The organism is Nostoc sp. UHCC 0252 (genome assembly GCF_034931145.1).
Classification (GTDB): Bacteria; Cyanobacteriota; Cyanobacteriia; order Cyanobacteriales; family Nostocaceae; genus Nostoc.
Map to the genome: position 1 here is coordinate 1 of NZ_JAYGHE010000019.1, position 57671 is coordinate 57671.

Below are 57671 nucleotides of genomic sequence, written 5' to 3' on the forward strand. Positions count from 1 at the left end.
TTAACTGGATTGGGTACGGTGTTTTGCTGGGTTCATTTCTCGCCAACTTCTGGGCGTTTCGAGATCCCACAAGTTTCTTATCCCTGGTGATTTCAACACTGCCGGTTCTGGGAATTGCGATCGGAACAACTCTAGGGACTCTGCTGGGTAGCTTCCTGCTGCGGAAAACTAGCAAACTTCATTATCCCTTAGAACGTGTCACCGACGTGTTCAAATTTTTGATCTTAACCGGCATGGTGGGGCCGATCATCAACGCAACGGTTGGAGTGGCTTGTTTGGCGTTGAGTGGTAAAGTTCCCTGGACAGGATATGGGACAGTCTGGTTAACCTGGTGGATTTCTAATGTTTCGGGAATTTTTATTGTCACCCCGATTCTGCTTAGTTGGAAGCAATTCATTCAAAAAAAACAACATCCAATCTGGCAATGGTTAGCCCTCATCTCAACCTCAGAGGATTCTGGAAATCTCTCTGATCTTCGACACTCAAGAGCAAAATCAAGCCTTTTAAGATTCTGGTTAATCGTAGAGCCATTTATCCTGATGGGGTTAGTCATTCTCATCGCCCAAGTTGCTTTTGGCGAGGGACATCACTTAGAGTATATGTTGATTCCGATGTTGATCTGGTCTGCCTTTCGATTCGGTCAACCGGGTGCAACACTGTTAACTTTTATTGTGGCTGCGATCGCAGTAATTGCAACTGTCAACGGCAAAGGTGGTTTTGTTGCTGCCGATCTCAACCAATCTTTGATGCAACTGCAATCCTTTATTGGCGTGATTACACTCACCCTTCTTGTGCTGACAGCGACGATCATAGAACGAACACAAGCAGAAACCAAGTTGCGTTTAGCTTTTGCCGAATTAGCCAGAACTAATGAAACTCTGGAAGTTCGAGTTCAGCAGAGAACTGAAGAATTGAATGAAAAAAATACGACTCTAGAACAAGCCCTACAAACACTCAAACGGACTCAATTGCAGATGATTCAGAGTGAAAAAATGTCTGCATTGGGCCAGATGGTGGCAGGAGTTGCCCATGAAATCAATAACCCGGTTAATTTCATCTATGGCAACTTGACTCATCTTTCTCGGTATATTCAAGGCTTATTTAGAGCATTGCAACTTTACCAACAGCACTATCCCAATCCACCTCAAACTCTGCACACAGAATTAGATAAACTTGAACTAGAATTTTTGCAAGAAGACCTGACTAACATTCTTGAGTCTATGCAAATTGGTACTGAGCGGATCAGTACTATTGTGTTATCGCTGCGGAACTTCTCGCGCTTGGATGAAGCAGAAGTGAAAACGGTAGACATTCATGAAGGGATTGATAGTACTTTGGTGATTTTGCAACATCGATTCCAAGAGACAAGCGATCGTCCACAGATCCAGTTGATTAAAGAATATGGTCAGTTACCACTGATTGAATGTAATGCTGGCTCTCTGAATCAAGTGTTTATGAATCTTTTGAGCAATGCTGTTGATGGATTAGAAGAATCTAATCAGGGGCGATCGTTCCAAGATATTTCAGCCAACCCCAGTACCATCTCGATTCACACTCGTCAAATCGATACAAACCAAGTGATGATTACGATCTCTGACAATGGAATAGGCATTTCTAAAGAGATTCGCTCCAAACTATTTGATCCTTTCTTCACCACTAAGCCTGTTGGTAAAGGCACTGGTTTGGGTTTGTTTATCAGCTATCAAATTGTTACCCAGAAGCATGGCGGTAATCTTTGGTGTGACTCCACACTAGGGAAAGGCACAAAGTTTGTGATTGAGATTCCTCTAAAAGCTAAGAAAATTGCGTAAGCACAATTTGGTGATGCCTACGGCTGGCTACGCCTACGCATTTGCTATATCGGCGATCGCTTCACTCAGATGTGGTAAGCAAGTAGCCCACCCTACTTTTTGCTACACATAGCATACAAGAAATTTTCCATAATCTAAGGGTATGACTCCAGGATAAAGTCAGAAACCAGCCATTATCCCTACAGAGTGCGAATTAACGAGCGTAGACTCTTGTTTAAACTACCTAAACCGTTATCATATACCAAAGATAGATGTAATATTATTTAACTTATGATCCCTGCCCAGTACCATCAACCATAGGATTGAAAATTAGTATTTTTGTACATAAAATTAAAAATCTAAAATTAAAAATTGGTAACAGTGATGGTTAGGAGTGTTAAAGTTTCAGGAAATTCATCAGAACTTTTCAGCGAGTATTCATGCTGAAGAAACTACAGAAAAAGCAAATTTCGATAATTGCGGGTGCGGCACTCTTTGCCTTTTTAGCTGGGGCAATGGTATCAGCACCTGAAATTGGTAAAACCGTTGGGCAATGGCTCAAACTGAGCCAGAATAAGGCAGAGGAAATATCTGATGCTAGTATTGCCCAATCAGCCGTCTTTCCACTGATATCACAATCTCTGCCAGAACGGGCGGCAAAACTAGCAGAGATCGCAGGGCAGTCGCCTTCGCCTGACCGAAATCGCGCTCGTTATCTTTTAGCGAGTGATTACATTGAAAGAACCCAAGCTAAAAAAGCGCTGGCTTTACTGGACGGACTAGAGAGAGATTATCCTATCCTCGCGCCCTATATTTTGCTGAAACAAGCCCAGGCAGAGGATATGCTGGGCGAGGATGGTAAAGCCTCGGATCTCAGGCAAAGTGTACTGAAACTGTATCCTAAAGAAGCGGCCGTAGTGAAAGCACTATATCTCATTGCTTTACCGAAGCAACAAGAAACAGCGATCGCTCAATTTCCTTCCAATCCTCTGACTTGGGAAATTATTCGGAAACGCTTGCAAGAAAATCCTAATCAGCCACAATTACAATTGATTTTGGCTAAATATGCCTACGATCAACCTGGGATAGTGGGCGTTTTGGATCAGCTAGTAAAACAGCCTAGCCTGAAACCCGAAGACTGGGAACTCATTGGTACAAGCTATTGGGAAAATAATCAATTTCTCAAAGCCGCGAATGCTTATGCCAAAGCACCTAAAACACCACGTAACCTCTACCGCACCGCACGGGGGTTACAGGTAGGGGGCAAAGATCGAGAAAAAGCGATCGCCACTTATAAACTACTAGTACAGCAATTTCCAAATGCTGAGGAAACTGGAACTGCACTACTACGGTTAGCAGAAACCGCAAAAACAGGTAAAGAGGGCTTACCCTATCTTGACCAAGTAATTAGTAAATTTCCGAAACAAGCTGGTACTGCACTGGTACAAAAAGCTAAAATTCTCCAAACTCTCAAGGATCAAAAGGCAGCTAGCGCAGCGTGGCAATTACTCATAGCCAAATATGGCAATTCTAATGAAGCGGCAGAATATCGTTGGAAAACCGCCCAAGATAAAGCCAAAGTCAAAGATTACGCTGGCGCTTGGCAATGGGCAGAACCAATTGTCACCAATAACCCAAATCATATTTTGGCTCCGAGAGCAGGCTTTTGGGTAGGAAAATGGGCAGCTTCACTAGGGAAACAACAGGAATCTCAAACTGCTTATGAGTACGTAGTTAGCCAGTTTCCCTACTCATACTATGCATGGCGAGCCGCGACAATGCTGGGGCTAAATGTTGGCAACTTTGACAACGTGCGCGTCATGAACCCGGAAATAATCACACCCCAGCGTCCATTACCACCTGCTGGTTCTGATACTTTCAAAGAATTGTATCTGCTGGGTCAAGACCGCGATGCTTGGTTACAATGGCAAACAGAATTTCAAAACAAAATTCAGCCAACGGTAGCAGAGCAATTTACTGAAGGGTTGATGCACTTGGCAAGGGGAGAAAATCTCATAGGAATTGACAAAATTTCTAAATTGGAAGACCGGGAAATACCAGCTGAACTTGCCCAATATGAGGCTCTAAGCAAACAAATCACCTACTGGCAAGCGCGTTATCCCTTTCCCTATCTCCGAGAGATTGAAAAGTGGTCTACTGAGCGTCAACTCAATCCCTTGCTAGTCACTGCTTTGATGCGGCAAGAGTCACGGTTTCAACCAAAAATCAAATCCATCGCTGATGCTACTGGCTTAATGCAGGTTTTGCCCAGTACAGCTAAATGGATCGCCCCACAAATCAAAGTGGATTTCAAAACAATAAGTCTCGAAAATCCCAACGATAATATCATGCTGGGTACATGGTATTTGGATCATACCCATGAGCAATATAACAATAACTCGCTGTTAGCGATCGCCAGTTACAATGCTGGCCCCGGTAATGTCTCCAAATGGCTGCAAACTTTAACTACACAAGACCCAGATGAGTTTGTTGAACAAATTCCCTTTGATGAAACCAAAAATTATGTGCGTCAAGTATTTGGCAACTACTGGAATTATTTGAGGCTTTACAACCCTGAAATTTCTGGCATCGTAGCAAAGTACTCAAATACCCACCCAAAATTGCAGAGTAAGTGAATTTACTTGACAAGTTATATATGTTATGTGTTCCTAATCACTTACAATATGTCATTGCGAGTGCAACGCTCGCGGTAGCGTCTTGTAGAGAAGTAAAATGAAGCGATCGCAGAAGTTTGGAAATTACAACTCTTAGAAACGCTCTGTGAACACTTCCTTCGCAATGACAACATAGTTAGTCAGACATGATAAAGGTTTAGAGCCTCGCCCCTTGTGGGCGACTCAGTTTTCCTCCTGCTCCCTGCCCCATTTATAAAAACAATTTATGAACTACCTTTACCATTGAGGATTTTTCATAAATAATGCCTCGGCTGCTGAACTATTTAAAGGAACTGAGAAAAGATGTCCCTGACCATATTCACAATTCAACTTTTTTAAAAGTGCTAATTGCTCTTTTGTCTCTATTCCTTCAGCTAACACATGCACGCCTAGCTTGTGCGCCAAACTAACAATTATCTCAATAATTTCTATATTCCTTATATTTGCACTCATCAAGCTGATGAAAGAACGGTCGATCTTTAATACACTAATCGGAAAGTTATAAAGACGATCTAATGAGGAATAACCCGTACCAAAGTCATCGATTGATAACTCAATGCCCATCTCTCGAAGTTGTAAAAGTATGGCAGTTACCTGGTCGCCATTTGCCACAATTACGCTTTCAGTAATTTCTAATACTAGACTGCTAGCATCCAGACCTGTTGAGTGCAAAATCTGCTCAATCTGCTTAATTAAATCCGGCTGGGAAAATTGCTTCAGAGAGAGATTGACACTGATTTTCTTTAAGAAGTTGGAATCATAGCACACCCGCCAAGCTTGCATCTGCCGACAGGCTTCATGCAATACCCAGTTGCCAATAGAGAAAATTAATCCAGTTTCTTCTGCCAAGGAAATAAAATCTGCTGGATTAAGCAAACCACGCTCTGGATGTTGCCAGCGCAACAGAGCCTCAAAACCTAAAATAGAGCCACTAGTGAGCGAAACAATCGGTTGGTAATAAACTCGAAACTCAAAGCGTTCAATTGCTCGGCGTAAATCTGTCTCTAATTGCAATCTCGCCAGAGCATTAGCATACATCTCTGAGTTAAATAGCTCATAACGCGCTCTACCTAAAGCTTTGGCTCGGTACATTGCTGTATCAGCATCTCTCAACAGTTCTTCTGCGTGTTGATAGTCTACTGTCGAACTTAACGCAATACCAATACTTGCCGTTATGAACAGTTCTTGTCCGTTAAGGTCAAAGGGTAACGCCAGTTCCTGTTGAACCCGTTCAGCTACTGTAAAGGCATCTGACACATCTTGGATTCCCTCAAGCAGGATTGTAAATTCGTCTCCGCCAAGCCTTGCAGCTGTATCTATAGAGCGTACACATACTTTTAACCTACTTGCAATAGCAAGCAGTAATTGATCTCCTTTTAGATGTCCAAGACTATCATTGATCACCTTAAATCGATCTAGGTCGATAAATAGCACAGCAAATATATAATCTAAATGCCGTTTTGAATAATTTATTGCATGTCTTAAACGATTCGTAAATGCAGTGCGGTTTGCTAGACCAGTCAGTGTATCGTGAAATGCAAGGTGCAGCAGTTGTGACTCAGCGCGTTTACGCTCTGTAATTTCATTTAGTAATTTCTGATTTGCTTTCACCAATTCTCCTGTCCGCTCCGCTACCCGTATTTCTAACTCACCATAAGCTCGATGCAACATTTCTTCAGCGTGTTTGCGTTCAGTGATGTCGTACAGTAGCCAACGCCAGCCAACTTGCTTTTCTTGTAATTCGTATATCGCAGACGTTTTAATCATCGCAAGGAAAGGCTTTCCGTCCCGTGGTTTTAGGTTAAGTTCCCAACTCAGTAGCTTCTGAAAATTAGTTATCTGAGAGCTAAAGTACGGATGGTCTTGTTGAGCAATAAAGATAATTAATGGTTTACCTATTAGATACTTCTGGTGGACATTTAATAAGCTCGCTGCCGCCTGGTTAGCCTCTTGGATTGTCCCTAGAGTGTCAGTTACCAAGTAAGCATCTGGGGCGAACTCAAACAAATCTTGATAACGCTGGCGTTCTTTTTCTAGTGCCGTTCGTGTCACTTTTAATTCTTCTGAGGCTGCCAATAGTTCTTCTATTGCAATGTTTAGTTGCTCGAAAGCCTCTGTGATAATCTCCTGTTGTGAGTTTGCCTTAGTTGTATTGCATTGCAATAGTCCCTGTACCTGTGAGTACAATTCCTCTATCTGTTGGCTAAATACATCCACATTCATATCGTTCATTAGGAGGATGTTTTGAAGAAGTCTTTTATTCTCACAGTTATTACAATAAGGCAACAAGGTATTTTCATTCAGGCTAAATCCCTGATTTTTTATCTAATTCAACCCAAATTAGAACGGCAGAATTATATTTTTTGGAACTTTTTAAATATACTCTTAATTGGACTTCATCACAAATTAATAATTCAGTTTTCCTTACCTTATCCTGCAAAAAGCCTTATTTTTTTTGTAAATACTTTTTTCACGTTACAGATTATTGATGAAGTTGAAAATAAAACTTGCGTTCTACCAAAGTTTCAGGGATGGCGTTAATAAAACGACTTGGCAGGAGTATCGCGTTACAAAAAAATAGATGAAATCGAGTTTAAATACAATTTATTTAAGTTAACAGCTTATCAATAAATAGGTTGGCTCAAACAAAGCTAACTATGTAACGAAATGTAAAATATTTAAAACACTTGCGATCGCTTCATTTTGCTTTGCTCCATTCGCAATGACGCAGTTATAAATTCTCATAACCACGTACCTAACAGCATATTTGCTTTCTGTATTTTTTAGTATACTTCTTAAGATAGATCCAGTAGATGGGTAATATCATGTTCGACTTAATACTTATGTCATTGCAAGCGTTGCGCGGCAATCCCAAACCTTTGCGATTGCTATCTCTACGAGACGCTACGCGAACATTCCACTTCGTTGCATTCGCAATGACATATCATAAGTGATTTGCCGAACATGATATAACTTACAGCAGATTGCAACTTGGTGAGGTAGAGATCATCGTAGGGGCAATTCATGAATTGCCTCTACGACAGGTGTGGTGTTTCAAATCACTCATATTTGGTTTTTCCTGTCAATGCGTAAGTTTTATAGGAATCTGCTTTGATTTATGTTCGCGCAGCGTGGCGTAGCCATACTTACTTGGCTTAGTAGGCAAGAGGCAAGGGGTTTTTATAACTGATCAATTATCTTGGCATTTTCTGGTAACTTGGAGTATTTTTGCCCAGCAGTACGCGCCCTCGCTGTGAACAAACCAATGGGAGTATTTAATAAATCTACAAGGGTGGCTTGAGCCGCGATGCCTGCGGTGGGTTGCGTCAACGCTTTTTTTATATCCCTTGGTATTTCCTTCAATAACCAACGCACTAAACGATAACTGTATTCTTTAGGTGTCATCTCTCGCATCAAATCTACACCGTGTAGTTCGTGCAGATAGCGATTTGAGCGCCCGTAGCGTCGCCATTGACTTTCCAGTTCCTTGAGTGTGGCACGATGGCGATGCTGAACGATCGCATCCGGGGCAAATTCTAAACGCCCAATGTTTTCTCCCAAAATCCGCCAGCAAATATCGGCATCGCCACCAGTAGTAAGATAGGGACGAAATAAACCCGCTTTTTCTAAGGCAATGCGGCGAATCGCTAAATTAGCAGTTTGTCCATAGGGGCGAAAAGGATGTTTAAGAGTATGCTTTTGTGACAAAGTTTCTTCACGCTCTGCATGTTGTTCTAGCAGAGTTGTGCCTGGTAATGCCAAAATTTCTCCAGCAACAATTACCACTTCTTGATTGACAAAAGGCTGAATTAATGAATCTAACCATTGCGGTTGGGGACGGCAATCAGCATCGGTAAAAACTATAATTTCTCCCACAGCAGCGCGAATTCCTGTATTCCGAGCAGCGTAGGAGCTTTGAATTTGGTTTTCGCTCAAGGGGTGAATTGTAATTGGGCAGTTTTCAGCAGATGTTTTGAGGATGCTGAGAGTGCGATCGCTACTATTATTGTCTACCAATAAGTACTCTACCCGTTCTTTTGGGTAAGTTTGAGACAAAAGACAATTGACTAAATCTGGTAAATCCGCCTCACCGTTATAAATAGGAATAACCACCGACACCATTGACAAAGGGTTAGTGGCGGTGGTTGTATCAACTGACTGATGATTCATAAATCTGAAATTTTGGTTTGGGATTAATAGCTAGTATTCCCAAACCAAAATCATAGAAGGGTATATTAAGCAGTTTTCGTAACTCCAAAAATCTGGATTTGGGAATACTACTATATAAACACTTAGAACAAATTACTTGCGTCAATTTAAAATTTCAGGCTATCGGCGCGGCTCATGGGTCGAGTGGGCCGATTTGCTGGAGGCTGGGCAAAGTTGTTATTTAATAAAATTGCGATCGCCCGAGCATATTGTGGATCGCTCTTAGTTCCAATTAAATCGGGATTAGAAGCTAATTGCCGCTCTTGTGCCTCTGTCAAATCTAGCTTGATATCAGGGACAATCCCTTTATGATTAATATCTGTTCCTGCCGGAGTGTAGTAATGGGCAATGGTGACAGCCAAGCCGGAACCATCTGCAAGTTCATGAACTGACTGCACTAGGGCTTTACCAAAGGTTTGACCACCTACGACTACCGCCCGCTTATTATCCTTAAGCGCCCCGGTGAGAATTTCGCTAGCACTAGCTGAATTACCATCTACTAATACTGCTAAGGGACGATTTGTCAAAGCAGTGCGATTAGCTTTAGTTTCCTCAGTGCCGCCCACGCGGTTTACTGTCTTGACAATTCCGCCGTCGTTGTACCACATGCGAGCAATTTCAATACTAGCCTGTAACAACCCGCCAGGATTTCCCCGCAAATCTAAAACATAAGAATCAACTTTCTTAGTGTTCAAATCGCGGATAGCTCGTTGCATTTGTTCTGCGGCGTGGGCGCTAAATTCCCGCAAACGGATATAACCAACGCGACGATTCCCTTCTTGCTTAAGGGTATAACGTACAGTTGGGACTTCAATATTTGCTCTGGTCAGCTTCAAATCGAAGGCATTTTGCCCTGGTCTTCCCAGCTTTAGCTTGATGGGAGTACCTGCTTTACCACGAATTAACTTGGAAGCGTCATCCACTTTCATTTTGAGAGTAGATTTGCCGTCAATTGCCAAGATTTGATCGCCTGCTTTGATCCCAGCTCTCAGTGCTGGAGAATTTTCTATGGCTTCGACGATAGTGAGACGCTGAGTTTTTTCGTTTACTTCCATCCGAACGCCAATACCAGAGACTTCCCCAGATGTTTGGCTAGTCAAGGCTTCAAACTGTTTGGGATCCATGAATCGAGTGTAAGGATCTCCCAACTTTTGTAAAGCTTCACGGATGGCAGTGTATGCTTCTTCGCGGGAAGAATAGTCTTTGCTCAACAGGCTTTGCCTGGTTGCTTGCCAATCTTGTTGATTAAATTTGCCATCAACATATTCATGATTCACCAGTTGCCACACCTGGTCAACTATCATTTTCGGGCTGTCTTGTAGGGCTAGAGAGGCACGGACAACACGAGTCCATGCAGGGCCGAACACAGACATCGTAGCAGTAGTGGCGATCGCTCCACCAATCAAGGCTACTTGGAGCGGCGAGTAACTTTTCGCAGATTGGTTCATGTATATTAGCTGGAATAATTGTGTTGTTGACAGTTTAGCAATCAGGCTTTCCAGAAAATTTTAACTTTTTATACCCCAAACTCAGTTATGCTCTCTTCATCATTTGTATTGTTCAATGATGCTGAAGATGCTGCATTATTAACAACCATTTCTCAGTTTGTTAGCCATCTCCGGAAGGCTATACTGAGCATGTGACACTTTGATTAGCGTCATGTTTGTACTTATTGATTACTTTTATAACATAGCACTTTGATCGTCCAATTGCAGTCTTGTTAGACAGCTATTAAATCACGTTTTCTTACCGAAGTCATGAAACGTAAATTTACCAACAAATCGTTAATTTCTATTAAAAAAAAATTCGCTAATCTGTGGCAATTGTTACAAAAACTAACTGGTTTATTGTACTTTATCTTGGGCACTTGGTTGATTTTTACTACTATAACCTTAGTTTTTGCTTCTTCACAGCCAATAGATGCCTTCTTAGTGCTTGGTGGCAGTATTCGTCGAGAAACTTATGTTGCTCAACAAGCAAAACAATATCCGCAAACCCCAATTTTAATTTCTCGTGGTTCCCTAGATCCCTGTATATGGTTAATTTTTCAGCCGGAATTAGTAGAGTTAGAAAATGTTTGGTTAGAAAAGTGTGCGAATTCCACCTTTGAAAATTTTTATTATAGTATTCCAATTCTGCGGCGTTGGGGAGTGCATAAAGTCATGTTGATTACTTCGCCAAGCCACTTACCGAGAGCCAAGTGGATGGCACAGATTCTCTTGGGCGCTCATGGTATTTGGGTTGAGCCAGAGATTGTTGAGGAATTGGGCATTCCAGGGAATCGTGAATCTTGGGCCAAAACTGGATTAGATTTAACGCGCAGCCTGTTTTGGGCGATTTTAAGTCAAATTATTCAACCACAATGCTCAAATGTGACAAAGCTTGCCGAAGTAGATATGCAAGCTTGGGAGCATAAAGGTTTTCATTGTGAACACCAAGGGGGTTTGAGGAGATAAGGGAGATGAGGATTTATCTATATTTTTCTTAAATATCTACCCTTGAAAGCTTTCCACTTGCTTGCTAATCATCTCACGAATTGCATAGGCTGTGGCGGGCGCGAGTAAAACGCCGTTGCGATAGTGTCCTGTGGCTAGGAGAATGTTATTAAAGCCCGGCAATTTACCAATAACTGGGGCTGGACGACCTTCAGGACGGGGACGTAACCCTGACCAGCTGCGGAGAATTGTTGCTGTGGCTAACTCTGGACAAAATGCGATCGCTTGTTTTCTCACAGATTCCAGTAATTCTTGATTTGGCGGTATCTCATTTCCATTGCTGGGAAATTCCACAGTTGCGCCTACCCAATAATCTGTGCCGCCTACAGGAACAATATGCACATCATTACCCGTTATCGCTGGCTGAAAATCGGGATTGCCTAATGGATGCCCTACACGCATTTGCAACGCTTGTCCAAGGACAGGGCGGATATCAACTATCTGATTTAATTTTGCCGTCAGTGGTGTCGAACCTAGCCCTGCTGCGACTACAAACCAATCTGCGGCTATTTTTCCTTCTGTAGTCTCAAGTTGATTGCAAGTTTGGGGAGAAGATTCAGATTGTGAGGTTTGGGCATCTAAAACAGCAACACCAAATTTGAAAGTTACACCGTTTTGCTCGGCAGCCTCAACTAAAGCTAATGTAAGGGCAGTTGGATCGAGTTGACGATCTTGGGGAGAATAGACAGCGCCAGTAACTTTTTCGCAATCGACTTGAGGACAGATATTCTGGAGTTTCGCTGTGTCCCATATTTCTAAGTGCCAGCCTTGAGAGTGGCGAACTTCTACAAGTTTTTCCCATGTTGCTAAATTCTCTTCTTCCAAACCAAGACTGAGAATTCCCTGACGGTTAAAAGGGATTTTGCGATTTGTTAAAGCTTCTAATTCGGGAATCAAAGTTTCATAGCGTTGGATGCTAGTTTGTCGCATCTGCCAAGCTTTGCCCTTAATCTTTTGGCTGATTACGCCCATCAAAACGCCAAGTGCAGCGCCCGTGGAAGCTTGGGCTGGTGGTTGGCGATCGCAAACTGTAATTTTCAGCCCTTTTACTAGACTCAGTTCGTAAGCGATCGCAGCCCCAACTACACCACAACCGATAATTACTACATTCATGACTTGTGCTTTAAGTAAGAAGTTAGGAGTTAGGAGTTAGGAGTTAAAAATTCCTAACTCCTGTACAAACGCGATTAATCGCGTCTGTACTTTTAACCTTCTTCTTTTTTAGGAAGCAGATTGAGGAATTTGTCAATATCTGCGAAAGCAGCTTGGGATTGATTCAAGGCAACTAGAGGATTGCTGGCACTAGTAGCTTTATCGAGTTTAACCAGGTCTTTAAAAAAATCTCGGGTTATTTGGCGGGCTGTGGGTTGGTCTTTGGGTAGAAGGTTGGGAGTTACATAAGTCAGATTCAGCTTTGCTTCTGTTATCGGGCCATGTATAAAGTTACGCACATTGATCCAATCACCCCTTTGGATCAGGGTTTTCAACTCATCTGAGCGATCGCGCACAGCCTGAATTTCAGGAACATAAGTCTGAATTCTTTCAAGCTGAGTTGCTGTGTAAGTTGGAGGTGTTACTGAAGCACTAGGGCCGCCACAACTCATGAGGAATGTGGCCAATAATACTAGAACAAAGGAAAAAATCGAGCGTTGACGCGCCATGACAATGAACTTAATTGCTTTTTGTTTACCGATTCACAGTGTCATTTTAGATCGCTAGCGCAATTTATCGTTCTTGTCTGCCAAGGATTTCGCAGAAAATCTGGATATTTGATCCAAAGGGCAGAGTTTCATCTGTTTTTAAGGAATTTTTAAGTACAATTACTTAATAGGTGTTAGGCAGTCCCAACAAGAAGCGATTTTTGGCTTCTGTTAGTAGCGAAAATTGTTAGGGAAGTATGATTTAGAGTTGCTAAATCTCCAAGGTCTTGATAAGCTGAAACACCAATAATGTAAGCCTTCTGGCGGTTTTTCTCTCTTCACATCCCCGAAGATGCCGACGCAATATAGGAGTGTTTTTTAGTGAACGCAGCTGAACAGGCAACGAACCTTGAACTCGCCAGCAACATTGCTACGGTGGTTAACTTGTTCAAATTCGAGTTTCCTGATGCCAAATCTGATCTTAAACCCTGGAAAAATGACCCGGAAACCAGGGAGTTAGTCGATCCAGATTCTATAGATATTGGCTTTCACTTTCCTGGTATCAGCAAATCTTGGCGAAGTCGTAGTATTTTAATTCAAATCCGATTTTATCAAGATCCCATCAATAATTCCCGGCGTGCGATCGGTGTGGAAGTAGCTGGATTTGATCATCGCGGTGAGGCGTGGCGACTTTCTACGGTGGAAAACTGGAGTGTTGTCGGCGCATCTTCGCCTTCTGATGAAATCCAGGATAAGCTCAAACAAATTTGCCGACAGATTTTAGAAGTATTTAATAAAGCAAGTGAATGAAATCAACTTGTGTCAGAGAAAGTAGTGAGGAATAATACAGAAGATAGCTTGGCGATTACTCTTTTTTCTTCTTGAGTTTTGTTTAAGTCCAGTCTAAGGGTTATGAAATGCTTTTTCAGTTGATGTTTAAGATTGCATTTAGATTGACGGGACTAGCCAAAATAAGAAAAGACTACCAATTTAAAGCTTGGAATTACAAGAATCCTTGCTTCGTCTTTGGAGGAGTAGTAGCTTCCTTTTTTAGAAGCAGCGAGAAGGATTTGAGACAACAGTGAGTGACTTGCACCCGAACAAGACAAACCTAGCCAAGTACCTTCACTCGTCCATGAATTGGGAACTGGTGTTTCTTTCCATGAACTATAGGTATAGCGACGAGCTTTGCTCTTTCTTGAATAGATAGCGTCGTTAAAAAAATCGATACCTTTGCGGGAAATATCATCCACAGTTGCATCTGATAGTCGAAATATAGCTGCGCCACAACCCTTTAGAAAACTACTCTCCTCGCCAATGTGTATGGCGTAGGTTATCCCAATTTTCGCCGGAATCAAATCACTATACCAATAGTAGTTAAAAGCAGACCATGCTACATATACAGTAATAATTATTGAGAGAATTATTGAGACAATGATTTTTACAAATTTTTTCATTAGCCAGGCAAAGGCGTTGAACAATTCAAAGGTAACTTTCTATCATAGCAAAACCTTGGGTTTCGTCAATTTTCAGGGAACAAAAAGCCAAAATTACCGAGTTAAAACTTCTTTAACCCTTGGGTGATGTTGAATAAATTTATAAATTAAGGCAAAGTTGAAAACAACGTCAGCTTTCCAACTAACTATTTATCAGCAATATAATTAATTACAAAATGTGATTGCGATCGCAACGCCTAAAACTACTTCTCTACGATATGCTTTGCGAAGGGTGCGATCGCACTAACTATAAATATTTTTATTTCTCTACTTAATGAGCCTCTGAACTCCGTCAACGAGTATTTTAGCTCCGTTCACGAGGCTTTTATCTCCGTTGACGAGTATTTTATCTCCGTTCACGAGGCTTTTATCTCCGTTGACGAGTATTTTATCTTCGTTGACGAGTATTTTAGCTCCGTTCACGAGGCTTTTATCTCCGTTGACGAGTATTTTATCTTCGTTGACGAGTATTTTAGCTCCGTTCACGAGGCTTTTATCTCCGTTAACGGGTTATAGAGACAGCGATTAAAGCTACAGCAACATCAGCGCATAAATCATTGAGAACAGCATAGAAAATCCAAGTAGCGTACAACTGCATTACCATCAGCATCTTTCCCCCTAAAACTGCACCTGTTTTTTCTTGAAGTTGCCCTAAGTGTTTTTTGACAAGATTCTATTTTTCTTAACTTGACACCAATGGGATCTTGTCCACCCAACGAGCCAAGTTATATCATGTCCCGTTAAACAATTATTATTGCGTACCGCTCTTGGCGGTACGCAATAACAGCTTATGTTTATGCACATTCAGGATGCTCCCCACAAAGACAATTTCCCTCTTTGCGTCACCCGATCGCTACATCTTCTTGGATGTTGATATTTGCTTCCTTGATCAAAACTTTTAACAAAGCTACCACGCCAATTTGAGCAGAAACGGCATTAGCATCCCATTTGCCATCTGCTACATACTTGCCTTTCTTGTAGTTGTTAGTCCCTGACCATAGGTAAGGAGTAAGAACTTCTGGATGATACTGTCTATAACCAACACCGTTGTATCTCTCTAGCTGCCAAAGCTGTGCCGACAAACTCCAATCTTTTACTCGGTTGAATTCTTTCATTGTCAAAGCATCAATCGCGCTTTCTTCCCAAGTGTATCCTACCTCCTGGCCCTTGATGGGGCCAGCTAGCGGTCTGCCAGATGGTTCGTTAACAGTACGTTTTTTGAGCGAGTCCCCGTTGTGCAGATGTTTGGTAAAGTTAAGAGAAGCTTCCATATTATGGATGACTGCAACGAAGTACCAAGGCACATTAATTTTTTGCTCTATCACTTCGTAACGAGGGCGATTTGCAATGATTTTCGCAACTATGTTTTGAGTACTGCTCAGTTTATCTGGTCTGATTTCGCACCTATTCCAAAGCTTTTGATATTCTGGTTTTAAATCTTGAAGGCTGAGGAGTATTTTATTTACCATTTTTATTAAACACCTAAAAATAAACGTGATTTTTCTAGTTATGACAAAGCTAGCTTACTTAGTTTAGCATTGCAATTTATTATACAAAAGTTTATTTTTTAAGAATGTTAAGCTTGTGACTACTACTCCTACTTTACCCTGGTTTAAATCTTGCTTTAGCTCAATGTAGCTTCTACAGTACTTAAGTTTTTGACATAGGGCTTGATATCATATTCAACAAACGCAAACTCGATTTATATTTTGGGTTTAGTCAGGTATTTTTACGCATAAATATTTAATCAGAAACAGTTTTATTTAAGTGAAATTATATACACTCAAATATAATTTAATAGTAAGAATTATTACATAGCATGTCTTCTTAGAGTATTCTTTAAAACAACATCAATATTGAAAATGATGTTTATACTTAGAAGTAAGCAGATTAAAGTAGGTGCATAATGAAACTACAAGATTTTTTAGGAAAAGATGAGAAATGGGCATTCGACGCGATCGCTGAAGATGAAGAATTATCTCGTCAGATTCAGATACTATTAATCGGCTTAGGTTTGTTAGAACCTCCGGCCGATGGTAAATTTGGCCCTGTTTCTGCGATCGCGCTCAAAAAATTTCAAGAATTAACAAAGACTGAAGAGAGCGGCTTTTTAGGAGCAATCACAGCCAAGAAACTGATTGAAACTAAACTAGATGATCTTCCTAAGCCTCCCTTAAAACTAGGCAATGACATCGCTAGTAAGATTGTGAAATATATGCTATCCAAAGGTTATCAGGTATTTACCAATCCAAAAGAATACAATATTGTTTATATAGAAGGTATAAATGCAGACTGGACTCTCAACAGTGATACACCCAATCAATTTAACGATCGCCGGATTGTGATTGAAGTAGTAAATGGTGTTCCCAAAATCGTAGATCACTGGGAAGCTACTACAGAACCAGGGAAGTATTACACTTATAATCCAATGAATCCTAAAGGAGCAGCTAGGATTCAGTTTGGACAATACAAAGCTTGGGCTGTTGGCACTCACGGCACAGCCGAACCTCACGAAGCATTAGTGCAAGTTGGAGATATCACTGTTTGTAGAGATTTCAATAAAGATTTTATACGGACTGGCGACAAACTTGATACAGGTGATAATTTTTATGTAAATCAACACTACGGCTTTGATTTTCCCCGAAATGATATTCGCCTTGCTAGCGCAGGTTGTTTAGTAGGGCGTACCCGTGAGGGACATAGAGACTTTATGGCGCTTATTAAACAAGATCGCCGTTATGTGGCTAATCGCAAATATACTTTTTACACTACCGTGATTCCTGGCGATGATTTACTAAAAACGTTTCCAGGATGAGTTGAAGAAGGCTGAGGGCAGTTTTTAGTAATTTGTAATTTTTGACAATTCCCCACGGCTAGAAGTTGGGGAATTTTTTTGTCTCATATATATATATACAGAATTTAGGTAATACCAATTTGAAAAAACAATGCGACAAATAGACCATTTGTAGAGACGCGATTCATCGCATCTTGACTCAAGGATGTGTTGCAATAATTAATTTAGTATCACAAAAATAGTAGTTGTTCAAATAATAATCGATCTTAAACTCCAAAAAATATATCGATTTCAGGGAGGTATTTTTTATAAAAGCAAATTAAATAATATGTTTAAAGATTGTCTTGAGTAAATCTCCTTGCGTAAAAGGCTTAGTTAAATACCCAGATGCTCTAACCATCTTAGCTTTAGCTCTATCTATAAATCCTAGTTTTTCTGATACCATAATTACAGGCGTATTTTTAAAACTTGAGTGTTTACGCAGCAAAGAGCATAGTTCATATCCATCTAAGTTAGGCATTGAAATATCCAACAAAATTATGTCGGGTTTGGTATTAACAATCTGCATTAGAGCTTTTAGAGAATCGGTAACTCCCACAACAGAAAACATTTGTTCATCTAAATAATTTTGAATAACATTCAATACTGTAGGACTTTCATCAATACAAAAAATTGTGTAGATTTTTTTGTCCGCAGGCGGTTGAATGATTTGCTGACCTCGATATTCATTAGTATTAATAGAGTAGGCTGATGGTTTATAGCCGTTTGTTCTCGACGAGTTTGGTGTACTTTTGTTTTTAGGTTTTAGCTCATTTATTTTGAATAATTCTGAAGGGTGCGATTGAGAAGCTGATGATGTCCGACGATAAATTGGTTCTCTACGAGAGGCTTCTCTTTCAGAGATGCTAATACTTTGGGGTGTTTGACATTGTTCAACCAATAAGCGCAGATTCAAATGACAAAACTTTGGCATGTCATCTAGAAAGCTTTCAGGAATAAATTCATAACTCCCCTCTTGTAAGTTCAGAAATGACTCCAGAACTTCTAGCGCCAATTGCTCTATCAGCATCGCCGCTTCAGAAGGACTGATATATTTCTGATTGACTAACCAGCAAATAGCCAGATAATCTGGGTTTGGTATCGCTTGATTTTCAATCCCAGTTTCAAATATTGCCCGCAACTGTTGGTGAATTTCACAAGGGAGAGTAGAAATTTGCTGACTCAAGCGTTGCAAATTCCTGTAAAGCGGCTCAAACATTTTCTCTGAGTAGCAGGCATAAATTAGCTTACCTTCATCTACATATATTGACCAAGAGCCTGAAGTGCTAAACACTTGCAAACAACCAGTAACCGATTTACCAGTAACTTTTTTCAACAAAGATAAAGGCTGAAGCTTTTGGAAAAATCTGTATCTACTAATCGGAAGTGTTTTCATTAGAATGGCTCTGGAATAAAATTAACATTTGCAGGCAAAATTAGTGAATTATCTTTTCAGAATTCACCGCGACTTTGTTGGAAACACTATCAAATAAATATAGCGGTCATATTTGAGTTAGTACAGAGATTCCACACCCCCCAACTCTTAATTAACCAATCTCTGTTAAGCTAGAAAGCACGAATTACAATTAAACCAATTCATATTATTGCTCCATAGCAAAACTGCCCGACTGGTTGCCAGGATATAGTATTTCAAAAATTAGATTGGTTTTCTGTATCTTTAGCTAATCTAGCCAATCTAACATTAACTCAAATGCAACAAATAGACTATTGGCTCTCGCCCATCAGTCACAAAAGTATCATTGATTTCCGTATTTTGCAGTCTAAAATAGCAGATTATTTGGTTCTTTTGCAAAGGTTTTTTTGTCCCTAATGCTAAAGTCTAGACCAAACTAAAGTATCCTGCAATTTAGACAAAAAGGCTTTTCAGTCAAGGCTTTTATGGGTTAAGCTCTCGTTTGAAAACGATGTTTTTGTAGCCGTGAAGAGAGTCGCCGGATACTTTTGCTAGAAGTTTATTCTTGAGGGAAACTTCATTGCAAAAACAAGTATTATTAAAAACTAAGCATTCAAAATGGTCAATATCTTACTTAGTTTGTAAGTATGAGTAAGTTGGCGGAATTAAAGCTAACTGGTGTTCGTGTAGCGTATCCGACAGCAAATTGCTGTCATTTGTCCTTTGTAATTAGTCATCAGTAAGATTTTTAAGCCTGTTTATGTTTTGTAATATAACTTGGTTTATTCCTACTGACTTAGAGCAGCTCTTGGTGTTGGGATTGGGCAAAATGATTAGGGTGTATCCCAGTTTTTATTTTGCAGTGAGAGAATAACTGTCATTGCGAACGCGAGTGCGTCTTGTAGAGAGGAGGGACGACGAACGCAAGAGTGTGTCGCAGACAAGCAATTGCATGGACTAGTTCTTAGTTGGAGATTTTGCGATTGCTTCGCTTAACTTTGTTTCGCTCGCAATGACATACGAAAAAGTTATTTTCAGCTAGATGGTAGATAACAAGTAACGCACTCACTAAAATTCAGATTACTATAATTTTCTAAAAAAGTTATTAGCAACATATAAACTTCATGATAAATCAGTAAAGTAAACATGAAAGCTAATTAATATTATCTTTCAGTATTTATTTGCTTTAATATCCGGGAAAGCTGAAAATGTACAGTAAAAGCTAATATTGTCTACTTATTTAATTACACTTATAAATAAGTGAATCATTTTATAATAGCAATTTGCCCGAATAGTCTCAAGTTTTAAAAGTCACAAATATATATATATAATCGTCCGCGCAATATAATCTTGTACTGAATCTGAATGGGAACCGCTAAGGTATATGTAGCAAAAAGACGCAAAGAAATTTCTTTGCGTCTTTGGCGTGAGATTTAGAAGTGGACATTCTCACTGTTATAGTTCTCCATCTACTTAAAATTGCTCCCGCCAGCACCAGCTTAAAAGTGTGCCGCCAGCCACCAGCTTAACTACTTCTAGCACCCAATAGCTGCCATGTAGTAAATTCATGGTCGATGGAATAGCCGCAGCTGCTTCAAATAGGTTGAGTTGAACCCCAATCGCGCACATTTGGGGAGTTAAGAAGTAGGTATCAAGCACAGCGATAGTTAGCAGCAACCCAGATAAAATAATACTGCCAATCCGCCAGTGATATTGGGTTTTACCCAAAGCTAAAGCCCCAGTTAATACTACAGCAGCAGATAATAATTCCATACGATTGAAGTTCCAAAAAATCGTATAGCCTGCTGTCGTAAAACCAGCTTGACTCATCATGCCGGAAAGAAAAAGGCTAGGCATAATTACCCAGTCTAAAACTAAACTAGCACTGAGCCAAAAGCCCAAAGTCAAGATGATAGCAGTTTGCCAAATTGGTCGTTTGAATTCAATGTTAGAAATAGCAGTCATAAAATAATTGCGTATGTTGTATTCTTATAGCGTTTCCTAGTCTACTGAGGTACACCCAAATCTTGTTTACCAAGGTTAGTAGCTTTGAAAACGTACCTCACTAGGTTGGGAACCGCTATAGTGTCTAACTTCACTAGCAATTTGACAAGTAATATCAATTAACCTTTACAAAACAATTTCTCGTAATTGATTTATTAACTCAATCACAAGATTTTTTAAAGTTTATTGAGAAATATTAAGATTTTTTAAAAAGTAATTTAAATGGATTTTGCTTGTTAGAAATACTCAATTTTTGATATTTAAAGGAATTAAGCGATCGCTTTTATTACCTACTGTTGTGTGAAATTAAGTCTCCAGATAGTGTGTACCTCATCATAAAAGAACTTAAGCTTGGTGTAATAAGTTCAGGGAAATAGTGATGAATAAGGAAACAGTTCCTAGTCAAGCTGAAAAATCTAATCCAGAAGGCGAACCATCGGAACTAAGTCCAGAGGTACTAGACAAAATCAAACACCCTGCGAGAATAGACGATGTGATTCGGGAGCAATCACCAGAAGAACGTAAGAGTAATCCAGCTTTAGTACCAGAAATGATTGATGATTCGGGCGATCGATGATTGGGTTCGCCGTAGAGTAATCGAAAAACTCAGATTCCCAAATTCTTTAAGAGTTGGGAATCTTGTTTTATTAGGACTCCTATTTGATTTTTTGATTTTTGCAAAAAACTCGGTACACTATCCTCTAAAATCCTGTTGCCTTTTGCCCGTAAGACTACTTAATTAACTTCAAGCAAAGTCCAGAAATAGCCATCTGGCGCAACAAAAGAGAAACTTGTCTCGCCGAACTCATTACTGGTAATTTCTGTAACTTTTGGTACATCACTTGCTCTGATGCGATCGCAATACTTCGATAGATAGATATATCAATACAAACCCAAGTTACCTAGGCCACCTCAAAAAAATATTTTTTTAACTACAATATAAACTTCTTCTATAATTTGATTTTTCTGCTGCGTATTTACACGTAGGCAAAAATCAAATCTAGAACACTAATAAAAAATTGATGGAGAGCAAATTAATGACACAAAATTCGCAAGCTAAAAATAGCTTTTTTTACCCTCGTAGTCGATATTATGGGAAATTTCAGCCAGAAACTTTAGCGTTTAATGCCAATCTCCAAGAATTTGCCCAAAAAATTACTTACATCTCTTGCCTAGAAACAGGGGGTAAAATATCTCCAGAGGAAGCTTACGAGCAAATAAAGATACTTTGGATACAGTTGAAACATAGCAAAAAGGAACTGGCTATTGGTGTAAATGAAAGCTAGTTTTTGGGCATAGGGTATGGGCAATACTACCAATTCCCCATACTCCGTAACCAATGCACAGTTAATTAGCTTCTAGCAAAGTCCAGAAATAGCCATCTGGTGCAACAAAAGAGAAACTCGTCTCGCCAAACTCATTACTAGTAATTTCTGTAACTTTTTGTGCAGTACTTGTTTTGATGCGATCGCAATACTCTTGTATTCCCTTAACCCGATAGGTATATAAAGACATACCTAAGCTACCTGGTTGGGCTGCTTCAAAGTGCGATTCTAAATTAATAGATTCTGGAAATCGGACAACATAAAGTCTACCACTACGTGCAGCCATCAGATCAGACTTAGAAGAACGCAGATCGTCAAGCCGCTTCTCTACGAGACGCTACGCGAACGCTCCAATTAAAAATTAAAAATGCAAAATTAAAAATTGCAATCAGTGGGGGCTTGAACCCACTACTGATTGTAGACCACTAAATCTGCATATTTAGTGGTAGCTGTGTACCCAAAATTAATTAATTAAAAATTATTCTTCTTCATTAATTTTTAATTAAAAAAACGTTCAAATAAAGCTTTCGGAAAGATATCTCTTAAAAAATCTGAAAAGCAGCAACTTTATTTTGTAGCTTATGATGTACCTACAAAAGTGAGATTTAGCGATCGCAATCAAGTTTTTTAACAGGAGTTAAGCTATGACGCGGCGACTGACTCAAGAGCAATTATCACAAATAGTTACAGAAGTAGAAGGTCTGCAATTGCGTCGGGAAGCTGAATTAGACCAACAGCAGGTTAGAGAAATTTTACAGGAGTTGAATTTACCACCTGAGTTACTAGATGAAGCGCTGATTCAGTTAAATCGCCGCCAAGCGTTGGAGGTACAACAACGCCGGAATCGATGGATTACCTCTGGAGTGGTGGCAATTGTAGTGATTGTCATTGCATCTACAATATTTTTCATGCAGCAGCAAAGTTCTACACTTTCGCGCGTTTCTGCTCAACAAGACCGCATCACTTTGACACAAGATAATGGCGGTGACTTAAAGACAGTTTCCCGCCAAACCAATCCAGAAGTTTTTTACCGTGTCACCTTAAAGGATGCACCCTTGGGTAAAAAGTTGGCTCTCTCCTGTAATTGGATTGACCCAAGCGGTCAAATTGTCAAGCAAAACACCTATCAAACCCGCGAAATTAATACGTCTGTCTGGGATACGCAGTGTCGCTACACAATTAATCCAGCTGCAACTGTTGGCAATTGGAAGGTACAGATGCTCCTGGAAGGTAGGCAGATTAGCGATGAAACCTTTGAAGTGAAATAGTCCAGATGGGCAATATTCCGTATCACTTTCTTGGCTATTGGGGTTACGGCGCTCAACACGAGTTGGAAGCGTTGTTAAGTAGTATTTTAGAAAACCTCTCTCCAAACCTCTCCCCTTGTAGGGGAGAGGCTTTGAATTTTCCCCCTTCCCTGGCAGGGAAGGGGGTTAGGGGGTTAGGTCAGAAAATCTGGAATGTTGTTCATATAGGACTTGATGGAAATCCCCCACTGCAACAAAACCAAATTGCTGCAATTTCCGCATCAGGATTATTAACTTCACCCGATGCTTGGGTAAGTCTCCAAGAAAATAACTGTCTAATTTTGGGTAGAGAACCTTTCGGAAAGATGCCCTTATATTGGACTCAGCAAGGACAAGTTATTTGGTTTGCATCGCAACTGCAACTACTCTTACCGATATTACAAAAATCAGAAGTTAGCATTCCTAGCTTATATGGCTACACCTGTTTTTCTTACGTTCCTACACCCTTAACTCCTGTTAAGGAAGTATTTGCAGTGACGGCGGGAACTGAATTAGTTTGGCAGAGCGATCGCCAATCAGGTATGCTGCGATCGCCTGAATCTAAAAAAATCCACTCGTGGCGGGAAACCTCAGAACATTTAACAGATGAAGCTACAGCAATTACGGAATTGCAAACTCTCCTTAAAGACTCCATTGAGCGACAGATTGCCGATTTAAAGGATGAGCCGGTTGGGGTGTTTCTCTCTGGCGGACTCGATTCTTCAGTAGTGGCGGCGCTACTGGTACAAGCAGGGGTGAAAGTCCGCGCTTACACTTTAGATTTTGGTGATGTAGGCATTCCAGAATATCCATACTCTGAACAAGTCGCCGAGTTTCTCAAAATTCCGCTTGTCAAAGTTGCAGTAACCCCAAGTTCGATCAAGAATGCCTTAATTCCGACTGTGCAAGCATTAGATTTGCCCTTTGGAGATGGCGTGTGTGTGCCGTTGTATCTCCTATCTGAAAGGGCGAGTCAAGAAACTCAAGTAATTTTTAATGGCGAAGGTGGAGATCAATTATTTGCCGGTTGGACGAACAAACCTTTAATTGCCGCAGGTGTTTATCAGGCAGAAAATCCAGCCGGAAAGGAAACTTTTATTCAGCAATATTTTCGCACCTTTCATCGTCTTGGGGGATACGAATCTCAAGTTTATCAGCCGGAAGCTTATGCACAGATCCAAAATTTGCATCCTGAAGATTGGCTGTTGGCGGCTTTAGATCGTGATGAGTGTCCATCTTTGCTGCATCGCTTACGCCGTGCTAGTTTGATGCTCAAAGGAGCGCAGAATATCCATCCCCGTGCGACTGCATTGGGGTTTGCTCATGGATTGTGGGTGCGATCGCCTTTTTGTGATTTACCGCTAGCAGAATGGACATTTAGCCTATCTGGAGAACTGTGTTTGCAAGGAGCTTGTGAAAAATATATCCTCAAACGGGCTGTAGAAAATTGGCTCCCGCCTGAGATTGTTTGGCGACAAAAGCGGGGGATGGGGGTTCCCTTAACTTCTTGGTGTTTAAATGATTTTTGGCATCAGCTGGGTATCTGGCTCAATCCTGAAATACTTCGCGCTAACAATCACTTTTATCCTCATATCGCGGCCCAAATTGTTGAAGGCAAACTGGGAGCAGCTATTCAAGGACGACGGATTGGTGAGACTCTCTGGTTACTTATTATGTGGCAACTTTGGCGATCGCATGTTTTAAATGAAAAACAAAGTAAACAATCTTGGGATCATCCCTTTTGGTTACATCCTTGGCTATGGAGAAACTACAAAATAATTCGTAATTCGTAATTCGTAGTTTACTGTATTAGTATTCTTGGTAAATGGTATCAAATAATTTAACTCAAAATTGCCTTAATCCCCCATTCTCTAAAGAACTTGCTCAGGAGTTACTGAGTACTTATGGTTCTCCGCTTTATGTTTATAATGGCGATCGCTTGCGTGAAACTATTGAGCGCATTACTAAAGCAGTCAGTTATCCTCGCACGCAATTTCGGTTTGCAAGTGTTACCAATGGCAACATTGCGCTGTTAAAAATCTTTCGCTCATTTGGGTGGGGACTTCACGCTAATACGCCAGGAGATATTTACCTGGGATTGCAAGCTGGTTTCGATCCTAGTGAGATTGTTTATAGCGGTAGCAATTTGAATCGGGTTGAGATGCTACAAGTATTGAATTGGGGAGTTACAACTCTCAATTTTGATAGTCTCGCTCAATTACAGTTATGCTGTGAAGTTTTACCCAAAGGCAGAGAGAAAGATATTCGGCTGGGTTTACGCCTAAATTTGCCAGAAATTACCGGAGATAGCCGCATTGGTGTGCGTCCTGAAGAATTTGGTGATGCGATCGCTTTAACTGGTGAGGTTGGATTAAAGCTGAGTGGTTTACACTTCTATCGAGGGACGGGAACTAACGCCACAGGCGCTTTTACCCAAGTAATTGATACAGTAATCGCCACAGCACAAAAGTTACCTGATTGGGAATATTTAGATTTTGGTGGTGGTTTTGGCTATCCATATCACCACAACAAAACAGCCTTTGACTGGGAAATCTTTGGGGCTGAGTTAAGCGAGAGAATTACTGGTTTAGGACGAGAAATTGATTTAGTGATTGAACCGGGACGAAGTGCGATCGCGGGATGTGCAACTTTGCTTGCTCAAGTTGTTTCTGTGAAATGGCAAGGAGACAAACAGATTGTCGGAGTTGATACCACCGTTGCCAATCTTTCAGTACCATCAGTACACGGCAGCTACCGCGAAATCTTCACCTGGAAGCAAGCAAATAAATCCTCAATTCCCCACTCCCCACTCCCCACTCCCGATTCCCTATTCACAACTGATATTTGTGGTAACACCACATATTCACGAGATTATCTAGGTAAAAATTGCCAACTCCCAGCATTAGAAATTGGTGATATCGTTGCCATTTTAGATGTCGGTGCTTATGGTTATGCCATGTCGTCTCACTTTTTACACCGCCCCAAACCTGCGGAAGTGTTGCTAGAAAATAGCACACACCGCCTAATTCGTCAGAGAGAAGACTACAGTGTTTTGCTAACAAATCAAATTCTTGATAATTCCCCCCTTTTTAAGGGGGGTTAGGGGGGATCAAGCCCGATTTCAACCGTATTGACTAACAATTAATAACTAACATAAAAAACCATTATGAAGTGTATTAACTGCGGAACTGACAATAAACTCAAAGACCGGACAGCTAATCAAGGTCGGTGTGTAAAATGCAATCATCCCTTTGCCTTTGAACCGACTAGTATGAGTAATATTAAGATTACTGATCCTTTTTTTGCAAAGGCGATCGCTGACATTTCTGCAAATAATACCTTATTTTTTACACCCAAGCAACTGCTTTATTTATTAGATAATCGCATAAAGTCTAAGTCTTATCCAATATTTGGTTTGTTGGTTATATATTTATTTTTTACTTTTTGGATACCAGGCTTCATAGGTCAGTTTGCTCCCTTGTTGTTTGGTGCTAATTCTTTCATGACAGTATTCATTCTATTTAATATATGCTTTGTATTATATTTGTATACACAAGCTACATCAAAGAAAACATATATTAAGCGTCGCCAAGAATATGCTAGATGCTTACAAATAGTAGGAGGCGTGATTATTGCTGTAGGAATTTATGCCGCATTAATTATATATAACTCGTATATTCTATTTGTCATCGCCGTTATTCTAGGAATGCTGTCGATATACTGCGGGACTCGACAGCTAGGACAAACGAAATTTGCACAGGAGTTTTTATTTTCTCAAAAGGATTTTCAAGGTTGGTTAAACCAATGGCAGAAAATCAACGGTTCAATTATTAAACTCCTACCTTTTCCGCGTGAAGAAAATACACCAGCTACGGTTAATCCTGATGTAACTGCTTACAGTTTTGATAGATTAGTCGTTTGTGATAGTGCTACTATTACTCAACTCTTAATTGCTAATAATTTCCACTTTGAAAACAACTGTGCAATTCTCAGCATTACTGGATATCCCCAAAGCATTTTTGACACCACAATGCAAATGCTGCGCCGCAATCCCGATTTGAAAGTCTATGCAATACATGATTGCAATCCACAAGGAATTGCTTTAGTTCATAATTTAAGAACCAATGCTAATTGGTTTTTAAATAGCGAAATTGTAATTATTGATATCGGACTAACGCCACGTCAAATAATCGCCACTAAACGCGGAATGTTCATTAAATACTCTCCAGAGTCGGCGCAAGCAGCTAAACAATTGCCTGAAGAAGTTCGTCAAAGTTTATCTGCTGAAGAATTAGCATGGTTAGAGTCTGGTAAGTTTGTAGAATTAGAATCTTTCACTCCCCAAAGAATAATTAAAGTTCTACAAAAGGGTATTGCTGGCAGTAGAGATATAGAAAGTGATGACAGTAGCTTGCTTTTAGTTGGCGATACAGGAAATGATATGTATGTTGTTCAAAGTTTTGGTTAATATAAGCCCAAAACCCTCATTGTAGAGACGCGATTTATCGCGTCTTCAAAGACCAATTATTTACACCAATTTCTATTTACCGAAATTATGTAAAAATTGCAATTCAGATGTGGTGAGGTCGCGCCATTGACCCAATTGTAAGTCATCTAATTGTAGGTGGCCTATACTAACTCTAACCAACCGCAAAGTCGGAAACCCCACAGCCGCAGTCATGCGTCGGACTTGGCGATTTTTTCCCTCTGTCAAAGTCATTTCTAGCCAAGCTGTCGGTACATTTTTGCGAAATCTAATTGGTGGAGTACGTTCAGGTAGCTGTGGTTCTTGTGGTAACAGCCTAACTTCTGCTGGTTGAGTGCGGTAATCTTGAATTTCCACACCTGTTTGCAACCTTTGTATCGCATCTGCATCTGGAATTCGCTCTACCTGTACCCAGTAAGTACGTTTATGACCAAAACGCGGATGGGCGAGACGATGTTGCAATTGCCCATCGTTGGTTAACAGCAGCAACCCTTCACTATCCCAGTCTAAGCGTCCCACAGGATACACATCAGGCACATCAATATAATCTTTCAGGGTGATATGTGTGGGAGCATCTTTTGTAAACTGGCTGAGAACGCCATAAGGTTTGTAAAAAATAATATATCGGTAATGATTTATCATTGGGCATTGGGCATTGTTGTTCTTCTCCTGCTCCCCTGCTTCTATTCTCTAACGGAACTTAAACATTTTTGAGGGGGGAATAAGCCTCAAACCTATGCAGGGTAAAGGAATTTTACTTCAAATTTGCCCATACATTAAAATCCGTTTATAGGGGAAAAAGAATGGACGCTCATCTTCTAACAACTCGAACAGTTTCTGCTGATAACGTTCTACAAATTGTTATTTAGTTTTAACTAGTAACTCCTTGGATAAAATATACTAACTCTAATTGAGAATCGCTTTAATTTTGAACTACACGCAACTCTATAAATGGAGTTTTTACTTCACCTGTCCAAATTCCTTCTAGTTGTTTCGTATTCTTACTTGAGAGTTCATCAATTTCTACTTCTGTTTGTGAATTGTAATATGTAAATCTAAAATGATACGCTCCTGGCTTTAAAGGTTTAAGTTTCCATCCACCGTAAAGAGTTGTGGGAATAGCAATTCCTAATCTATTATTCAAAACCCAAAATGTTTCTGTTTCCAGAAAAAAAGTGACATTTTCTTTTGGTATCAAAGAAGGATAACTACATTCTTCAGATTGTGTACAGCTAAACCAGCCACCTTCCACTAATATTTCATCATCTTCACCCACAATTTCTGGATATAACAAGTCAGAAACCAATTTAAATCGAAGAGTATTATCTGTATTGTTCGTTATGCGTATACCCATTTGCAAAGAAGCTATAGGAAAAATTTCTTCCTCTGGTAGTGAGAAAAGTTGTAAAAGGTACTGCAATTGTTGCAGACAGTTTTTTTTGGAACTGTTAATACTTGCATTGACACTAGGGTTTCAAAACAAACACCATCGACTTCAACACTATTACTATCATTGTCTTCAAAAGATGTCATCTTAATTATCCTCTAAAATTTTCAGTCTCCATCTATTATCACTCTTCTGGACTGTAAAAATTAAAGTATTAAGTTAAGTTCGTATAGTTCTGGATTCCATTTATCTGACATCTTTTTGTGTATTCCTAATTCGTAATTTATAAAGCCGGATTTTTTTGATGTAAATGACAAAAAACGATATCGTCAGAAATTGTGGGTTGAAATTTGCTTAAGATACATACCCAATGCCCTATGAATAATTACTTTCGCTCCAACGTTGATGCAATGGCTAGCTACATTCCTGGTGAGCAGCCTCAACGCGGTACACAGATTATCAAACTCAACAGCAATGAGAACCCCTATCCCCCTTCTCCTGCGGCGCTAGCTGTCCTACAGAATATCGATGGCGAGTGGTTACGACGGTATCCAGAACCTTTCGGTGGGGAGTTTCGGCAAGCTGCAAGTCAAGTTTTAGGAGTTCCTAGCGATTGGATAATTGTCGGAAATGGCAGCGACGAATTGTTGAGTGTGATAATTCGAGCCTGTGTAGAACCTGGGAAGAAGGTAGTTTATCCGATGCCAACTTATGTTTTATATCGCACATTGACAGAAATGCAAGCTGCGGAAATTATTGAGATTCCCTACAACGAGGATTACAGTTTACCTGTAGAAGAACTGGCTGCTGTCAATGGTTCTGTGACATTTATTGCATCACCCAATAGTCCATCGGGGCATCTGGTAGCAACAAATGAACTACGAAAACTAGCCAGTCAGTTATCTGGAGTTTTAGTGATTGACGAAGCTTATGTGGATTTTACCGAAGAGAATGCATTGGCTTTGGTAAAAGAATACGAAAATGTCATCATAATTCGCACTCTATCTAAGGGCTACTCGTTGGCTGGATTGCGCCTGGGATTTGGGGTGGCGAATCCCAAACTGTTGCAGGGATTGTTTAAGGTTAAGGATAGCTATAACATTGATGCGATCGCTTGTGCAATTGGTACGGCTGCTATTACTGACCAAACTTATAAAAATGCTTGTGTAGTAAAGATTAAGGCATCACGGACTCAGTTAGCAACAGACTTAAAACAATTAGGTTTTCATGTGTGGGATTCCCAAACTAACTTTTTGCTGGTACAGCCTCCACAAGGAAACGCGGAGTATCTCTATCAGAAACTGAAGGAAGGGGGAATTTTAATCCGTTACTTCAAGCAGCCTGGACTAGATGATAAATTACGGATCACTGTTGGTACTGATGAACAAAATCAGGCTTTAGTGAAAGCACTAATTTATTTGTTAAAAACTGAACAATAGAACTGTACATAGTAAGTATTTCAGTCCTTAAAACAAGGATTAAAGTCTTGACTACAAATTTGTTTACTGTAATTAAGCCCAGTTGTCTACTATCACAATCTTGAGCAATTCGGCTTTAGCAAAGGAAAAGTGGCGATTTAAGATGACAAGCTTCATTAAAACTTTAACAAACTAAGACGCAAAGAACTTGAATATTTTGTTGCTGTATGAAATAATTCAAACTTATTGCTTTCGTTAACCTCTACTTAATGTTCGACCCTTGTAAATCAAGCATTTAACATTTCACTCCCTTGGTAAGCGATCATTGAAGTTAAAAATTATACTTTTTTTGTCCAAAAAGACTGAGAGATGTTTAGTAAGCATCTGGACTGATGGGTAAATTTATACCTATCAGTTACTTACTTACTATGTCATAAACAGTAGTCTTACATGAGCAGAAAAATCATACTTCCGTAGCAGATATTCAATTATCAGTCCTAAATTATTGAAAAACTGAACAAATTTGCGAGGAATGCCCTAGATAATTAAGGTAGAAATGGATGACAAATTTAGGTTTTAAAAAATCAAACTATATCGCTCAACTAAAAGTTTTATTATTAACATTTTTAATAACAATTATTCCATTTTCTGTAATTTTAATATTTCTCAAATACAAAGCTAAAGTACCTACAGAATATTTGACGAGAGATCCGTCTAGTATACTAATCGCACCTTTTTATCTAGGATTCTTCTCAAATATTGGTATATTATTTTGGTGTTCTTCTGCAACAATCTGTCTCTTTAGTTACGTACTACTCAGAAAAGATATTAGAGCTAAAGAATATTCATCGTTTTTTTTGTTCTCTGGACTCTTGACCTCTTTGTTACTCTTTGATGACTTTTTCTTAATTCATGAGAGTGTCTTTCCCGATTATTTACATATTAATGAGAAGATAGTTTACGCAGGATATGTTGTACTTGTATTGATATTTTTCCTCAAGTTTAAAACAATCCTCAAAAAAACTGAGTTTCTGATTTTGTTATCTGCTCTGATATTTTTTGGGTTATCAATTGTTTGTGATAATATATTCCCTAATATCCCTGCTGCCATAGAAGATACGTTGAAACTAGTAGGAATTACTACTTGGTTTACGTATTTTACAAGGATATGCTTACAACGGGTAAGCAGACTTTTAAGTTTGTCACTTTTAGAGAGACAGTCTTTGTCAAGCGAAGTGTTCAGTATCCGAGAAAAATTTCCAGATTAACTCATTAAACTTGATGACTGGACGTTTATTTCTCTTGGAATGTCCATACTCCTTCATCCCAATCTGACTCTGTTGGAGGTGATTGTAACCAATGCTGACAACGCAGGAGATGCAACATAGCAGCTTTGTCCTGGTTGTCTGCTGCTAAAACTAAGGCAAATTCGGCTCTAGCACGGTTAAAATCGCGCTTGAGGTAATATTCACGTCCTTTGTGATAATGCTCAATGACTTGCAATTTTTCGCTTTCAATCGGGCTGGAACGTAAACCCAGTAATTCATATATAGCTACTGGCTCATTTCTGCCTTTGACACGAATGTAATCTAGTTCCCTAGCCCAAATATGCTCTTGGCAGGGTTTAAAAGTGTTATGGCTAATAATAATGTCGCAACCATATTGTTTACTAACACTTTCTAATCGGGAGCCAAGATTAACACCGTCACCAATGGCGGTAAATTCCATCCGCTTACTAGAGCCAATATTCCCACTAATCACAGTATCTGAGTTGATGCCAATGCCGATTTTAATTCTGGGCTTATCATCTACATAGCGACGTTGATTAAATTCGTGCAGACGAACGCGCATTTCTAAGGATGTTTGCACTGCCATCCAAGCGTGTTCTTCTAATGGTAAAGGAGAACCAAACACAGCCATAATCGCATCGCCGATATATTTGTCCAGAGTACCTTTATGTTTAAAGACTGCCTCCACCATTGATTCAAAATATTCATTGAGCATACTCACCACTTCTTCTGCTTGCAAGTTTTCTGTCAAAGTGGTGTAGCCGCGAATATCAGAAAATAAAATTGAAACTTCTTTGCGATCGCCTCCAAGTTTAGCATCATCTAATTTCAGCAGTTCTTCGGCTAATTCCTGTGTCATATAGCGGTACATCGTACTCTTGAGCCGCTTCTCATCACTGATATCTTCCATCACCACCAGCGCCCCCCGGACTTGCTCGTTGTCGCTAGCATCGGCAATTGTGTTAATGGATAAATTAATACTGTGCTGTTGTGTACCAGTAGTTAAGAGTGTGCGATCGGGGTAATACTGCTGGCGGCCTTTTAAGTCGGCTGCATGTAAAGCATCCTGATACCACTTGCTAAAGTCACCTTCTTTGATACCGATCGCATCAGTAACTAATTTACCTTCTAAACGCTCATCTACTCCCAGTCCTAGCAGACGCTTGGCGCTTTCATTGGCGGCGATAATTAGCCCAGCTTTATCAGTAGAAACCACTCCATTGGAAAGACTACGCAGGATATCCCGTTGCATTTGCTCTTGTTGCTTGACTGTGGCAAACAACTGAGCATTTTGCAATGCTACTCCTGCTTGAATATTAAAAGCTTCCATGAATTCTTCATCGTTGCGGTCAAAGCTAGCTTGGAAGCAGTCGGGAGCTTTAGGCCAATCAGCTGGATTATAGGGTGGAAAATCACCACTTTTCTTTTTATTTACGAGTTGGGTAACACCAATCAGTTGTTGATCGGCGTTGAATACTGGCATACAAAGCAAGCTACAGGTACGATAGCCATTTTGCTGGTCGAGTAGTTTGGCTGTATCAGAATCAGGATGGTGGTACAAATCAAAGGCAATATTTAGTTTTTTGCCAGAAGCCGCTACTATACCAGCAAAGCCTTTACCTACAGGGACTCGCAACTCTTTAGTTGAACCATCATCTTGGGTGATTTTCGTCCATAATTCATGGCGATCGCGGTCTATTAACCATAGTGTACTGCGATCGGCATTCATCAGTTCCTTGGCTTCATCCATCACCCGCTTTAGGGTGTCCTCTAAGTCGAGGCTGCTTTGAGAGAGGGACTTGATGGCCTTCATGAGCGCCGCCACTGCTCTTTGTTTTTGGGTGGCGACATAAAAAGAGCGCGACGATTCTAAAATCAGGCGAATCGAAGGGGCAAATTCTTGAAATAATTGTTCGTCAGCAGAGAGAAAACCTTTGGTATCAACGCGCTCTGCAAGGGGAGCATCATGAATATTGCCAGATTTTAATTTATTCAGTAATTGTACTACTGCAACTAACTGCCCATGTTCATTTAAGAGCGGCAAAGCCAACATGGTGTAGGTGCGGTAGCCAGTTCTTTTTTCTTGTTCTTGGGCAAAATGCGATCGCGGATCGTTATAAAAATCAAAGGGAATATTGATAACTTGTTTGAAAGTAGCAACTTCCCCAGCAATCCCTTTATCGGCGGGGATGCGAATTTCTAAAGAGCGATCGCCTTCACCCTCAGCTAAAATCGACCAGAGTTCTTGTTTTTCTTCATCCAATAAAAATATCGTTGTCCGATCTGCCCCCAGTAATTCGCCGGTTTTCAGGGTAATCGAATGCAACATTTCTTGCAGAAGAGTTTCAAACCCCTGAGAATCCAGCATTGATAGGGTTTGATGGACAATCTGTAATTTTTGCTCGACATCCTGAACGACCTGCTTAAAAGTATCCTGAGTCAGGGGAGCAAGAAACGTAGAAAAATTTCCTTTCCTTGTGGCAAGAGCGCCCACAGGAGCAGAATTTGTTTGTAATTCGAGGTTTTCTTGGTTGTGAACACCAATAATCAAATCGGTGGTTTCCCCATAACTTCCTTGATACACTGACATAACTGGTATTTTGTATAGCAGGATGAGATTTTAAATTTAAGAATGAGATGAAATTTATGTAAGTTGTGCTAAAAGCAACAATGGTTCGATATTATCCATAGTTTAATCGCTTGTTTAGCTAGCGTCATCCTGTGAATAACGGTGGAAATTGATTACTAACAGCCATATTTTGACCAAAACCCTTTCCCACTGACGGATACAGATGATAAATAGAGGGTCAGACCCCTCTGATTTAACCGATAAAACAATGCTATCCGTATCTCTTAGTGAGCAGATCCAGACCTATCTCCGAGATGCTACGCAAACAAAGTCGGGCTAGTAGTCTGTTAATAAGATCCCCGACTTCTTAAAGAAGTCGGGGATCTGCTCACCCTCAGCTATCAGAATTAATGAGATGAATCACTAGAGCCGTTGACTACAACCTTTTAATTAACGAGCCGATCGCCTTTACCAATTCTTCTGGATCTACAGGTTTGGAAATATGTTGTTGAAACCCGACAGCGATCGCTTGCTGATAATCCATCTCTCCAGCATAGGCAGTTAAAGCGATCGCGGGAATTGTGCCACCTTGCTCTGGTTCTAGACTCCTGATCTGTCGCATCAACATATAACCATCCATTTCTGGCATCCCAATATCGCTAATAATCAAATTTGGCTGCGATTGACTCAGTGCAGTTAAAGCTGCAATGGCTGAGGCTACAGATGTCACAGTTGCCCCATATTGCTCCAGCATAAAGGGCAAAAATTCTCGCATATCTGCGTCATCATCCACTACTAGAATCTCTAAGTCAGCCAAGGGTAAGGACTGATCTGGCAGCAGTGAGGAGGTATTTATTTTATCTTTGATTCCTTTACTTTCATTTTGTAAACATGGAAGTCTAACAGTAAAAGTTGCTCCTTGTTCTTCGCCCAGGCTTTCTGCTTGAACAGTTCCCCCGTGAAGTTCTACAAGATGTCGGACGATCGCTAATCCTAAACCCAAACCGCCGAATTGTCGGGTTGTAGCTCCATCTGCTTGACGGAAATAATCAAAGACATAAGGTAAGAACTCAGGTGTAATCCCTTTCCCTGTGTCAGTTACGCAGATTTGTACCTGTGAGCCAACCTGCTCTAATTTAATTTTTACCTGTCCCTTACTAGGAGTAAACTTAATGGCATTGGAAAGAATATTCCAAATAATTTGTTGCAATCGATTGGCATCACCTAAAACTGCCCCGACACCAGATTCAAAAATTGCCTGAATCTCAATGGATTTAGCCTGTGCTGATAAACGCACTGTTTCAATCGCAGCTTCAATGACTGATATCAAATTAATCGGGCCGAAATTAAGGCTCAACTTACCCTGAAGGATGCGGGAAACATCAAGTAAATCTTCAATCAATTGGGTTTGTAACTTGGCATTGCGCTCAATAGTTTCGAGGGCGCGATCGCTTGTTGCTTGGTCAAGTTTGCGACTCCGCATCAGTTTTGTCCAACCTAGAATCGGGTTGAGCGGTGTTCTCAGTTCATGGGATAGCACGGCTAAAAATTCATCTTTGATGCGATTTGCTGATTCAGCAGCATTTCGCGCCGTTAGTTCGGCTTCGTAAAGGTGGGCGCGAGCGATCGCTTGGGCGCATTGTTGAGCAACAGCTAAGAGAAACGCTTGATCTTCTCCATTAAGTAGTTGAAGTTGGGCAAACCCTAAAGTTATACCTCCCACTGCCGAACCCTCCACCATCAAAGGTATAGAAATCCAGGCATCAATGTCATATTGGGCGTAAGCTTCAGCTAGATGAGGGTAACGAGCTATTCTATTTTGTTTCGATTCAGCCCAAGCAGGTTGTCCAGTTCGCACAGCTTCGGCTAAAGGGGAAGGTGAATCAATAGGAAAATTTCGCCAAGCGTCTACCAAATCTTGCTTATAGCCAACCGCCTGCACAATTTCTAGTTCAGTCTTGTTTTCATTTACTAAGGCGACGAGGGCAGAATTGGCTCCCAAGGCAGCCATACTCTGTTCTACAATGACCTCAGACACTTGGGCTGGTGTCAGCGATTCTGAAAGGGCAGCTGTGATGGATTGAAGACGGGCAATTCGCTCTAAAGCTCGCTCTGCCGTTTTTTGGGCTTGCTGCGCTTCTTGGTAAAGGCGGGCATTATCGATGGCGATCGCCGCTCGATGGGCAATATCTTCAGCTAGTGACAAGTCAGCCGTGCTGTAACGACGTTCTGATTCCTCTGTAAAAAAGGAAATTACACCAAAAATTCTTTCTCGTGCCATTAAGGGCAACATTATACAAGACTTTAAACCGATTTCACGTATAATCCTTAGATGTTCTGCATCTGGGATGCTTTTTGCTAATAGTGCATCTGAGATTTCAGTTACCATTTCAGGAATTCCTGTACGCAGTACTTTAGGAACGCCTCCCGGTTCATCTAACTTTCTCGGATAATCCTGATGAAGTTGCCAACCGAGTTTAACTTTCTCTGGATCTCGGTGAGCAACTGCTACCCGATTAATTGATTGGTTGTCTTGTAGCAGATCAACGCTGCACCAATCGGCAAAATAGGGCACAACCAAGTTTGCCACACTTGCTAGCGTGCTTTCGTAATCGAGAGAAGAAGCAAGTGTGGCACTGACTTGAGCCAAAAATGCTGCTCGTTGCTGATCGGCTTCTGCTTCTTGTCGGGCCGTTTGCTCTTGAATTAGTTGGATACGTTCGGCTTCAGCTTGTTTGCGATCGCTAATATCAAGTACAACGCCACTCATGTGTGTAGCTTTACCTGCTTCGTTGAAAAAGGCTTTTCCCCGACAGGCTAGGTAGCGAATACTGCCATCATCTCGAATAATTCGATATTCTAAATCATGCTCTACGCCTTCATTAATGGCTCGGCTCAACGATTGAGCTAGTAATGGGCTATCATCTGGATGTAGACGAGCTAAAATCGCGTCAGCAGTGCCACCAAAAGTTTCAGGTGTTAACCCAAATAGTTGATAAACCTGCTCATCCCAGTCAAATAGATTATTGGAGATATCCCAACTCCAAACGCCGATTTTGCCAGATTTCAATGCCAAGTTTAGTTGTTCTTGGCTGTTTTCTAAACCTTGATAAAGACGAGCATTTTCTAAAGAGATAGCAATTTGAACTGTCAAAATCTCTAGTGCGGAAAGTTTTTCCTGTGTAAAAGCACTAGGAATGAGATTGTTTTCTAAATATAAAATTCCAAGTAATTTTGACTGGCGTGCGATCGGTAAACAAAGTACGGATTTAGGTTGTTTTTGGATTACATACTCGTCTCTCGAAAACAGATTTTCTTCAGTGGCATTTTGCAAAATCACTGTTTCTTGAGTTCGTTGAACATAATTCAGTATTGATTGCGGAATGAATTGTGAAATTTCACCTTGAAATACGGGTCGATAAACATTGAGTTTTTCAGCCTGGGGATTAACTTTAGCTTCTACTTCAATTACCAAATTTTGCTCGTTTTCAAGTAATAAATAACCGATTTCTGCTCCTGCTTGCTCGATCGCAATCTGCATTAATGTCTTCAACAACCGCGAAAATACAATTTCACTAGATATAGTTTGAGAAGCTTTAACTATTGATAAAAAGTCCAAATGCTCACCTGTGCTGAAAAACGTTTCGTTAGGGACAAGCTGTTGTGGTGGTAATAACTGAGGATAGGATTCTTCCAGATGCTTAACTTTAGCAGATGCTTCCCAGCGCAAATATCCATTTTTAGCTTCTTGTAAATAGGTTTTGGCAATTAATTCAAACTTGCGCTCCAAGTAAAACTTAGCGCCTAGCTCATTAGCTAAAGCTTCATATTGCACAAATCCCTGTTCGCGGGCTGAAGCAATTGATTGCTCGTACAGGCGCATTGCTTCCAAATCTCGACCTTGAATTCGAGCTATTTCAGCAGCTACTAATTGAGACTTGTGCAAAAAGTTTTCAGGACAGTGGTTCGCCCAGTATTGCAATTGCTTCTGATGGAATTCTAGGGATTGTAAAAACTTTTCTTGCTCTTGACAGGATACTATTGGATAAAGAGCAGTTAGAGTCAGTGAGTAATATAAAATGTAATCTGTTTCAATTAGTGATGCTAGTGTTCTAATTGGAAGATTAGACAGTTTTAAAGCAGAGTTAAATGCCTCTGTATATTTTTCATAAGTAAAAAATATTATTAATTTAATAATATGATAAAAAATAATTCCACTGACAAAATCTGCATCTGTAATTATAGATAAAGCGGATGATTCATCAAATTTATCATTGCTGAGAGTCAGATTGTGGTGAGTCAGCCCGCGCAGATTCATCAGTAGCATTTGCTGTAGTTTGATTGTCTGATAGACAGTCTCATGCTTAGACTGACGGGCAAATGCAGTATATTTTTCTAGCGATTTGGATGTTTCTGCAAGTGGAAAACCTAGCTGGATAATTTGCCACGAGCCTTGATAACCATTGTAGTTCGCCATCGTCACATCACCAGCTTCCACACAACCGATAAATCCCTGCTCTAAAAATGGAATATCGGTAGCAATATGGTTACACCAAACGTTAATATGACTTCCATGAATATGCAGAATAACTCCTCTAAGCTTCAAGTCATGTAACTTTTCATTTAATTGAATTGTCATCTTAGAAAATTCGTACCCCGTAGGAATATCATGGAAGATGGAAACCAATAACATGGCATACATGCTGTAGGCAAAACAGGAATCTTCCGTATTTCCAAACTTGAGCGAGTAGTTAACTGCCTTAAGTACGACTAAGGGAAAGAGATCGGGTCTACCAAGATAAGTAGGTGGGCCCAAAGTCGTCAACAGACTAATGACTGTTTTAATATTTGGATCTTGGATTACTATAGAATTAATTAAATCGGAGACTTGTCTATTACCTAGATTAGTTAATACTTGGTTTTTTTCAATTGCGATCGCAGCTTGCACTTCCTCTTTTGTATCAGGGAATGCCACCCCAAAAAGTTTTAAAGCTTTTAATCCCAATATCAGCGCTCCTTCATACCTCCCTGCAACTTGATAGAGTCTGATTTGCAGCATATAAATATTAGATTTATCTATATAAGATGCTGCTTTACTGAATAGTATTTCAAATAGTTCTTCCGCCTGTCCTAAATTTCCCGTTAAAAATTCACACTCAGCTAGTTCTCTGAATAGCGTAAATGTTTGTTCATATTGTTCAATCCAGGCATTTTCCACTAAAAGATTTATGGCGACGCTAAAAAACTTTTTAGCAGGAGTATAGGCTGTAGAGGCTTTTGCCTTTTTAGCAGCAATTATATTCAACCGGATCAATTCATCTTTTTCTGCCTGTTCAATAATTAGATCCACAGCTAAATTGAGTTGATTGACTAAATCAAAGATTTGCTCGTTAACTTTTTCATAACTAGCATTCTTCAGCAAAAGTCGCCCAATTCTCAGATGAACTTCTAACTTTGATTCATCCGCAATTAAAGAGTATGCAGCTTGCTGAACTCGATCATGATAGAAACGATAGTTTTTCTGAGCATTTTCATCTGACTCTATGGGGATAATTAATCCTCTTAAAATTGCTTCAACAAGTGCGTTTGCTGTTTCTTCAATAGATTGTTCACCAACGACCGCTAAAATTTCTAAATCAAAACGATTACCAATACAGGAGGCTAACTTCAGCACCTCTTGAGTTACAAATGGCAGTTTTTGCATCCGTACAAGCATCAAACTGACAATATTATCTGTAATTACTTGGGCTTCAATTTGAGCTAAATTCCATTGCCACCCCCCTTTACTTCCCCCCTTACTAAAGGGGGATTGAGGAGGGTCAAAATTCAACATATTTTCTTGATGCAGTGTTTTCAGAAACTCATTGACAAAAAAAGGATTACCATCGGTTTTTTGGATAATCAATTGAGCAAGAGGTTCTACTCGTTCTGCTGAACTATGCAATGTATCAGCAATCAACTGATTTATATAAACAAGATTCAAGGGAGTAAGAATAATTTTAGTTATTCTTGCTCCATAGTGGGAAACCTTCTCCATCATCAAACTAAAGGGATGCATAACATCTACTTCATTATCTCTATAGGCTAAAATGAAGCAGAGATACTGGATATTAGACTCAGTAATGACGGTTTGAATTAAATTCAAAGTAGCGCTGTCTGCCCACTGCATATCATCTAAAAAAACAGTGAGTGGATGCTCTTTTTGAGCAAAGACACTGATAAAATTCTGAAACACTAAATTAAATCGGTTTTGAGATTCAGCAGGCCCCAACTCTGGTATAGGTGGCTGTTCTCCAACGATTAATTTAACTTCTGGAATTACATCGGCGATTAATTTACCATTGTTTCCTAATGCTGCTTGTATTTGCTTTTTCCAATTGGCAAGTTGATCTTTAGGCTGCGTTAAAATTTGTCGAGCCAGTGTTTGAAAAGCTTGAACAATGGTGGAATAAGGTATATCTTGTTTGTACTGGTCAAACTTACCACAGATAAAAATCCCGCGTTCTCTTACAATGGGCTTGTGAATCTCCTTTACTACAGAAGATTTACCAACCCCAGCATAGCCAGAGACGCACACAATTTCTGGTTTTCCTTGGCTAACAACTCGCTCAAATGCTTGGAGAAGCTTGGCAATTTCTTGTTCTCGCCCATACAATTTTTGGGGAATTTGAAAGCGCTCTGAGATATCTTGCTCACCCAAAATAAAAGATTGAATTTCTCCAGTTGTCTCCAATTGCTCTAAGCATCGTTCCAGATCAAATTGCAAACCTAAAGCATTTTGATATCTCTGTTCTGCAACCTTCGACAGCAATTTGATAATGATGTCACAGAGCATTTGAGGAATATCAGAATTGAGCTTTTTCGGAGATGGGGGAGATTTGGCAATATGACAATGCACCCACTCTAATGGGTCTTTGCCTTGAAATGGTAGCTGACCTGTGAGCATTTCATAAAAGGTGACTCCCAGTGAATACAAATCGCTACGATGGTCAATTCCCCTATTCATCCGCCCGGTTTGCTCAGGTGATAGATATGGTAAACTGCCCTCAATGCAACTGGAACTGCTAACCATTTGCTGCTGGTATGGAATGAAAGTAGCAATTCCAAAATCGGCAATTTTAACCTGACTGGTTTCGAGGTTAACTAAGATATTTTGTGGCTTAATATCTTTGTGGACAATGTTATGAGTGTGAATTTGTGCGATTTTGCTGGTGATTTCAATAGCAATCTTTAAGAACGAAACAGGTTCTTGAAATTGGTCTAGTAACTGGTCAAGCGATCGCGCCTCAAAATCCTCCATAATCAAATAAGGGATTCCCTGATGCATCTCTAAGGCGTAAGCTTTGACTGCGGCGGCGATATTTAACCTTTGTGCGATCGCATACTCATGTTTGAGTTGTTCGATATTATTGGGTGTACACTGTTCTGGACGCAACCCTTTAATAATTACCGGACACTGGTCTTCAACCTTAATTCCACGGTATATGACTGCTTTTACCCCTGCTTTTAACAAAGTAACAATTTCAAATCCGGGTAATGCAATCATCATGCTAAATGCTCCAGCAGTGCTTCTTCCGAGATAATTCGGGCTTAATTGTATTTTAGATACATTTCTTTGGCCAGATGAAATTTAGATGATATCAAGTTCGGATCGCCACTTCTACTGATTTTACAGACAAAAATAAGCTAAAATTCAAGCAGAGTAAGCATTTCCACCTCAGAAACTCCTCATGCTCGATAATCTGCAAACCCAAATTTACCAATTAGAACAATTTGCCAACAGCCTCGTTTCTAACCAACTGACACACCTGAGCGTGGTCAGCGTTGGTATTATCTTTGCAGCTGGCTTGCTCACCAGTCTCACACCCTGTATGCTTTCTATGCTGCCAATTACTATTGGTTACATCGGCGGTTATGAAGCCAAAAACCGCTTACAAGCAGCTGCCCAATCAACTTGGTTTGCTTTTGGATTAGCAACTACATTAGCAGGGATGGGCATTACAGCAGCTTTTGTGGGAAAAGTCTACGGTCAAGTGGGAATTGGTTTGCCGATTATCGTCAGCATTATTGCCATTCTGATGGGGCTGAACTTACTAGAAGCACTACCTTTACAATTTCCATCCTTGGGCGAAACGAATTGGATTTCTCAAGATTTACCGCCAGGATTGCGTTCCTATTTGCTGGGGCTGACTTTCGGCTTAGTCGCATCCCCTTGTAGCACACCTGTTTTAGCTAGTTTGTTGGGTTGGATTGCCAATACACAAGACTTAATTTTAGGCGCTGTTTTGCTACTTTCTTATACAGCCGGTTATGTAGCACCCTTGATTTTGGCGGGTACTTTTACAGCTTCAATTAAAAAGTTACTAGAATTGCGTCGCTGGTCTGGTTGGATTAACCCAGTTAGCGGGGCGCTGTTGGTAGGATTCGGTGTGTTTTCCTTAATTTCTCGGATTCCCCTTGGCAGTTTTTAATATCAATACCTTTGTTAGATTTTACACCTAATGACTATAGAAGATTCCGCATCCAAAGAATTAAAATGGTGGGCAATACCTGGGCAGTACTTACGGCAAGAGCTTTTACCCGTACTGACCGACTTACGATTAGCGATCGCACTACTGCTATTGATTGCCATCTTTAGCTCCACCGGTACTGTAATTGAGCAAGGTCAGTCACCCGCATTTTACCAGAGCAATTACCCAGAACATCCCGCTTTATTTGGTTTCCTAACTTGGAAGGTAATTCAGGTAGTTGGATTAGACCATGTATATCGTACTTGGTGGTTTCTCGCATTACTGATTTTATTCGGTACTAGCTTAACTGCTTGTTCATTTACCCGGCAGTTACCAGCCTTAAAAGCTGCCCAACGCTGGAAATATTACGAAGAACCACGACAATTTCAAAAATTAGCTTTAAGTGCAGAACTAGATAATGGTTCCCTGAATTCTCTGAGCGAAATATTACAGAAACGCCGCTATAAAATTTTTCCAGATCAAGAAAAAGAAAATATCCTCTACGCCCGCAAAGGAATAGTCGGACGCATCGGCCCAATTATCGTTCATATTGGCATCGTCGCTATTTTGCTAGGGGGAATTTGGGGGGCGATGACTGGGTTTATGGCTCAGGAAATGATTGCTAGTGGCGATACATTTCAAGTGACAAATATTGTCGATGCTGGCCCTTTAGCAGCCCAAATCTCGAAAGATTGGTCTGTGCGCGTCAATCGTTTTTGGATTGATTACACTCCATCTGGTGGCATCGATCAATTTTATTCCGATATGTCTGTCCTGAATCAGCAGGGAGAGGAAGTTGACCACAAGAAGATTTTTGTCAACGAGCCTCTGCGCTATCGGGGCATAACCTTCTACCAAACTGATTGGGGAATTGCAGGTGTTCGCGTTCAATTCAACAACAGCCCGATTTTTCAATTACCAATGGCGCTATTGAACACCAACGGAAAAGGGCGCATTTGGGGAACCTGGGTTCCTACGAAACCGGATTTGAGTGAGGGTGTCTCTTTGCTAGCGAAAGACTTGCAAGGGATGGTATTAATTTATGATCCCCAGGGGAAATTAGTTGATACTGTCCGCGCTGGGATGTCTACCCAAGTCAATGGGGTGAATCTGAAAATTCTGGATATCATTGGCAGCACTGGGTTACAAATTAAAGCCGATCCAGGTATACCAATTGTTTACTCAGGTTTTGGATTGCTAATGTTGGGTGTGGTGATGAGTTATTTTTCTCATTCGCAAATCTGGGCATTGCAAAAAGGCGATCGCTTATATGTTGGTGGCAAAACTAACCGCGCCCAAGTTGCTTTTGAACAAGAGGTTTTAGATATTTTAGATCGGCTGAGTTCCCAGCCAAAAGGTGAGGAGAAAGAGGCGGCGATTGAAGTTTAAAGGTAAAAAAAGCCTTGGCGACTAGAAGTCGCGGCTACACAGACAAAACCCACCTTCGTGGGTTAAAAACCATAAATCATCACAAAGACGCGATAAATCGCCGTTTGTAGAGACGGCGATTCATCGCGTCTCTTGCTTGCAATTAAAAACAACCGTGTTGTCAGCTACAGTTATATTCCAGCAAAGTAAGCAACAATATTAATGAATAACTAGAAATGCAGCCCCACCCGTAAAAGATGCTGCCGTTTCATGAAACCCAGAATTATTGTTTGTGGCTTAGGACGTACCGGATATAAAACCTTTCGTTTGCTGAGACATCAGGGGGCCTTCGTTGTTGGCATTCATCATCAATCTATCCCTGGCGAAACGGCAGGAGATGTGATTGTTGGTGACTTACAAGCAGCTTCCACCCTAACAGCAGCAGGGATTCAACAGGCACACACTATAGTCATCGCCGGATCTAAAGATGCTCTAAATTTGTCTATTATGATGCAAGCGCGGGTACTGAATCCCCAGATTCGGATTATCAACCGTTTTTATAATACAAATTTGGGAGAACGCCTAGATCAAAGTTTGCCAGACCATTTGAGTATGAGTGTTGTGGGATTAGCAGCACCCGTATTCACCTTTGCAGCACTGGGAAACCGAGCGATCGGACAAATCAAATTATTTCACCAAACTTGGCCAATTCACGAAGAATACATCGATGAAAACCACTTCTGGAGAGGTTTAAAGCTGAGTGAATTATGGGAAGACCGATCGCGGATGCTAATTTATTACTTGCCAGTAAAAGGTGAGATGGATGTGGTATCAGCTGTCATATCTAGACAAGAGATTCAAGTAGGCGATCGCTTAATTATTGGTACACAACCCCGCATCCGTTCTCCCCGAAGATCGTTGATTAAAAAACTGCTGAAAGCTATGACTAATTTTAAGCAGTTTCAGCAACACGGGCAATCAGTATTGGTGGGTGCTGTTGTGTTACTTGCAGTTATTGCGATCGCTACACTCACCTATATGTCGGCTGAATTGAGCTTGTCTCCTGTCGATGCTCTATACTTTTCTGTAGGCATGATTACAGGAGCGGGTGGTAATGACAAAGTAGTAGAAAATGCTCCTAACAGTATCAAGTTATTTACTGTTGTAATGATGTTGGTTGGAGCAGTGGTCATTGGTATTTGGTATGCAATGCTCACCGATTTTGTCTTAGGAAGCCGCTTTAAACAATTTTGGGATGCAGCCAGAATACCCCAGCGATATCACTATATTGTTTGTGGCTTGAGTGGTATTGGGGTGAGAATTGTCCAGCAACTCCACGCTAGTGGACATGAAGTTGTAGTAGTAGAACCCGACTCCAACAACAAATATATCAACACCGCCCGCGAACTAGGTATACCCGTCATTCAAGGCGATGCCAGTTTCCGTACAATACTTAAATCCAGCAATATAGACTCTGCCGCCGCCGTACTTGCTGTTACTAGTAATGATGCTACCAACCTAGAAATTGCCCTCAAAGCCAAAGGCTTGACACCAAGCATTCCAGTGATTGTTCATTATGCCGATCCCGATTTTGCCGGCATAGCGCAACAGCTATTTGGCTTCGAGGCAGTGCTGAGTCCGGCTGAACTAGCAGCCCCAGCTTTTGCTGCTGCTGCACTAGGGGGACGCATCCTTGGCAACGGCATCACAGCCGATAGTCTTTGGGTAGCTTTTGCAACTGTGATTACACCTTTACACGCCTTTTGTGGTCAGTGGGTCAAAGATGTAGCCATGTCTGCTGACTGTGTACCTTTGTACGTAGAAACGAATCACCAAACCCTTCACGGCTGGGATTTATTAGAGACAAACCTCAGTGCTGGTGATGTTTTGTATATGACTATGCCAGCGACACGGCTATATCAATTGTGGCGAGACGAGCAAGTTTGCGAAACACACGCTTAAATAATTCGTAATTCGTAATAGAGCCTCCGGCACGCTACGCGGTTTTCATGCCCAAAGGGCTGTACGTAATTCGTGATTAATATACTACTTCCCACTCTAATACTGTTCGGTTAAGGCAAAAGACGCGATGAATCGCCGTCTCTACAATAATCATTCTTTTGTAGAGACGGCGATTTATCGCGTCTTTATGATGATTTATCGAGTCTTTGTGATCTAAAATTTTCATCAAAAAACCTTAACCAAACCGTATTTTTCCTACTTCCCACTCCCATTTATTTGTTAACTACTCGTTGTTGATATTCTTGCTCAGTAATCATATCGAGAGTGTTTTCTAGACGATCTACAAATACGATACCGTCGAGATGATCGTACTCGTGTTGAAAAATCCGAGCGATAAAATCGGTTAATTCTTGCTTTTGTAAATTGCCTTGACAGTCGGTGTATTCAACTTCAATAGATTTATATCTAGGAACTAATCCTCTAATTCCGGGAACACTTAAACAACCTTCCCAATCTTTAATAACTTCAGTTGAATGAGCAATAATTTTGGGATTAATCATAGCAGTAGGTTCCATTTCCGGCGCATTGGGATACCTAGCATTAGGGCGGGAAGCCACAATGAATAAACGATAAGATTGTGCTACTTGAGGCGCAGCAATTCCCACGCCGTTAGCGTTGGCAACAGTGGCGATTAAATCTTCAATTAATTTTTGGATCTGCTCATCCTGAATATTCTCAACCCAAGCAGCTTTTTGGCGCAATGTTGGATTGCCTAATTGAATAATTGGCGCTAATTCAGTCATGATAAAACTCATTTTGGGAATTGGGAATGGAGAGTAGAGTAAGTATGTCAGTTATTTTTCAAATGACAAATGACAAATGACCAATGACAAATATTATCCTTCACGTGTCGCAGGCAAAGGAGCAGGTCGGACTTCTACTTGAACTATTTGTCCATTGCGTTCCACTTCTATTGGTAAGGGAGTACCGATTTTGCTATTTTCTACTAGCCTTTGTACTTGATCAATTTTAGTAACAGGCTGGTTATTAATGCTTTTAATCACATCACCGACTCGTAGCCCAGCCGTTGATGCAGGCGATCGCGGCACAATCTCAATGAGCAAAACGCCGTCATCTGCTGTAAGATTTAAGCGATCGCCTGCTCTATTTTTTATTTTTTCTCTAATTTCTGGTGTCAGTGTCACCATCTGCACACCTAAATAAGGATGATCCACTTTGCCTGTAGCAATTAATTCCTGGGAAATTCTTTGTACGGTGTTAATCGGGATAGCAAATCCCAAACCTTGAGCGCCACGGATAATAGCCGTATTCATCGCAATTACCTGTCCGCGAGTATTAAGCAATGGCCCACCAGAATTACCAGGGTTAATCGCTGCATCCGTTTGAATGTAATCAACCCGCTTGTCACTAGCACCGATATCGCTACCAGAACGACCTGTAGCACTAATAATCCCAGAAGTGACGGTATTATTCAAGCCTAAAGGGTTGCCAATAGCTACTACTGCCTCTCCCGGTTGCAAGGAATCAGAATTACCCACAGCTAGGGTAGGCAGATTATTAGCATTAATTTGAATTACAGCCACATCCGTTACCCCATCTTCACCTAGCACTTTCCCGTCAAAAGCGCGGCCATCTTTAAGTGTGACAGTCACTCTATCAGCACCATCTACCACATGGGCATTGGTCAAAATCTGCCCTGAAGAATTAATGATAAATCCAGAGCCGCTACCCTGTTCTACCCTTTGTCTAGCCCGTGGCGCACTGTCTCCAAAAAACCGCCGGAAAAATGGATCGTTAAATTCATTTGGTACGCGAGAAGTAATGGTTCGGGAAGAATCAATGCGAACTACCGCAGGCCCCACATTTTGTACTACTTTTACCACAAAATTAGGATCTCCAGACGAAGAGAAAATCGGCGGAGGGACAAGTACTGGGTTGGGTTCTGTTGTCTGTTGAGCTTGAGTCTCACTTTGTCGAGTCTCAAAAGTCCTAGCAGGTAGAAGAGAGCAGCTTCCCAAGAACACCACTGTTAACCCATACAAGAGTATCCACAACCTCTTGGGCAAACCCCTGGTATCAAGATTGTTGGCTGCTAAATCATGGTTTGTTGTCTTCATGTGTCGTTGCTTCTCCGTATCAGTCAGTGGATGTTAGAATCTTGCCTACTGGGTATGTCCCAAAATGATTACAAGTTAAAAGCTTATTCTAGGTTTAGTTTGTCTGGATGCTAAATTGATGCTTTCTCTTCTATTGTGACAATTAGCAGCAAAGGTGGTGGATAATGGAAATTCCCATAGAGAGTCTGTGGAGTCAGGTACTAGAGCGCTTACAGCTTGAGCTATCCCGGCCTACCTTTGAAACTTGGATCAAAACTGCTAGTGCGGAGCGATTAGAAAATAATTGCTTGGTAATCCGCACTCCTAACCCATTTGCTCGTAATTGGTTACAAAAGTACTACATCAATACCATTGCTCATGTAGTACAAGATATTCTCGGTCATCCTGTAGGAATTTACATTACTGTTGCTCAAGGTGATGAAGTTGCTCATTTTAGTGAACGAGAGGTTTCTTGGGAATCACAAAATCCTAGCAGTATTCCAGAATCCTTACCTCATAGCAATCATAAAACTACTGAATTAAACTCTAAATATGTCTTTTCCCGATTTGTAGTTGGTGCTAATAATCGCATGGCTCATGCTGCTTCTTTAGCAGTTGCAGAATCTCCAGGTAAAGAGTTTAATCCTTTATTTTTATGCGGTGGCGTAGGTTTAGGTAAAACTCATCTGATGCAAGCTATTGGTCATTATCGCTGGAAAATTTCACCCGATTGTAAAATATTTTATGTTTCTACTGAACAGTTTACTAATGATTTAATTACAGCGATTCGTAAGGATAGTATGCAAAGTTTTCGAGAACATTACCGGGCTGCTGATGTTCTATTAGTTGATGATATTCAGTTTCTGGAAGGGAAGGAATACACTCAAGAAGAATTTTTTTATACTTTTAATACTTTACACGAAGCTGGTAAACAAGTTGTAATTGCTTCCGATCGCCCTCCTAACCAGATTCCGAGTTTACAAGAACGTCTGTGTTCTCGCTTTTCTATGGGGTTAATTGCAGATATCCAAAAGCCGGATTTAGAAACGAGGATGGCAATTTTGCAGAAAAAAGCCGAGGATGAAAATATTCGTCTTCCCCGCGATGTGATTGAATATATTGCTTCTAACTATACTTCTAATATTCGAGAATTAGAAGGTGCTTTAATTCGGGCGGTGGCTTATATTTCCATTTGGGGTTTACCGATGACGGTGGAAAATATTACACCAGTTTTAGAACCGCCTAACGAAAAAATGGCAGCTACCCCAGAAGCAATTTTAAAGGTGATAGCGGATAATTTTGATGTTTCAATAGATGACCTCAAAAGTAACTCACGGCGAAGAGAGATAAGCTGGGCGCGTCAATTAGGGATGTATCTGATGCGTCAACACACATCTTTGAGTTTGCCGAGAATTGGCGAGGAGTTTGGTGGTAAAGACCATACAACGGTAATCTATAGTTGCGATAAAATTACTCAACTCCAAGAGAGCGATCGCACTTTAGCACAAACCATCCGCCAACTTAGCGATCGCATCAATATGACTAGCCGTTCTCAAAAACCATCCTGAAGATTTATTTAAAGTTTTCCACAACCAGCAGTCTGAATTATGAGCTTTGACGGGTGAAGAATTAGTCAAGAATATTAAGTAACGTCTAAAAATTGATTAAATTTAACTTAGATTGTGCAAAAAACTGGGGAAAACTTGATATTCTACAGTGAAAAGTTAATTAAGTATAATTACCTTGTGGAAAAACTCAAGTACTTTTCCACAAGTTTTCCACAAGGTAAACTTGCCTAACTATTTATTAACCACAACTCGAAAAGCCATGTTGTAACTTAAATCATGTGGGACGGCAAATTGATTTTTAGTTGAGTTGCAACCACAACCCGAAAACCCAAGCCACCGAGCCTACTGTTACGCACGATATTGCCCCGAAACGCCGAGCGGCAACCCACAGGGCTGTCGCCCCACGAACCACCACGCAGGCTGCGATTATTATTCTCATGATCCCAAAAGCTGCCGTCTGTTGGCGCTCCGTTATAATTTTCGTGCCAAGCATCCTGACACCATTCCCATATATTGCCATGCATATCAAATAAACCAAAGGGGTTTGGTGGAAATTGTCCAACATCTGTTGTCTGCTGACGAAATTCACCCTTCGTCCCAGAATTATAAATGTTGTCTCCGTTATAATTTGCTAAATCAGTTGTAATCGTCTCACCAAAATAAAATGGGGTAGTCGTTCCCGCACGACAAGCATATTCCCATTCTGCCTCACTAGGCAAGCGATAGGTTTTCCCAGTCTTGTTAGACAATCTGGCACAAAACTCAATTGCATGATCCCAAGACACTTGTTCAACAGGTCGATTAGCGCCTTTAAAGTTGGATGGTTCAGGATTTAAATCAATATTTACCTTTTTCAGCGCAGCTACAATAGCCCATTGGCTTTGTGTGACTGGAAATTTCCCCATGAAAAAAGGTTGAACGGTGACGGTGTGCTGTGGACTTTCAGAATAGGATCGTTCTGGTTCATTCTCTGGGGAACCCATCAAGAATTTTCCACCAGGAATTGCAACCATTTCCAGAACTACACCATTACCCAAATTTTCTGTAAAAAGCTTTGCTTGCTGTTGTTGCGGAAGCTTTTCTACTTGCTGTTGTTGGGGAAATTTTTCTGCTTGCCATTTTTGATACTCTATTTCTTGCTCCTTTTCTAAGCGAACTGCATCTCCATCTTTAAGCCCATAGTGCTGTTGTAATTTCTTGAATTCATTTTTAGCTTTTTCATTTAATGGATATCCTTGCTCATCTACAAAATTTCTCAAAAATAGCCTGTATTTATCTATATTTTTCTTATATATACCGTAAGGCTCTAATGCTTTTTCTCGGATTGCCCTGGCTTCTAAATCTGTTAATCCTATCTTTTCCTGTAAATCTTTCAATATTTCCAATCCCACAAGAGAAATCTCGCCATCAGACGCAAATTCTTCAGTTTTCTGTCGATACTCAACTATGGCGGCTTCCCTAATTTCCCATTTTTGTTGACGCTCCTTAATTAGTTGTTGAGCAGCAAATCTAATTCCCTCAACTACATTTGTGAAGGCATCGTCTTGATTATTCCAAGACTTAACAGGTTGGGCATTTTTGGGCAGAGCTTGTAACTTAGCAAATGGTGCCGATTGCCAAAAAACATTTCGCAGAATAATTGGAATGACGCAAGCCTCTCCAGCTTCATGGCGTTCCATTGCTTTGGTAACTTCAACATCCCAGCAGTATTTAGAAAAGATAAAGTCTGAACTGACGAGCAATAGAATGATATCGGCTGTTTTCAAATTTTCATTTATCTGCTGATCCCATTCTCTTCCAGGTGGTATTTTGCGATCGTGCCAAGTTGAAATTAGACCTTGCTGTTCCAACATGGTCAGGTGTTTAGCTAGTTCATCCTTCAGGGGTTCATCGTTGTGAGAGTATGAACAGAATACTTTGAGCGACACCAACGATACCTCTGTCATTTTGCGTCTTTAGGAGTAGGTTGAAGAAGAATTCAGAAGTCAGAATTCAGAAGTCAGAATCAATCAGTGGGGGATTCAGACCCGCCACTGATTGAAGACCACTAAATATTCTCTTTCAGAGACGCTGCGCGAACGATTTAGTGGGGGTCTTAAACCCCTTGATTCATCCGCCAATCGCACAAAATTCATTCTGAATTCTGGCTCCTGACTCCTGAATTCTGTTTCGATAATGAATGTTATAGCTTATCTAAATAGGAACCGCTATAGCTAACTCACATTCGCACCCGACACCCCATTCATAGAAGATCCATTTACAGAAGAAGGCTGAACAGAATCGGCTGCTAAAGAATTGGTGACTTTAGAATTGCCTACTACGCCTCGCTTCTTCTTAGTATTACTTCGTCTAGCACCACCCGCCATCTCGTATTCCTGGCTGATTTTACCGTAACGGCTGGCAACTCCTAGTAACATTTTTTCTGACATGGTTATTACAATCTGTTCTGCGTTATTCAAGTCATCAGCGAGCTTGTCAATGGTAGATAACGCAGTATTGTAGGCAGCAAGCTTAGACCGGAGATCGTTAATTGTCGTATTATAAGCTTGTATAGTCAGTCCTTGCCCAAAGTCAAGTTCTACGCTGATAGATTGTAAACTTTCAATCCGGCGATCGGCTCGTTCTAAAACGCTGGAATTTCTTTTGCGACGTGCCATAATGCATCTCTGCTACTAGGTTGATAGTACTGTTTTATACAAAAATATATCTAATGTCATGGGAAAATACTACAAATAAGTTGCGTAGATATAGACCATAGTAGGCATCCCATCTATCAAAGCTTAGTTAGTTTTACTTAGATCGCTTTAATATTCCAAGTAGTAAATAATTTCATAAGTTCATTACAATAAATGCTGCAATGATTTAAGGGTTTCTTATATATGGAAGAATATGTGTTGCAAGGTATTAAGTCTTTGCAGCAACTACTTATACATTTCTTGGAAATACTTAAGGCTTTCTTATACATGAAAGAATATGTGTTGCAAAGTATTAAGTCTTTGCAGCAAATGCTTATATATATCTTAAAAAGACTTAAGGCTTTCTTATACATGAAAGAATATGTGTTGCAATTGTTTAAATTGTTACAGTTTGAAGCGTAAGAGCGATCGCTTGTGGCGGACTACACGCTAATCAAACAAATAGCGATCGCATACTAACAATAAGGGTGCTAGGATATCTTTCACCAGCTGAATCTGACTTATGAAATTAGTTTGCTCCCAAAGCGATCTCAGTACAAACCTCTCACTTGTTAGTCGTGCAGTACCGTCACGACCAACTCATCCAGTACTTGCCAATGTGCTGTTACAAGCGGATGCTGAAACTAACCAAGTAAGCTTAACAGCCTTCGATCTCAGCTTGGGAATCCGCACCAGTTTTAACGCAGAGGTATGGGAAAGTGGTGCGATCGCACTTCCTGCTAAGTTACTTGTAGATATCACTTCTCGTCTTCCAGAAGGCGAAATCACTTTAGATGATGAATCAGCCCTCACAGGTGCAACATCCGGTGGAGAAGGTTTAATCGTCACACTCACACCCAAGAGTGGACATTACCAAGTCCGAGCAATGGGGCCAGAAGAATTTCCTGAACTACCTGTAATTGAAAATACAGAAGTAATCCATCTTACCACCACTGCATTAATTGAAGGATTACGGGGTTCATTGTTTGCTACGAGTGGTGATGAAACTAAGCAAGTGCTGACGGGAGTACATTTAACAGTTAAACAAGATACCCTAGAATTTGCAGCTACCGACGGACATCGCCTAGCAGTCGTAGAAACTAGTAACGAGCGTCCTCTAGGTGGAACTAGTCAACTAGAGGTGACAGTACCAGCGAGAGCATTACGCGAACTCCAACGAATGCTAGCTCATAGCGCCTCATCAGATGAACCTGTAGCTTTATATTTCGATCAAGGTCAAGTTGTCTTTGCATGGCAAAATCAACGCTTGACTAGTCGCACATTAGAAGGGCAATATCCTGCATATCGACAATTAATTCCGCGTCAATTTGAGCGACAAGTAACAATCGAACGGCGACAATTCGTCAGCACTTTAGAACGGATTGCTGTGTTAGCCGATCAAAAAAATAATATTGTCAAGGTCAGTATTAATAGCGAAGCTCAAGAAATTACCCTATCTTGTGAAGCTCAAGATGTAGGAAGTGGTAGAGAGTCAATGCCGGCACAAATTTCTGGTGAAAATATCGAGATTGCCTTTAACATTAAATATTTGATGGAAGGTTTAAAAGAGTTACCATCTTCAGAAATTCAAATGCATTTAAATCAAAGCCTAACTCCAGTAATTTTTACACCATTGGGAGGTTTGAAAATGACCTATTTAGCTATGCCGGTGCAACTTAGAAGTTAGAGGTTATTTATCAACTAAAAATCCAATTACTCTAGAATAAAATGTCTTTTAACCCTGATTTAGATCCCCAACTTCTTCAAAAAGTCGGAGATCGGATAATATGCTTCACTTAAATGTAAAACTCTTCACCAATGACCAATGACTAATGACCAATGATATGACATCCGGTTAAATAATTGTCATTGCAAACGAAGAGAAGCAATCCCAAAAGCCTTGCGATTGCTTCATTCCACTTCGTTGCACTCGCAATGACATATCACAAGTAATTTGCCGGACATGATATGACTAATGGCTAATGACTAATTTGTTTAATCGGAATTTCAATCCAAAATTCTGTACCTAAGCCTGGCTGAGAATCACATTTAAATACACCACCGTGCTTATCCACGACAATTTGATAACTAATTGATAACCCTAAGCCAGTGCCTTTTCCCACTGGTTTAGTAGTAAAAAATGGGTCACAAATTCTTGCCTTCAAAGCTTCCGGTATTCCTAAGCCATTGTCTGCAATGTGAATAACTACGCTTTTAATATTACCTTCAAGTTTTCCAAGGGTAGTACGGATGGTAATTTGACCGCTACGAGGTTTTGATTGAGATTCTCTGTAATCTTCTAAAGCATCGATCGCATTGCTTAAAACATTCATAAATACCTGATTCAGTGGCCCGGCATAGCACTCTACTAAGGGAAGATCACTATATTCTTTGATTAATTTAATAGCGGGACTTTCTGGTTTTGCTTTCAAGCGATGCTGCAAAATTAGTAGAGTGCTATCAATCCCCTCATGAATATTAACAGGCTTCATTTCAGCCTCGTCAAGGCGGGAAAAATTCCGTAAACCCAAGACTATTTGGCGGATGCGATCGATGCCAATTTTCATAGAAGATAGAGTTTTGGGCAAATCCTCGATCAAAAATTCTAAGTCTATTTCTAAGGTGCGATCGCGAATCTCAGAGCTAGGATTAGAACAGTTTTGCAAATAGAGGTCTAGTATACCGAGTAAATCTTGGGCGTAATCATTGACATGATTGATGTTGCCATAGATGAAGTTTACGGGATTATTAATTTCGTGAGCAATACCAGCTACCAGTTGACCTAGTGAGGACATTTTCTCAGTTTGGATCAGTTGGGTTTGAGTTTGCTTTAAATCATGCAAAGCTTGAGCTAGCTTTTGGGCCTGCTCTTTGGTTTGATTATGTAATTGGGCTTGTTGGAGTGCAACCCCAAGCTGATTAGCAATTTGAGTAATAAACTTAATTTCCGAGGCTTCCCAATGACGGGGTGCAGAGTTCTGATAAGCTGCTAGTAAGCCCCAAAGCTGCTGACCAATAAATATAGGTGCGATCGCATAGGCTCTTGCTTGAATTTGCTCTAGAACTGCAACGTGACATTGAGAGTGGCCAGCTTGATAGATGTCATCCACTGCAAAGGTTTCATTGCGACGATATCGCCCACCTTGGGTTTCTTGCAAATAGCTATCTAACCAAACGGTGTTAGTGCCGGGAGTTACTAGCTTTACCCAACCATCATCTACAAACTCGGCGATATATTCACCACTCCAATCAGCTTGGAATTGGAAGACTGCAACTCGATCAGCTTGTAGTGATTTACAAATTTCTTGGGTGGTTGTTTGAAAAATTGCATCAAGATTGAGAGATTCCCTAACTTTTGCTACAACTTCAAATAATACCCGTTGTTGTTCTGCTGCTTGTTGCAAAATTAACGTCTGTTGTCGTGTCTGAGCGAGTAAATCTGCTTGCTGGAGTGCTACCCCCATTTGAGCCGCAATCTGACTAATAAAGTTAACTTCTGAGGCTTTCCACTGCCGAGGCCCGGTGTGTTGATAAGTTGCCAGCAAGCCCCAAAGTTTTTGCCCAACAAAAATTGGAGCAAGCACAAAAGCGTGAATCTGAAACTGCTCTAGATTGTCAATATGACACTTAGCAAATCCCATTTTGTGGATGTCATCGACTGCAAATGTTTCATTGTTGCGATAACGTCCTCCCTGTGTATCTTGTAAATAGGTGTCATTCCAAACCGTATTAATTCCTAGTTCGGACTCATTCGACCAGTATGGGCTAGCAGCTTCAAAATCTCCGACAAATTCACCGCCCCAATTAGAATCGAAACGATAAACCGAAACGCGATCGGTTTTGATTAATTGACAAACTTCTTTAGTAGTGGTTTGAAAAATAATATCTGTGTCTAGAGATTCTCTAATCTCAGCAATAACTTTAAATACAGCTTGTTCTTGTTCAGCTGTCCGTTGTAACTCAACTGTGCGTCTTTTAACTTGTTTTTCTAAGTTTTCATTGAAGACTTGTACTTGTTGCTGTAGTTCATATTGTTGAACTGCTGAAGCAAAATGTTTACCGAGGTTTCTAGCCAGTTCAATTTCTTCAATTGTCCATTTTTGAGCTTGTGCTTTTTTAGATTCGCGCCAAACCTCAAAGGATCGCCGGGGGTACAGTTGTCTTTGATCGCTGTCATACTGTCCTGCCCAGAGAGTCTCTGTATCTACTTCGTTACGAAAAATGCTTAAGTAACCGAGCAACTGCTGACGATACAGGAGTGGAATTATTAATATGCTGCGAATTTTAGTTGGTTGAAAAGCAATTTGTAGACTTCGCAAATCAGGAGTATTGTATATATCTGAAATCGCCCAAACATCATAATTACTAGATTTATAGTGTTCTTGCCAGATACTATACTGCTCTATTAGTGGATATATAGTTTGTTCTGGCATTACAGGTTGCTGTCCACAGATATAAAGCTTAATACAAGTATTTCCTGGTATTAAGCATTCTGTTAAGCTGGTGACGTTGCCACTGTGGAAATCAAAAGCTTCATTTCTAATACAAAGCCTGCCACCAACACCATTAAAGGCAGCAACAGCCGCTTCTAAGGCTGGTTGTAATACAATTGTCGGTAGTGAATGTAGTAGGCTAGCAACGCGATTTATAATAGTTTCCCGTTCGGCTGTTTTGCGGACTTGAGTCAGTAGGGTACTTTGAGCGATCGCAACTGAGAGTTGATCTACCACCATCTGTAGTGCTTCTAGCTCATATTCTGAAATCAAACGCGCTTGGGAATTATGAGACACCAGTAGCCCCCAAAGTTCATCTTGATGGAGAATCGGCGCTATTACAGAAGACTTTACCCCCATTGCTGTCAAATATTCAATATGGCAGGAGTCTACAGAGCGGTAACGAATCTCCTCTGATACCGTTTCTCCGTTATCCAAGTCACGCAAATGAATTTGACCAATTTCTTGAGTATCAACATTTACAACAGAACGCACCCGTGATTTAATAAATAACTCACGGGCGCTGAGTGGAATATCGTCTGCGGGGAAATTTAGCCCCAATAATGACGGTAAACGATTGTCGTAAATTGACTCAGCAATGACCTGGCCACTGCCATCGGCATGAAACTTGTAAATCATCACTCGGTCAGTTTGTAGTAGCG

38 protein-coding genes and 2 pseudogenes (1 of these 40 running past the window's edge) are annotated in these 57671 nt (G+C 40.5%); 18 read left to right on the plus strand and 22 right to left on the minus strand.

The window, feature by feature from the left end:
• Window positions 1–1811: MASE1 domain-containing protein (locus tag VB732_RS13610; RefSeq protein ID WP_323231377.1), on the plus strand; the 1811-nt coding region annotated here is incomplete at its 5' end.
• Between the two features lie 419 nt (window positions 1812–2230).
• A complete protein-coding gene (locus VB732_RS13615; protein ID WP_323231378.1) occupies window positions 2231–4426 on the plus strand; it encodes a transglycosylase SLT domain-containing protein in 2196 nt (731 codons plus the stop codon).
• Window positions 4427–4702: 276 nt separating this feature from the next.
• Here the strand turns inward: VB732_RS13615 and VB732_RS13620 are convergent, their stop codons facing one another.
• The 3 genes from VB732_RS13620 to ctpB form a co-directional block, all read right to left on the minus strand.
• A complete protein-coding gene (locus VB732_RS13620; protein WP_323231379.1) occupies window positions 4703–6697 on the minus strand; it encodes a putative bifunctional diguanylate cyclase/phosphodiesterase in 1995 nt (664 codons plus the stop codon).
• Between the two features lie 948 nt (window positions 6698–7645).
• Window positions 7646–8635: a glycosyltransferase gene (locus tag VB732_RS13625; protein WP_323231381.1), complete on the minus strand. Its 990-nt coding sequence runs from the start codon at window positions 8633–8635 to the stop codon at window positions 7646–7648.
• A 146-nt stretch (window positions 8636–8781) separates the two neighbouring features.
• Window positions 8782–10122 carry a carboxyl-terminal processing protease CtpB gene (gene ctpB, locus VB732_RS13630; RefSeq protein WP_323231382.1) on the minus strand — a complete coding sequence of 447 codons (1341 nt, stop codon included), beginning with the start codon at window positions 10120–10122 and terminating at the stop codon, window positions 8782–8784.
• A 309-nt stretch (window positions 10123–10431) separates the two neighbouring features.
• Between ctpB and VB732_RS13635 the strand changes: the two genes are divergently transcribed.
• Window positions 10432–11130, plus strand: a complete 699-nt coding sequence (locus VB732_RS13635) for a YdcF family protein (protein ID WP_323231383.1) — start codon at window positions 10432–10434, stop codon at window positions 11128–11130.
• 36 nt (window positions 11131–11166) lie between these two features.
• Here the strand turns inward: VB732_RS13635 and VB732_RS13640 are convergent, their stop codons facing one another.
• Entirely contained in the window at window positions 11167–12282 is a 1116-nt protein-coding gene (locus VB732_RS13640) for an FAD-dependent oxidoreductase (protein ID WP_323231384.1), read from the minus strand.
• 92 nt (window positions 12283–12374) lie between these two features.
• Window positions 12375–12830 (minus strand): photosystem II protein PsbQ, encoded by a 456-nt coding sequence (gene psbQ, locus VB732_RS13645; RefSeq protein WP_323231385.1) that lies wholly within the window; start codon window positions 12828–12830, stop codon window positions 12375–12377.
• 360 nt (window positions 12831–13190) lie between these two features.
• Here psbQ and VB732_RS13650 point away from each other — a divergent pair, with 360 nt between their 5' ends.
• Window positions 13191–13619 (plus strand): hypothetical protein, encoded by a 429-nt coding sequence (locus VB732_RS13650; RefSeq protein WP_323231386.1) that lies wholly within the window; start codon window positions 13191–13193, stop codon window positions 13617–13619.
• Window positions 13620–13771: 152 nt separating this feature from the next.
• Here the strand turns inward: VB732_RS13650 and VB732_RS13655 are convergent, their stop codons facing one another.
• The 3 genes from VB732_RS13655 to VB732_RS13665 all read right to left on the minus strand — a co-directional run bounded on the left by VB732_RS13655 (window position 13772) and on the right by VB732_RS13665 (window position 15774).
• On the minus strand, window positions 13772–14290 hold the full coding sequence (locus VB732_RS13655; RefSeq protein ID WP_323231387.1) for a hypothetical protein: 519 nt from the start codon (window positions 14288–14290) through the stop codon (window positions 13772–13774).
• 282 nt (window positions 14291–14572) lie between these two features.
• Complete coding sequence (locus tag VB732_RS13660; protein ID WP_323231388.1) at window positions 14573–14791, minus strand: hypothetical protein; 219 nt, start codon at window positions 14789–14791, stop codon at window positions 14573–14575.
• 356 nt (window positions 14792–15147) lie between these two features.
• A complete protein-coding gene (locus VB732_RS13665; protein ID WP_323231389.1) occupies window positions 15148–15774 on the minus strand; it encodes a hypothetical protein in 627 nt (208 codons plus the stop codon).
• Window positions 15775–16211: 437 nt separating this feature from the next.
• Here VB732_RS13665 and VB732_RS13670 point away from each other — a divergent pair, with 437 nt between their 5' ends.
• A complete protein-coding gene (locus VB732_RS13670) occupies window positions 16212–17120 on the plus strand; it encodes a peptidoglycan-binding protein (protein WP_323231390.1) in 909 nt (302 codons plus the stop codon).
• A 298-nt stretch (window positions 17121–17418) separates the two neighbouring features.
• Here VB732_RS13670 and VB732_RS13675 read toward each other — a convergent pair whose 3' ends face one another.
• The gene (locus VB732_RS13675) at window positions 17419–18534 is read right to left on the minus strand and encodes a response regulator (RefSeq protein ID WP_323231391.1); all 1116 of its coding nucleotides are present in this window, start codon (window positions 18532–18534) and stop codon (window positions 17419–17421) included.
• A 1491-nt stretch (window positions 18535–20025) separates the two neighbouring features.
• Complete coding sequence (locus VB732_RS13680; RefSeq protein ID WP_323231392.1) at window positions 20026–20517, minus strand: hypothetical protein; 492 nt, start codon at window positions 20515–20517, stop codon at window positions 20026–20028.
• 418 nt (window positions 20518–20935) lie between these two features.
• Between VB732_RS13680 and VB732_RS13685 the strand changes: the two genes are divergently transcribed.
• Window positions 20936–21133, plus strand: a complete 198-nt coding sequence (locus VB732_RS13685; RefSeq protein WP_323231393.1) for a hypothetical protein — start codon at window positions 20936–20938, stop codon at window positions 21131–21133.
• Between the two features lie 158 nt (window positions 21134–21291).
• On the opposite strand, the pseudogene VB732_RS13690 reads toward VB732_RS13685, so the two are convergent.
• Window positions 21292–21429, minus strand: a pseudogene (locus VB732_RS13690) (VOC family protein); the annotation flags it as partial.
• A gap of 164 nt (window positions 21430–21593) precedes the next feature.
• Between VB732_RS13690 and VB732_RS13695 the strand changes: the two are divergent.
• Window positions 21594–21842 carry a hypothetical protein gene (locus tag VB732_RS13695; RefSeq protein WP_323231395.1) on the plus strand — a complete coding sequence of 83 codons (249 nt, stop codon included), beginning with the start codon at window positions 21594–21596 and terminating at the stop codon, window positions 21840–21842.
• A gap of 61 nt (window positions 21843–21903) precedes the next feature.
• Here VB732_RS13695 and VB732_RS13700 read toward each other — a convergent pair.
• Window positions 21904–22197: pseudogene (locus tag VB732_RS13700) on the minus strand (VOC family protein); the annotation flags it as partial.
• 328 nt (window positions 22198–22525) lie between these two features.
• On the opposite strand from VB732_RS13700, the gene VB732_RS13705 reads away from it, so the two are divergent.
• The 4 genes from VB732_RS13705 (at window position 22526) to VB732_RS13720 (ending at window position 27635) form a co-directional block, all read left to right on the plus strand.
• The gene (locus tag VB732_RS13705) at window positions 22526–23149 is read left to right on the plus strand and encodes a DUF3859 domain-containing protein (RefSeq protein ID WP_323231396.1); all 624 of its coding nucleotides are present in this window, start codon (window positions 22526–22528) and stop codon (window positions 23147–23149) included.
• Between the two features lie 5 nt (window positions 23150–23154).
• Window positions 23155–24960, plus strand: a complete 1806-nt coding sequence (locus tag VB732_RS13710) for an asparagine synthetase B family protein (RefSeq protein ID WP_323231397.1) — start codon at window positions 23155–23157, stop codon at window positions 24958–24960.
• 32 nt (window positions 24961–24992) lie between these two features.
• Window positions 24993–26270, plus strand: coding sequence for a decarboxylase (locus tag VB732_RS13715; RefSeq protein WP_323231398.1), 1278 nt, complete (start codon window positions 24993–24995; stop codon window positions 26268–26270).
• Between the two features lie 63 nt (window positions 26271–26333).
• A complete protein-coding gene (locus VB732_RS13720) occupies window positions 26334–27635 on the plus strand; it encodes a hypothetical protein (RefSeq protein WP_323231399.1) in 1302 nt (433 codons plus the stop codon).
• A gap of 72 nt (window positions 27636–27707) precedes the next feature.
• On the opposite strand, the gene VB732_RS13725 is transcribed toward VB732_RS13720, so the two are convergent.
• Window positions 27708–28295: an rRNA large subunit pseudouridine synthase E gene (locus tag VB732_RS13725; RefSeq protein WP_323231400.1), complete on the minus strand. Its 588-nt coding sequence runs from the start codon at window positions 28293–28295 to the stop codon at window positions 27708–27710.
• Between the two features lie 280 nt (window positions 28296–28575).
• On the minus strand, window positions 28576–29073 hold the full coding sequence (locus VB732_RS13730; protein ID WP_323231401.1) for a hypothetical protein: 498 nt from the start codon (window positions 29071–29073) through the stop codon (window positions 28576–28578).
• Between the two features lie 344 nt (window positions 29074–29417).
• Between VB732_RS13730 and hisC the strand changes: the two genes are divergently transcribed.
• Both hisC and VB732_RS13740 read left to right on the plus strand, forming a co-directional pair.
• The gene (gene hisC / locus VB732_RS13735) at window positions 29418–30479 is read left to right on the plus strand and encodes a histidinol-phosphate transaminase (RefSeq protein ID WP_323231402.1); all 1062 of its coding nucleotides are present in this window, start codon (window positions 29418–29420) and stop codon (window positions 30477–30479) included.
• A gap of 539 nt (window positions 30480–31018) precedes the next feature.
• Window positions 31019–31726, plus strand: a complete 708-nt coding sequence (locus VB732_RS13740; RefSeq protein ID WP_323231403.1) for a hypothetical protein — start codon at window positions 31019–31021, stop codon at window positions 31724–31726.
• Between the two features lie 25 nt (window positions 31727–31751).
• On the opposite strand, the gene VB732_RS13745 is transcribed toward VB732_RS13740, so the two are convergent.
• Complete coding sequence (locus VB732_RS13745) at window positions 31752–34337, minus strand: GAF domain-containing protein (RefSeq protein WP_323231404.1); 2586 nt, start codon at window positions 34335–34337, stop codon at window positions 31752–31754.
• 415 nt (window positions 34338–34752) lie between these two features.
• The gene (locus VB732_RS13750; RefSeq protein ID WP_323231405.1) at window positions 34753–41865 is read right to left on the minus strand and encodes an AAA family ATPase; all 7113 of its coding nucleotides are present in this window, start codon (window positions 41863–41865) and stop codon (window positions 34753–34755) included.
• Window positions 41866–42046: 181 nt separating this feature from the next.
• Here VB732_RS13750 and VB732_RS13755 point away from each other — a divergent pair, with 181 nt between their 5' ends.
• The 3 genes from VB732_RS13755 to VB732_RS13765 all read left to right on the plus strand — a co-directional run bounded on the left by VB732_RS13755 (window position 42047) and on the right by VB732_RS13765 (window position 46156).
• A complete protein-coding gene (locus tag VB732_RS13755; protein ID WP_323231406.1) occupies window positions 42047–42787 on the plus strand; it encodes a cytochrome c biogenesis protein CcdA in 741 nt (246 codons plus the stop codon).
• Window positions 42788–42817: 30 nt separating this feature from the next.
• Complete coding sequence (locus tag VB732_RS13760) at window positions 42818–44215, plus strand: cytochrome c biogenesis protein (RefSeq protein ID WP_323231407.1); 1398 nt, start codon at window positions 42818–42820, stop codon at window positions 44213–44215.
• A gap of 249 nt (window positions 44216–44464) precedes the next feature.
• The gene (locus VB732_RS13765; RefSeq protein ID WP_323231408.1) at window positions 44465–46156 is read left to right on the plus strand and encodes an NAD-binding protein; all 1692 of its coding nucleotides are present in this window, start codon (window positions 44465–44467) and stop codon (window positions 46154–46156) included.
• A 76-nt stretch (window positions 46157–46232) separates the two neighbouring features.
• Here the strand turns inward: VB732_RS13765 and VB732_RS13770 are convergent, their stop codons facing one another.
• The 3 genes from VB732_RS13770 to VB732_RS13780 all read right to left on the minus strand — a co-directional run bounded on the left by VB732_RS13770 (window position 46233) and on the right by VB732_RS13780 (window position 48294).
• Window positions 46233–46382: a hypothetical protein gene (locus VB732_RS13770; protein ID WP_323231409.1), complete on the minus strand. Its 150-nt coding sequence runs from the start codon at window positions 46380–46382 to the stop codon at window positions 46233–46235.
• Between the two features lie 46 nt (window positions 46383–46428).
• The gene (gene def / locus VB732_RS13775) at window positions 46429–46959 is read right to left on the minus strand and encodes a peptide deformylase (protein WP_323231410.1); all 531 of its coding nucleotides are present in this window, start codon (window positions 46957–46959) and stop codon (window positions 46429–46431) included.
• Window positions 46960–47052: 93 nt separating this feature from the next.
• Window positions 47053–48294 carry an HhoA/HhoB/HtrA family serine endopeptidase gene (locus VB732_RS13780; RefSeq protein WP_323231411.1) on the minus strand — a complete coding sequence of 414 codons (1242 nt, stop codon included), beginning with the start codon at window positions 48292–48294 and terminating at the stop codon, window positions 47053–47055.
• Between the two features lie 164 nt (window positions 48295–48458).
• On the opposite strand from VB732_RS13780, the gene dnaA reads away from it, so the two are divergent.
• Window positions 48459–49841, plus strand: a complete 1383-nt coding sequence (gene dnaA, locus VB732_RS13785; RefSeq protein WP_323231412.1) for a chromosomal replication initiator protein DnaA — start codon at window positions 48459–48461, stop codon at window positions 49839–49841.
• A gap of 269 nt (window positions 49842–50110) precedes the next feature.
• Here the strand turns inward: dnaA and VB732_RS13790 are convergent, their stop codons facing one another.
• Both VB732_RS13790 and VB732_RS13795 read right to left on the minus strand, forming a co-directional pair.
• Window positions 50111–51787: an SUMF1/EgtB/PvdO family nonheme iron enzyme gene (locus tag VB732_RS13790; RefSeq protein WP_323231413.1), complete on the minus strand. Its 1677-nt coding sequence runs from the start codon at window positions 51785–51787 to the stop codon at window positions 50111–50113.
• A gap of 267 nt (window positions 51788–52054) precedes the next feature.
• The gene (locus tag VB732_RS13795) at window positions 52055–52498 is read right to left on the minus strand and encodes a hypothetical protein (protein WP_323231414.1); all 444 of its coding nucleotides are present in this window, start codon (window positions 52496–52498) and stop codon (window positions 52055–52057) included.
• 541 nt (window positions 52499–53039) lie between these two features.
• On the opposite strand from VB732_RS13795, the gene dnaN reads away from it, so the two are divergent.
• Entirely contained in the window at window positions 53040–54203 is a 1164-nt protein-coding gene (gene dnaN / locus VB732_RS13800; protein WP_323231415.1) for a DNA polymerase III subunit beta, read from the plus strand.
• A gap of 292 nt (window positions 54204–54495) precedes the next feature.
• Here dnaN and VB732_RS13805 read toward each other — a convergent pair whose 3' ends face one another.
• Window positions 54496–57671: the 3' portion of a GAF domain-containing protein gene (locus VB732_RS13805; RefSeq protein WP_323231416.1), read on the minus strand. It continues 133 nt past the right edge of the window; 3176 of the gene's 3309 nt are visible here — the last part of the coding sequence; its start codon lies off the right edge, out of view; its stop codon occupies window positions 54496–54498.

Bases quoted from the DNA above. Each gene is read 5' to 3' on its own strand.
- VB732_RS13615 (WP_323231378.1), top strand. From the start codon at position 2,231: ATGCTGAAGAAACTACAGAAAAAGCAAATTTCGATAATTGCGGGTGCG.
- VB732_RS13620 (WP_323231379.1), bottom strand. From the start codon at position 6,697: ATGAACGATATGAATGTGGATGTATTTAGCCAACAGATAGAGGAATTG.
- VB732_RS13625 (WP_323231381.1), bottom strand. From the start codon at position 8,635: ATGAATCATCAGTCAGTTGATACAACCACCGCCACTAACCCTTTGTCA.
- ctpB (WP_323231382.1), bottom strand. From the start codon at position 10,122: ATGAACCAATCTGCGAAAAGTTACTCGCCGCTCCAAGTAGCCTTGATT.
- VB732_RS13635 (WP_323231383.1), top strand. From the start codon at position 10,432: ATGAAACGTAAATTTACCAACAAATCGTTAATTTCTATTAAAAAAAAA.
- VB732_RS13640 (WP_323231384.1), bottom strand. From the start codon at position 12,282: ATGAATGTAGTAATTATCGGTTGTGGTGTAGTTGGGGCTGCGATCGCT.
- psbQ (WP_323231385.1), bottom strand. From the start codon at position 12,830: ATGGCGCGTCAACGCTCGATTTTTTCCTTTGTTCTAGTATTATTGGCC.
- VB732_RS13665 (WP_323231389.1), bottom strand. From the start codon at position 15,774: ATGGTAAATAAAATACTCCTCAGCCTTCAAGATTTAAAACCAGAATAT.
- VB732_RS13670 (WP_323231390.1), top strand. From the start codon at position 16,212: ATGAAACTACAAGATTTTTTAGGAAAAGATGAGAAATGGGCATTCGAC.
- VB732_RS13675 (WP_323231391.1), bottom strand. From the start codon at position 18,534: ATGAAAACACTTCCGATTAGTAGATACAGATTTTTCCAAAAGCTTCAG.
- VB732_RS13680 (WP_323231392.1), bottom strand. From the start codon at position 20,517: ATGACTGCTATTTCTAACATTGAATTCAAACGACCAATTTGGCAAACT.
- VB732_RS13685 (WP_323231393.1), top strand. From the start codon at position 20,936: ATGAATAAGGAAACAGTTCCTAGTCAAGCTGAAAAATCTAATCCAGAA.
- VB732_RS13695 (WP_323231395.1), top strand. From the start codon at position 21,594: ATGACACAAAATTCGCAAGCTAAAAATAGCTTTTTTTACCCTCGTAGT.
- VB732_RS13705 (WP_323231396.1), top strand. From the start codon at position 22,526: ATGACGCGGCGACTGACTCAAGAGCAATTATCACAAATAGTTACAGAA.
- VB732_RS13710 (WP_323231397.1), top strand. From the start codon at position 23,155: ATGGGCAATATTCCGTATCACTTTCTTGGCTATTGGGGTTACGGCGCT.
- VB732_RS13715 (WP_323231398.1), top strand. From the start codon at position 24,993: ATGGTATCAAATAATTTAACTCAAAATTGCCTTAATCCCCCATTCTCT.
- VB732_RS13720 (WP_323231399.1), top strand. From the start codon at position 26,334: ATGAAGTGTATTAACTGCGGAACTGACAATAAACTCAAAGACCGGACA.
- VB732_RS13725 (WP_323231400.1), bottom strand. From the start codon at position 28,295: ATGATAAATCATTACCGATATATTATTTTTTACAAACCTTATGGCGTT.
- hisC (WP_323231402.1), top strand. From the start codon at position 29,418: ATGAATAATTACTTTCGCTCCAACGTTGATGCAATGGCTAGCTACATT.
- VB732_RS13740 (WP_323231403.1), top strand. From the start codon at position 31,019: ATGACAAATTTAGGTTTTAAAAAATCAAACTATATCGCTCAACTAAAA.
- VB732_RS13745 (WP_323231404.1), bottom strand. From the start codon at position 34,337: ATGTCAGTGTATCAAGGAAGTTATGGGGAAACCACCGATTTGATTATT.
- VB732_RS13750 (WP_323231405.1), bottom strand. From the start codon at position 41,865: ATGATGATTGCATTACCCGGATTTGAAATTGTTACTTTGTTAAAAGCA.
- VB732_RS13755 (WP_323231406.1), top strand. From the start codon at position 42,047: ATGCTCGATAATCTGCAAACCCAAATTTACCAATTAGAACAATTTGCC.
- VB732_RS13760 (WP_323231407.1), top strand. From the start codon at position 42,818: ATGACTATAGAAGATTCCGCATCCAAAGAATTAAAATGGTGGGCAATA.
- VB732_RS13765 (WP_323231408.1), top strand. From the start codon at position 44,465: ATGAAACCCAGAATTATTGTTTGTGGCTTAGGACGTACCGGATATAAA.
- VB732_RS13770 (WP_323231409.1), bottom strand. From the start codon at position 46,382: ATGAAAATTTTAGATCACAAAGACTCGATAAATCATCATAAAGACGCG.
- def (WP_323231410.1), bottom strand. From the start codon at position 46,959: ATGACTGAATTAGCGCCAATTATTCAATTAGGCAATCCAACATTGCGC.
- VB732_RS13780 (WP_323231411.1), bottom strand. From the start codon at position 48,294: ATGAAGACAACAAACCATGATTTAGCAGCCAACAATCTTGATACCAGG.
- dnaA (WP_323231412.1), top strand. From the start codon at position 48,459: ATGGAAATTCCCATAGAGAGTCTGTGGAGTCAGGTACTAGAGCGCTTA.
- VB732_RS13790 (WP_323231413.1), bottom strand. From the start codon at position 51,787: ATGACAGAGGTATCGTTGGTGTCGCTCAAAGTATTCTGTTCATACTCT.
- VB732_RS13795 (WP_323231414.1), bottom strand. From the start codon at position 52,498: ATGGCACGTCGCAAAAGAAATTCCAGCGTTTTAGAACGAGCCGATCGC.
- dnaN (WP_323231415.1), top strand. From the start codon at position 53,040: ATGAAATTAGTTTGCTCCCAAAGCGATCTCAGTACAAACCTCTCACTT.